The following is a 56,655-nucleotide window of genomic DNA, read 5'->3' on the forward strand; positions in this document are numbered from 1 at the left end:
CGGCCGGCCGCCGTGTGCCGGCCGGCGTAGCGCAGGGCGCGCTTCCCGGTGAACCCGGCCCGCGCCTTGGCGGTCGGGGAGCCGCTCGGGCCCTTGTCGACCAGGGTCAGCATGTCCTGCGGCACCGGGCTGCCGCCGTCGTTGCCGGTGGAGAACTGCACGTCGGCGAGTTGGAGGATGCCCGAAGCGCCGGCGTTCTTCGTCACCTCCAGCCGGAAGTGCTGGTACTCGGCCGGCTCGGCGAGGTCGTAGGACTTCGTCTGGAAGCGCTCGGCGAAGTCCTCGCCCGAGCGGGTGTCGACCGTCTTCCAGTCCTTGCCGTCGGTGGAGCCCTTCAGGGTCCAGTCCGCGGGGTCGCGCTCGTCGAAGTCGTTGGCCGAGGTGAGCGCGTACGTCGTTATCTTCACGGGCTTGTCCAGGTCGAACTCCACCCAGCCGGTGGGTTCGAAGGTCAGCCACTTGGTGCCGGGCTCGCCGTCGACGAGGTTCTCCTTGACCTCGCCGGCGCCCGCGTTCTCGCCGCTGGCCCGGACCTCGGTGACATGGTCGGTGACATTGCCCGGGATGCCCGTGCTGTAGCCGCCGTCGACGCCCGAGGCGCGCTTGGTCCCGTCCCGTCCGGTGTCGACGGTGTTCAGCCAGTCCGGCGCCGGGTCGCCCGCCTCGAACGAGGATGCGAACTCCCGGTCGGGCGCCTGGGCCTTGGCGGGCAGGGCGACCGCCGCGCCCTGCGCGCCGACGGCCATGACAAAGGCGGCCGTGAGGACGGCCGCCGGGCCCCATCTGTGCCGCGTTCTCCGCTGCATCTACCGATTTCCCCTCCTGCGCCCCCTCCGGACAACGTTGTCAACTACGGGGCGCAGGAACCAGTAGGTGGTCAAGTGGCCCGCGATGTCAAGGGTGTTGGCTGTGGCATTCAGGGAGTTATGTCGCGACTTTTTCCGGCGGGCCGCTGCGCGGGCCTTCATATTTCCGCGAGGTCTCAACTCGGAAAAGACCCAACGCGAACCCTGCATTCGATCTTGCCCAGTTGACGGGAAGTGGACTATACCTGTCGGCGTTTCCAGCACGACCCAGCACTACCCGACAGCGGTGCCGGGGAGGATCCGGTTCACCGCCTGAGTCCTGGAGAAGGCGAGGACTTGAGCATGGGATCCACTGCGCCCCACGGCGTCGAAGGTGTAGGCCGTCGTGATCTGATCAAGCGATCCGCGGCACTCGGTCTGGTCGCGGCCCCGGGAATGGGCCTTTTGTCCGCCTGTGCCAGCGGGGGCGGTGACGGGCAGGACAAGGCGAAGGCGGGCAAGAAGACCGCGAAGAACCCCCTGGGCGTCAACGACACCGCGGGCATGGAGTTCGTCCTCTTCGACGGCGGCTTCGGCAAGGAATACGCCCAGGACGCCGTGAAGGTCTACGGGAAGGACTTCCCCAAGGCCAAGGTGAAGTTCGCCGCCACCCAGAAGATCCAGTCCACCCTGCAGCCCCGCTTCAACCAGGGCAACCCGCCGGACCTCATCGACAACTCCGGGGCCGAGCAGATGGACATGGGGGTGCTCGTCGGCAAGAACCAGCTGGCGGACCTCACCCCGCTGCTGGACGCGCCGTCGTACGACGACCCGGGCAAGAAGGTCCGCGACACGCTGCGTCCCGGCATCGTGGAGATGGGCCAGTTCGACGGCAAGCCGGTCTGGGTCCTGTACTACGCCTACACGGTCTACGGCGTCTGGTACTCGCAGAAGGCCCTCGACTCGCTGGACGCGGAGTACCCGCAGACCTGGGACGAGATGCTGGCGGTCTGCGCGAAGGCCAAGAAGAAGGGCATGGCGGGCTGGACGTACGCGGGCAAGTACCCGTACTACATCCCCTTCTCGCTCTACCCGATGATCGCCAAGGTGGGTGGCCGCGAGGTCCTCGACGCCATCGACAACCTGGAGCCGAACGCCTGGAAGCACCCCGCGGTCAAGGCCTGCTTCGAGGCTTACTACGAGCTGTACAAGAAGGGCTACGTCCTCAAAGGCACCCCGGGCCTGGACCACATCCAGTCCCAGACCGCCTGGGCCAAGGGCGAGGCACTGTTCATCCCGAACGGCTCCTGGGTGGAGAACGAGTCGGCCAACGTCATCCCGGCCGACTTCGACCTCGCCGTGTCCGCGCCCACCGGCATCGACTCCTCCGACAAGCTGCCGTTCGGCACCATCTGGGCCTCCGGCGGTGAGCCCTTCATCGTGCCGGCCAAGGCGAAGAACGCCGAGGGCGGCATGGAGCAGCTGCGCATCATGCTCTCCGAGGCGTCCTCGAAGAACTTCACCACCAAGGTGAAGTCGCTGACCGCGTACAACGGAGGCACCAGCGGCATCAGCCTCACGCCGGGTCTGAAGTCGGGCGTGGCGGCGCTGGACAAGGCAGGGTCCAACGTGGTGAACCCGCGTCTTCAGGACTGGTACGTGCAGTTGCAGAAGGAGAAGATCGGCGTGTCCGGTCTCGGCGAGATGATGGCCGGACGGCTCACCCCGGCCGAGGCCGTCAAGAAGATCCAGGGCTTCGCCGACGAGGCGGCGAAGGACACCTCGATCAAGCACTACAAGCACCAGTAATCCAGCACCCTGACAGCACCGGAGTGGCGATGCAGCACGGCAAGTACCGGTTCATCGTGGGGTTTCTGGCACTGCCCCTCGGACTGTACGCGCTCTTCGTGGTGTGGCCGTTCATCCAGTCCATCTACTACTCGTTCACGGACTGGACGGGCCTCAGCCCCGAATTCCGAATGGTCGGCTTCGACAACTACAAGAGGATGTTCGACGACGACATCTTCTGGAAGTCGCTGGAGCACAGTCTGCTGTTCGCTCTGGTGCTGCCGGTGGTGACGATCGGTCTCGCGCTGTTCTTCGCCTTCATGATCAATGTGGGCGGACGGCGCAGAAGGGGCGGCCCCGTGATCTCCGGGGTCCGGGGCTCTTCCTTCTACAAGATCGTCTATTTCTTCCCGCAGGTGCTGTCGATCGCGATCGTCGCGCTGCTGTTCGCCTTTGCTTACAACCCGGACAGCGGCGCGATCAACTCACTCCTGCGCGGCATCGGCCTCGACGGCGTGCAGCCGCTGTGGCTCGGCGACCCGAGCCTCGCCCTGTGGTGCGTGATGGCGGTGCTCGTGTGGTCCACGGTCGGCTTCTTCGTGGTGCTGTTCTCCGCCGGCATGGCCTCGATCCCGGCCGAGCTCTACGAGGCGGCGCTGCTGGACGGAGCCGGCCGCTCCACCACCTTCTTCCGCGTCACCCTGCCGCTGCTGTGGGACACCGTGCAGTCCGGCTGGGTGTACATGGGCATCCTCGCGCTCGGCGCCGAGTCGTTCGCAGTCGTACAGATCATGACGACCGGACCGGGCGGTCCCGACTACTCGACCACGGTGATGGTCCTGTACGTGTACCAGAAGGCGTTCCGGGACGGTCAGGCCGCCTACGCCACCACCATCGGCGTCGCCCTGCTCGTCGTCACGCTCGCGTTCGCCGCGATCGTGATGAGGCTGGGCCGTCGCGAGCGGCTGGAGTACTGAAGCGATGAAGACGACCGAGACCCCCGCGCCGCTGCCCGCCGAGTCCGGCGCCGGCGTCTCCAAGGTGGACGTGCCGCCGGCCGGGCGGCCGACCGTGCGGAAGAGGGAGGGCAACGCCCTCAACGTCTTCTCCCACGGCATCCTGGTCATCTGGGCGATCATGGTGGTCCTGCCGCTGGTGTGGGCGGTGATGACGTCCTTCAAGGACGACAGCTCCATCTTCGGTTCGCCCTGGTCCCTGCCCGACAGCCTGCACTTCGACAACTGGGCGCGGGCGTGGACCGACGCCAACATGAGCGACTACTTCCTGAACACCGTGCTGGTGGTCGGCGGCTCGCTGATCGGCACCCTGGTGCTCGGCTCCATGGCGGCGTACGTGCTGGCCCGCTTCGACTTCCCGGGCAACCGCTTCGTCTACTACCTGTTCGTCGGCGGCATGAGCTTCCCGATCATGCTCGCGCTGGTCCCGCTGTTCTACGTCGTCAACAACATGGGGCTGCTGAACACGATCCACGGCCTGATCCTGGTCTACATCGCCTACTCGCTGCCGTTCACGGTCTTCTTCCTCACGGCGTTCTTCCGCACCCTGCCCACCTCGGTGGCGGAAGCGGCCTTCGTCGACGGCGCCTCGCACGCGCGGACGTTCTTCCAGATCATGCTGCCCATGGCGAAGCCGGGTCTGATCAGCGTCGGCATCTTCAACTTCCTGGGCCAGTGGAACCAGTACATGCTGCCCACGGTGCTCAACACCGACCCCGACAAGAAGGTCCTCACCCAGGGACTGGTCCAGCTGGCGGCCAGCCAGGGCTACAAGGGTGACTGGTCGGGGCTCTTCGCGGGCCTGGTCATGGCGATGCTGCCGGTGCTCGCGGCGTACATCGTCTTCCAGCGCCAGGTGGTGCAGGGACTGACCGCAGGGGCGCTCAAATAGGGGCTCCGACCCGGCGGGGGCAGTCCCGCTGCCGTCCTGAGACGCACACCGTCCCGTCGCCGGGAGGGTGTGCGTCATCCGTGTCCATGTACCCGGAAACGGTTCAACCTCTTGACGGGAGTCACCCCGAACGGCTCAGCTTAGAGTTCACTAGTTGGACATACACGGGGCCTCGCCGAAGCGGCCCCGCGCTCAGGAGGTCGTCGTGGAGACTCCAGGGTCGCAGTCGTCACTGCACCGAGCCAACCTGGAGCGGGTGGTCCGGGCCGTACGCCTGGCCGGGTCCCTCACGCAGGCGGAGATCGCGCGGACGACCGGGCTGTCCGCCGCGACCGTCTCGAACATCGTGCGGGAGCTGAAGGACGGCGGAACCGTCGAGGTCACGCCCACGTCGGCAGGCGGGCGGCGGGCCCGCAGCGTCAGCCTGAGCGGGGACGCCGGCATCGTGATCGGCGTCGACTTCGGGCACACCCACCTCCGGGTGGCGGTCGGGAACCTCGCCCATCAGGTGCTGGCCGAGGAGGCCGAGCCGCTGGACGTCGACGCCTCCGCCGACCAGGGGTTCGACCGGGCGGAACAGCTGGTCAACCGGCTGATCGAGGCGACGGGCGTGGACCGGGCCAAGGTGGCCGGCGTGGGGCTCGGCGTGCCGGGTCCGATCGACGTCGAGTCGGGCACGCTCGGCTCGACCGCGATCCTGCCCGGCTGGGGCGGCACCAAGCCGGCCGAGGAGCTGCGCGAACGGCTCGGGGTGCCGGTGCACGTGGACAACGACGCCAACCTCGGCGCCCTGGGCGAGCTGGTCTGGGGCAGTGGCAAGGGCGTCCGGGACCTGGCGTACATCAAGGTCGCGAGCGGTGTCGGCGCCGGTCTGGTGATCGACGGGAAGATCTACCGCGGCCCGGGCGGCACGGCGGGAGAAATCGGGCACATCACACTCGACGAATCCGGCCCGGTCTGCCGCTGTGGAAACCGCGGCTGCCTGGAGACGTTCGCGGCGGCCCGCTACGTGCTCCCGCTGCTCCAGCCCAGCCACGGCTCCAGCCTGACGATGGAAGGCGTCGTACGCCTGGCCAGGGACGGTGACCCGGGCTGCCGTCGGGTGGTCGCCGACGTCGGCCGCCACATCGGAAGCGGGGTGGCCAATCTCTGCAATCTGCTGAACCCGAGCCGGGTGGTGCTCGGCGGTGATCTCGCCGAGGCCGGTGAGCTGGTGCTCGGGCCGATCAGGGAGTCCGTCGGCCGCTACGCCATTCCCAGCGCGGCGCGCCAACTGTCCGTTCTCCCCGGGGCACTTGGCGGCCGTGCGGAGGTGCTCGGAGCGCTCGCCCTCGCGCTCAGCGAGATGGGCGATTCGGCCCTTTTGGAGGGTGCGCTGCCCGTGGCTGCTCCTGCCTTCACTTAGAGAACGGATGGCACCGTTGCCATCTCGTTAAGGATTTACTTCTTGACGTCGCACGTGTGGCCGAGTTGACTTCCAGCCACCTCGGCCGCAACGACGCGGCCTCGTCAGGGAGGTTTGAAGAGTGAACAAGCGCATGCGTCGTGCTGCCTTTGCTTTCTGTGCCACCGCAATGACCGTCTCGCTCGCCGCCTGCGGCAGCGCGAAGGAGTCCGGCGGCAACGGCGACAGCGGGAAGACGACCACCCACAAGGGTGACGACATCACCGTCGGTCTGCTCCTGCCGGAGAACCAGACCGCCCGCTACGAGAAGTTCGACAAGCCCATCATCGAGAAGCAGATCAAGGATCTGACGAACGGCAAGGGCAAGGTCGACTACCTCAACGCCAAGCAGGATGCGACCCTGCAGTCGCAGCAGATCGACACGATGATCACCAAGAAGGTCGACGTGCTGATCCTCGACGCGGTCGACTACAAGGCGGTCGCCCAGGGCGTGAAGAAGGCCAAGGACGCGGGCATCCCGGTCGTCGCCTACGACCGCCTCGCCGAGGGCCCCATCTCCGCCTACACCTCGTTCGACAACGTCGAGGTCGGCAAGACGCAGGGTGAGGCCCTGCTGAAGGCCCTGGGCGGCAAGGCCAAGTCCGGCAAGATCGTCATGATGAACGGCTCCGTGACCGACCCGAACGCCGCGCAGTTCAAGAAGGGCGCCCACGAGGTGCTCGACGGCAAGGTGAACGTCGGCAAGGAGTACGACACCAAGGAGTGGAAGCCGGAGAACGCCAACGCCAACATGGAGGGCGCCATCTCCGCCCTCGGCAAGGACAAGATCGTCGGCGTCTACTCCGCCAACGACGGCATGGCGGGCGGCATCATCACCGCGCTCAAGGGCGCGGGCCTCAAGACGCTTCCCCCGGTCACCGGCCAGGACGCCGAGCTCGCGGGCGTGCAGCGCATCGTGGCGAACGAGCAGTACATGAGCGTCTTCAAGTCCTACCCGCAGGAGGCCGAGACCGTCGCCAAGATGGCCGTCTCCATCGCCAAGACCGGCAAGGTCGACAGCTCGCTCGGTGCCAGCACCGTCGACAGCGGCACCGAGAAGGGCATCCCGTCCGTCATCGTCCCGGTGGTCTCGCTGACGAAGGACAACATCAAGGACACGGTCATCAAGCAGGGTTACTACACGGTCGACCAGATCTGCACGGCCAAGTACAAGGCCGCCTGCGACAAGATCGGCCTGAAGTAACACCCCTCGGGACCGCCCAGGCGGCGGTCCCACCGGCCTGCACGGCAGGCGCGCGCCCACTGTCCGCGCGCCCCGTGCCGGCACGTCCGGCGCCCCGCCGCCGACAGCCCCGCAGCACAACGGCGGGGCGCCGGACGGAACGCCCCTCACTCTTCATGTTCAACCTCCCGCCGGGGTAAGGCTCGGGCGGCGAAGGAGATGGTTCACGTGTCCGCTACGCCTGTGCTGGCGTTGCGCGGGGTCTCCAAGCGATTCGGTGCCGTTCAGGCGCTCACCGACGTAGAGCTTGAGGTCCACGCCGGAGAGGTGGTTGCCCTCGTCGGCGACAACGGCGCCGGCAAGTCCACCCTTGTCAAGACGATCGCGGGTGTGCACCCCATCGATGACGGTGTCATCGAGTGGGAGGGCCGCCCCGTCACGGTCAGCCGCCCGCACGACGCCCAGAACCTGGGCATCGCGACGGTCTACCAGGACCTCGCCCTGTGCGACAACATCGACGTCGTCGGCAACCTGTTCCTCGGCCGTGAGATCAAGCGCCGCGGTGTCCTGGACGAGGTCGAGATGGAGCGCCGCTCGCGCGAGCTGCTCCAGACGCTCTCCATCCGCATCCCCAGCGTGCGCATCCCGATCGCCTCGCTCTCCGGCGGTCAGCGCCAGGTCGTGGCCATCGCCCGCTCCATGCTCGGCGAGCCCAAGCTGGTGATCCTCGACGAGCCGACCGCCGCCCTCGGCGTCGAGCAGACCGCCCAGGTCCTCGACCTCGTCGAGCGGCTGCGCGAGCGCGGCCTCGCGGTCATCCTGATCAGCCACAACATGGCCGACGTGAAGGCCGTCGCCGACAAGGTCGCCGTCCTGCGGCTCGGTCGCAACAACGGCGTGTTCGAGGTCAAGACCACCTCGCAGGAAGAGATCATCTCCGCCATCACCGGCGCCACGGACAACGCCGTGACCCGTCGTGCGGCGCGCACCACCGCGGAGGCTCAGAAGTGAGCATCGACAAGACCCAGGCCGAGCCCGTCGACGCGCCCGCCGTCGCGGCCGACGCCGCCCCCGCCGTCGACCCCCGCCTGCTCGTGCGCGAGCAGGGCTTCGCCGGCTACGTCACCGAGTTCAAGCGGAAGATGCGCGCCGGCGACCTCGGCGCCCTGCCCGTCGTGGTCGGCCTCATCGCCATCTGCGCGATCTTCCAGAGCCTGAACTCCGCCTTCCTCGGCGCGGAGAACCTCAACAACATCTTCGTCGCCATGGTGGCCACCGGCATGATGTCGGTCGGCATCATCTTCGTGCTGCTGCTCGGCGAGATCGACCTCTCCGTCGGCTCCGTCTCCGGCGTCTCCTCGGCGATCACCGCCGTGATGAGCGTCACGCACGGTGTCAACGAGTGGCTCGCCGTCCTCGCCGCCCTCGCGGCCGGCGCGGTCATCGGCGCCCTGCACGGCTTCTTCTTCGCCCGGATCGGCGCGCCCGCGTTCGCGGTGACCCTGGCCGGCCTGCTGTTCTGGAACGGCTTCATGCTCCAGATCCTGGGCTCGAACGGCACGATCAACATCGACGGCGACGGCGTGGTCGGCAAGCTCACCACGTACTACTTCTCGGACGTGGCCGCCGCCTACCTCCTGGCCCTCGTCGCGGTCGCCGGGTACTTCCTGTCGGCCTTCCTCGGCAACCGCCGCCGCGCGCTCGCGGGCATCCCGTCCCGCCCGCTCAGCGACATCGTGCTGCGCACCGTGCTGCTCGCGGTCGCCGCGTTCGGCGTCGCGGTGATGTTCAACCAGTACAAGGGCCTGCCGCTGGCGGTGCTGCTCTTCGCGATCGTCCTGGTCGGCACCGACTTCGTGCTGCGCCGCACCGCGTACGGCCGCAAGGTCTTCGCCCTCGGCGGCAGCGTGGAGGCGTCCCGCCGCGCCGGTATCAACGTCACCCTGGTGCGCGTCTCGGTCTTCGCCATCGCGGGCTTCTTCGCCTCGGTCGGCGGTCTGTTCTGGGCCTCGAAGATCGCTGCCGCCAACCAGAGCGCCGGCTCCGGCGACCTGCTGATGAACGTCATCGCCGCGGCCGTCATCGGCGGCACCAGCCTCTTCGGCGGCCGGGGCCGCACCTGGAACGCGCTGCTCGGTGTCCTCGTGATCACGTCGATCCAGTACGGCCTCGCCCTCCAGGGCATCGCCACCCCGATCCAGTACATGATCACCGGTGGCGTGCTCCTCGCCACGGTCGTCATCGACTCGATCACCCGCAAGACCCAGAAGTCGGCCGGCCGCGCCTGAGCGCGCCCGACGCACCACGCCCTTGCCCGGCACCGTCCCACGGTGCCGGGCAAGGTCGTGCCGGGGCCGCCCGCACGGGTACAGCCGTTCGCGTGAGTCATGACCCCCCGCCCGGCCATCGGGCGTGAGATCGGAACATTAGACTCGTCCCAGCCCGGCAACAGCTCGATCAGCTCTACTGCAAGGAGGCACGGGTGCCGCTGCTGACCCGCATCAGGGGACCGCGCGATCTGGACCGGCTCAGCCTGGAGGAGCTGGACCAGCTGGCGGAGGAGATCCGGACCTTCCTCGTCCAGGAGGTCTCCAAGACCGGCGGGCACCTGGGCCCCAACCTCGGTGTCGTGGAGCTGACCATCGCCCTGCACCGGGTGTTCGAGTCCCCGAAGGACAAGGTGCTGTGGGACACCGGCCACCAGTCCTACGTGCACAAGCTGCTCACCGGCCGGCAGGACTTCTCCCGGCTGAAGATGAAGGGCGGCCTCTCGGGCTACCCCTCGCAGGCCGAGTCCGAGCACGACGTCATCGAGAACAGCCACGCCTCCACCGTGCTCGGCTGGGCCGACGGCATCGCCAAGGCCAACCAGCTGCGCCGGAGCGACAGCCACGTCGTCGCCGTCATCGGTGACGGGGCCCTGACAGGCGGCATGGCCTGGGAGGCGCTCAACAACATCGCCGAGGCCAAGGACCGGCCGCTGGTCATCGTCGTCAACGACAACGAGCGGTCGTACGCCCCCACCATCGGCGGACTCGCCAACCACCTGGCGACGCTGCGCACCACCGACGGCTACGAGCGCTTCCTCGCACGGACGAAGGACATCCTCGACCGCACCCCGGTCGTCGGCAAACCGCTGTACGAGACGCTGCACGGCGCCAAGAAGGGGCTGAAGGACTTCATCGCCCCGCAGGGCATGTTCGAGGACCTCGGCCTGAAGTACGTCGGCCCGATCGACGGCCACGACATCGAGGCGCTGGAGTCGGCGCTGGCCCGGGCCAAGCGCTTCGGCGGGCCGGTGATCGTGCACTGCCTGACCGAGAAGGGCCGCGGCTACCAGCCCGCCCTCCAGGACGAGGCCGACCGGTTCCACGCCGTCGGCAAGATCCACCCCGACACCGGACTGCCGATCGCCACCTCCGGCGCCGACTGGACCTCCGTCTTCGGCGAGGAGATGGTCAGGCTCGGCGAGGAGCGCGAGGACGTCGTCGCCATCACGGCGGCCATGCTCCAGCCCGTGGGTCTCGACAAGTTCGCCAAGCGCTTCCCCGAGCGGGTGTACGACGTCGGGATCGCCGAGCAGCACGGCGCCGTCTCCGCCGCCGGCCTCGCGTACGGCGGCCTCCACCCGGTCTTCGCCGTGTACGCCACCTTCCTCAACCGCGCCTTCGACCAGGTCCTCATGGACGTGGCCCTGCACAAGTGCGGGGTCACCTTCGTGCTCGACCGGGCCGGTGTCACCGGCACCGACGGCGCCTCGCACAACGGCATGTGGGACATGTCGATCCTCCAGGTGGTGCCGGGGCTGCGGCTCGCCGCGCCGCGCGACGCCGATCAGGTGCGCGCCCAGCTGCGCGAGGCCGTCGCCGTCGAGGACGCGCCGACCGTGGTGCGCTTCTCCAAGGGCGCCGTCGGCCCGGCCGTACCCGCCGTGGGCCGGATCGGGGGCATGGACGTGCTCCGGGAGCCGGGCACCGACCGGCCCGACGTGCTGCTGGTCTCCGTCGGCGCGCTCGCCCCGATGTGCCTGGAGATCGCGGAGCTGCTGAACAAGCAGGGCATCTCCACCACCGTCGTCGACCCCCGCTGGGTCAAGCCCGTCGACGAGGCCATGGCCCCGCTGGCCGAACGGCACCGGGTCGTCGTCACCGTCGAGGACAACAGCCGCGTCGGCGGTGTCGGCTCCGCCGTCGCCCAGGCCCTCAGGGACGCGGGCGTGGACGTGCCGCTGCGCGACTTCGGCATCCCGCCGCGCTTCCTCGACCACGCCTCCCGCGCCGAGGTCATGGCCGAGATCGGGCTGACCGCGCCCGACATCGCGCGCCAGGTCACCGGGCTCGTCTCCAAGCTGGACGGGCGGTTCGACCGTACGGCGGGTGCCGTGGACTCCGTGGAGCCCGCGCGCGACTAGGAGACGCCCCCTACACAGGCCGGTTCCGCCCCTTCCCCCGGTGGCGGAACCGGCCCGTTTGCGTGAACCTGCCTGTGCCGGGGAATACGCTCCCCGGCCCTCTCGATCATGTTGAGCCATATCGAGGTCTCACAAGCGTGGGAGGTAGGTACGTGAGCAACGCGCTGTTCCGGACGAAGAACGTCGAGCAGTCCATCCAGGACACCGAGGAACCCGAACACTCGCTCAGGAAGTCGCTGACCGCCCTCGACCTGACCGTGTTCGGCGTCGGTGTCATCATCGGCACCGGAATCTTCGTCCTCACCGGCACAGCGGCGAGGAACACCGCCGGCCCCGCCGTGTCGCTGTCCTTCGTCGTGGCCGGTGTCGTCTGCGCGCTCGCCGCCCTCTGCTACGCCGAGTTCGCCTCCACCGTCCCCGTGGCGGGCTCCGCCTACACCTTCTCCTACGCCTCGCTCGGCGAACTCCCCGCCTGGATCATCGGCTGGGACCTCGTCCTCGAACTCGCGCTCGGCACGGCCGTGGTCGCGGTCGGCTGGTCCGGGTACATAGCCTCGCTGCTCGACAACGCAGGCTGGCACCTGCCCGAGGCCCTGTCCGGCCGGGACGGTGCCACCGGCTTCGGCTTCGACATCCTCGCCGCGGCCCTGGTCCTGGTGCTCACCGCCATCCTCGTCATCGGGATGAAGCTGTCCGCGCGGGTCACCTCCGTGGTCGTCGCCGTCAAAGTGGCCGTCGTCCTCGTCGTGATCATCGCGGGCGCCTTCTTCGTGAAGGCCGGCAACTACGACCCCTTCATCCCGAAGGCGCAGCCGGCCGAGGCGGGCGGGAACCTCAAGGCCCCCCTGATCCAGCTGATGATCGGCTGGGCGCCCTCGCACTTCGGCGTCATGGGCATCTTCACCGCGGCCTCCGTGGTCTTCTTCGCGTTCATCGGCTTCGACGTCGTCGCCACCGCCGCCGAGGAGACCCGCAACCCGCAGCGCGACGTCCCGCGCGGCATCCTGGGCTCCCTGATCATCTGCACCGCCCTGTACGTCGCCGTGTCGATCGTCGTCACCGGCATGCAGAAGTACAGCGCGCTGTCGATCAAGGCGCCCCTCGCCGACGCGTTCAAGGCCACCGGGCATCCCTGGTACGCGGGCCTGATCAGCTTCGGCGCCGCCGTCGGCCTGACCACGGTGTGCATGATCCTGCTGCTCGGCCAGTCCCGGGTCTTCTTCGCCATGAGCCGCGACGGACTGCTGCCCCGCTTCTTCGCGCACACCCACCCGCGGTTCCGCACCCCGTACCGGTCCACCATCCTGCTCGGCGGCGTCATCGCGATCGTCGCGGGCTTCACCAGCCTCAGCGAACTCGCCGAACTGGTGAACATCGGCACGCTGTTCGCGTTCATCGTCGTCGCCCTGAGCGTCATCATCCTGCGCAGGTCCCGCCCTGACCTGCACCGCGCCTTCCGCACCCCGTGGGTCCCGGTCGTGCCGGTCCTGTCCGTGTGCGCCTCGCTGTGGCTGATGCTCAACCTGCCCGCCGAGACCTGGATCCGGTTCGCCATCTGGATGGTCATCGGCTTCTTCGTCTACTTCTTCTACGGCCGTACGCACAGCCGCCTCGCCCGGCGCGAGCAGGCCCCGGCCGGCGAGGCCGCGCCCCCGCCGAAGGCGACGGGGTGACCCGCACACTCAAGGCCCGGCCCCGTATGTCCCGCTTCGGCTGGGACGGCGGGGCCGGATAGCGTGCGACCATGCTCGTCGCCCCGCTCGCCCCCGCACGGACCACGGTCACCCGGACGGCGTACTGGGCGCGGCTGCTGCCCCTCCTCGCGACCCTGGCCTGCGTCACCCGGCTCCCCTCCTTCCGCCGGCCGCTGTGGAACCCGGACGAGGGCTTCCTGGCCGTACAGGCGCGGCTGCTCGCCCAGGGCGGGGAGCTGTACGACACCGTCGTCGACCGCAAACCGCCGCTGCTGCCCTGGCTCTACCAGGCCGCGTTCGCGCTCTGCGGCTCCGGCTCCCTGACCCCGCTGCGGGTGCTCGCCGTCCTCACCCAGCTCCTCACCGCCGCCCTGCTGGCCTCCCTGGCCCGCCGCCGCTGGGGCGAGCGCTCCGGCCGCACCGCCGGGGTGCTGTACCTGCTGGTCTCCGTCGGGCTCAACCCGGAGGACGCGCAGGCCGCCACCTTCGAGGTGTTCATACTGCCCTGGACGGCCGCCGCCCTGTGGTGCGCCGACCGGGGGCGCTGGGGCGCCGCCGGGGCCGCCGTCGCCGCCGCGTTCCTCACCAAGCAGACCGGCGGCGCGGTGCTGCTGCCGGTGGTCTGGCTGCTGCGCCAGCGGGGCGGCACCCGCGCGGGCCTGCCACGGCTGGTGGCCGGCTGCGCCGCACCCGTGCTCGGCGCGGCCCTGGCGACGGACCCGGCCGGCTTCCTGTTCTGGACGGTGACCGGCTCCACCGCCTACGCCTCCGTCACCGGCTCCGAACTCCACGTCCTGGCCCGAGCGCTGACCAACACCGCGATCCTGGCGGTGGCGTCCGCGGGGCTGCTCCCATCGGTCGTACGGGCCCTGCGCGGCGCCCGCGCCGGAGCGGCCGAGGCGTGGCTGTGGCTGTGGCTGGCCTCCTCGGCGCTCGCCGTCGCCCTCGGCTGCCACTTCTTCGGCCACTACTACCTGCAACTCACCCCGCCCCTCGCCCTGCTGGCCACCGCCGCGCTGCGCGTCCTGCCCCGGGACGGGCACGCGGGCGCCGTGCTCACCTCGGCCTGCTGCTGCGCCCTCTTCGTCGGCTGGGGCCTGCTCGCCCCCCGGCCCGAACTCGCGCACGCCGAACGGCTGGCCGCGGCCCTCGCGCAGCGCACGGCGCCCGCCGACCGGATCCTCGTCTGGGGGATACACCCGGAGACGTACTGGCTGGCCGGCCGCACCCCCGCCACCCGCTACCTCACCGCGGGCCTGCTCACCAACTACAGCGGCGGCCGGGACGGCCCCCAGGTCGGCGAGAGGTACGCCGTCGCCGGCGCCTGGCCGGTCTTCCGGCGCGAGATGACCGCGCACGCCCCCGCGCTGGTCGTCGACGACTCCCGCGGCAAGCCGTACGCCCCCGCCCGCCTGCCCACCCTGCACCGCCTGCTGACGGCGGGTTACACGGAGGTGGCCCGGGTGGACGGCGCGGTCCTGTACGCCCGGGTGCCACACGGCTGACGACGAGGCCGGGCCTCCGGGGCGGCGGGGCAAGGCTCGGTGCGGGGGTGCGCGGGACGGGGGAGGGACGGGGGCACGGCCCGGGGCGGGTGCGGCGGCGCCGGACCGGTTGGGGCGGCCTCCCGAGCGCCGGGAGCCGCTGTCGGCGGGCCTGGCCCGTGCTCCGGGGCCCCAGCTCCCGTGAGCGGGTCGTGCCGCTCAGTCCAGGATCGTGCGGGGGCCCGCCACCTCCGCGCCCAGGGCCGTCACACGGCGGCGCAGTTCGCGGTCGGCGGTCACCACCAGGCGGGGCCGGCCGGCGTGCTCGGCGGTCAGCTCCACGATCCGGTCGTCCCCGCTGCCCGGCGCCGACTCCACCCGCACGCCCGGTACGGACGCCACGCCCCGGGCCGCGCCCTCGACCACGAGCACGATCTCCACGGGACCCGGGTGCCCGGGCAGGCCCCCGCCCGCCAGCCGGTCCCGCAGCCGCTCGGCCGCCCCCTTGCGGTCCCGCCACCAGCCGTCGGGCCGCGACCCGACGACGTTCGCGCCGTCCACCACGACGAGCAGAGGGGCGGGGGGAGGGGCGGCGGGGTCCTGCGGGCCGGTCATGGACCCCAGGGTGCCATGACCACGGCTGACGGCCGGGGCCGGACCCCGGGGCCGGTACCGGGCGGCTTAAAGTGAACCGGTGAACGGCGACTGGCTCCTCCGCGGCCGAGACGGCCGGCTCAGTGTCTACCAGCTGTCGGGCGACGCCGTCCTGTGCCGGGCGGAGCGCGGCCCCCGCGGCCCCTGGTCCGCCCCGCGCAAGGTCGGTGGCGAGCAGCGACTGCACACCGTCCTGGCGGTCGGCCAGGGCGCCGACGGCTACGCCCACCTGGTCTCCTGGCGGCCCACTGCCAAGGGCGAGTCCGGACTCGTGCACTCCACGCACTTCCGCCCGCACCTGGCGGCCCTGGACTGGCACCCGATCGGCCACCCGGACAAGAAGGGCGACCGCACCGGCACGCCCGCCGTCGCGGTGGACGCCGAGGGCCGCGCCCATGTCTTCGTCCGCAACAAGGGCGGCGGAGTCAGCATGCTCGCCCAGAAGGAGAAGGGCGGCTGGGACCCCTGGAGGGACCTGAAGGGCGAGGAGGTCCACGACGGACTCGCGGCGGTCACGGGGGAGTCCGGCCGGGTCGAGCTGTACGCGGCCGCCCCCGAGGGCCTGCTGCACTGGCGTCAGGAGGAGCCGGGCGCCCAGCCCGTGCTCCAGGAGACGCTGAAGGCACCGGTCCGCCCGGGCACCCTGCGCGCCCTGGCCACCTCCCCGGAGCGCACGACCGTCTTCTACACCGGCACCTCCGGCGACCTGTGCGCCTGGCGTCCGGGCGGCGAGCCGGTCACCCTGCTGCCCGCGGCCGGCCCCGGCCCGGTGTCGGCGGTCCGCTGCGACCTGGACGGGCACGACTGCACCCTGCTGGTCCAGCGGACCGAGAGCCGCCGCGTGGCCTTCGCCGCGTACCCGACCGAGCTGGAGTCGGCGGGCGCCTGGTGGACCGAGTCGGGTCCCGAACTCCCCCTGGACGCGCTGGTGTCCCTCACGACGGACGAGGAGGACCGGGTGGTCGCGGCAACGCTGTCCCCGTCGGCCGGACGGCTCCTGCTGACCCGGCGCAAGGACGAGCCGGGCCTGGCGCTGGAGGCGTGGCGGGAGGTCTGAGCGCGCCATGATGTGATGGCCGTCGTGGACACCGAGACACTCATCGACGCCTGGCGGCGTCTGCTCGCCGGATCCGGGAAACCGTGGGTGCTGTTCGAGCACGGCACGTGCGTGGTGCTGGAGGAGCCCGGGGGAGGGCTCGCCGACCGGGCCACCGGCATCCTGCGCGAGTACGGCCCCGTGAGCGTGGGCGGTCCGGCGGGCGACTTCCGGGTGCTCGAACTGGACAACGGCGAGGGCTGGCTGGTGACGGGCCACCACCCGGACGTCGTCACCTTCGTCGCCCTGGAGGATTCCGAGGACCCCTCACACCTGGCCGTGGGCATCCTCGGGCGCTCCCGCCGCGACCGGGACGGCAGGGAGCTGCACGTCGTCCACGTCGACGACGGCCGTCCCGCCGGAGCCTGAGCCCCGGCCGGCACCCGGAAACGCCGGGTGCCCGCACCCCGGGCGGAGTGCGGGCACCCGATGCTCACCGGTGCAGCGTCACGCCGGGACGCTCGCCACGCCCGGCGCCAGGAACCGCTTGCCGTTGACGCGCTCGCTGACGCCCTCACGGTCCAGGTACGGCGTGATGCCGCCCAGGTGGAAGGGCCAGCCGGCACCCGTGATCAGGCACAGGTCGATGTCCTGGGCCTCGGCGACGACGCCCTCGTCGAGCATGAGCCCGATCTCCTGCGCCACCGCGTCCAGCACCCGCGCCCGCACCTGCTCCTCGGTCAGCACGACGTCGCCCTGCTTGAGCAGCGCCGCGACCTCCGGGTCCAGCTCCGGCTTGCCGCTGTCGTAGACGTAGAAGCCGCGCTTGCCCGCCTCCACGACCGCCTTGAGGTTCGGGGAGACCGTGAAGCGGTCCGGGAACGCGCCGTGCAGGGTCTCCGAGACGTGCAGACCGATGGCTGGGCCGACCAGCTCCAGCAGCACCAGCGGGGACATCGGCAGACCGAGCGGCTCGACGGCCTTCTCGGCGACCTCGACCGGGGTGCCCTCGTCGATGACGTTCTGGATCTCGCCCATGAAGCGGGTCAGGATGCGGTTCACGACGAACGCCGGGGCGTCCTTGACCAGCACCGCGGTCTTCTTGAGCTTCTTGGCGACGGCGAACGCGGTCGCGAGGGACGCGTCGTCGGTCTTCTCGCCGCGGACGATCTCCAGCAGCGGCAGGACGGCCACCGGGTTGAAGAAGTGGAAGCCCACGACCCGCTCCGGGTGCCTGAGCTTCGACGCCATCTCCGTCACCGACAGGGACGAGGTGTTGGTGGCGAGGATGGCGTGCGCCGGGGCGACCGCCTCGACCTCGGCGAACACCTGCTGCTTGACACCGATCTCCTCGAACACGGCCTCGATGACGAAGTCCGCGTCGGAGAAGCCCTCCGCCTTGTCCAGGACACCGGTCACCAGTGCCTTGAGGCGGTTGGCCTTGTCCTGGTTGATCCGGCCCTTGCCGAGCAGCTTGTCGATCTCGGCGTGGACGTAGCCCACGCCCTTGTCGACCCGCTCCTGGTCGATGTCGGTCAGCACGACCGGCACCTCCAGGCGGCGCAGGAACAGCAGCGCCAGCTGGGAGGCCATGAGGCCCGCGCCGACCACGCCCACCTTGGTGACCGGGCGCGCCAGGTTCTTGTCCGGGGCGCCGGCGGGGCGCTTGCCGCGCTTCTGCACCAGGTTGAACGCGTAGATGCCGGCGCGCAGTTCACCGCCCATGATCAGGTCGGCGAGGGCCTGGTCCTCGGCGTCGAAGCCCTGCTGGAGGTCCTCGTTCTTCGCGGCGGCGATGATGTCGAGGGCGCGGTAGGCGGCCGGGGCCGCGCCGTGCACCTTGGAGTCCGCGATGAAGCGGCCCTTGGCGACGGCCTGGTCCCAGGCCTCGCCGCGGTCGATCACCGGGCGCTCGACCTTGATGTCGCCCTTGAGCACCTGGGCGGTCCAGATCAGCGACTGCTCCAGGAAGTCGGCGCCCTCGAAGAGCGCGTCGGCGATCCCGAGGTCGAAGACCTGCCGGCCCTTGAGCTGCTTGTTCTGGTTGAGCGAGTTCTCGATGATGACCGAGACGGCCTTCTCGGGGCCGATCAGGTTCGGCAGCAGCGTGCAGCCGCCCCAGCCGGGCACCAGGCCGAGGAAGACCTCGGGCAGCGAGAACGCCGGGATCGCCTTGGAGACGGTGCGGTAGGTGCAGTGCAGGCCGACCTCGACGCCGCCGCCCATCGCCGCGCCGTTGTAGTAGGCGAAGGTCGGGACGGCCAGCTTCGCCAGGCGCTTGAAGACCTCGTGGCCGCCCTTGCCGATGGCGAGCGCGTGCTCGTGCTCCTTCAGCAGCTCGACGCCCTTGAGGTCGGCGCCGACCGCGAAGATGAACGGCTTGCCGGTGATGCCGGCACCGACGATCTCGCCGTCCGCGGCCTCCTTCTCGACCTGGTCGATCGCGGTGTTCAGATTCGCGAGCGAGGCGGGGCCGAAGGTGGTCGGCTTGGTGTGGTCCAGGCCGTTGTCCAGCGTGATCAGCGCGAAGCGGCCGGCGCCGAAGGGCAGGTCGAAGTGGCGTACGTGCGCACTGGTGACGACCTCGTCGGGGAACAGGTCCGAGGCCTGCTTCAGAAGCTCGGCGGTGGTGCTCACTTGTCCCCCTCGAAGTGCGGGTTCTCCCAGACGACCGTCGCGCCCATGCCGAAGCCGACGCACATGGTGGTCAGGCCGTAGCGGACGTGCGGCTGCTCCTCGAACTGGCGGGCCAGCTGCGTCATCAGGCGGACACCGGAGGAGGCCAGCGGGTGGCCGAAGGCGATGGCGCCGCCGTACTGGTTGACGCGCTCGTCGTCGTCGGCGATGCCGTAGTGGTCGAGGAAGGCCAGCACCTGCACGGCGAAGGCCTCGTTGATCTCGAACAGGCCGATGTCGGAGATGGACAGGCCCGCCTTGGCGAGGGCCTTCTCCGTGGCCGGGATCGGGCCGTAGCCCATGACCTCAGGCTCGACGCCCGCGAAGGCGTACGACACCAGGCGCATCTTGACCGGCAGGCCGTTCTCGCGGGCGAAGTCCTCGCTCGCGATGATCGACGCGGTGGCGCCGTCGTTCAGGCCGGCCGCGTTGCCCGCGGTGACCCGGCCGTGCACACGGAACGGCGTCTTGAGGTTCGCCAGGTTCTCCAGGGTGGTCCCCGGGCGCATCGGCTCGTCGGCGGTGACCAGGCCCCAGCCGGTCTCCCCGCCCTCCGGGCTGGTCCGGCGCACCGAGATCGGCACCAGATCGGCCTGGATCTTGCCGTTGGCGTACGCCTTGGCGGCCTTCTCCTGCGAGCGCACCGCGTACTCGTCGGCGCGCAGCTTGGTGATGTGCGGGTAGCGGTCGTGCAGGTTCTCCGCGGTCATGCCCATGAAGAGGGCCGACTCGTCGACCAGCTTCTCGCTCACGAACCGCGGGTTCGGGTCGACGCCCTCGCCCATCGGGTGGCGCCCCATGTGCTCGACACCACCGGCGATGACGGCGTCGTAGGCGCCGAAGGCGATCGAACCGGCGGTGGTCGTCACGGCGGTCAGCGCGCCGGCGCACATGCGGTCGATGGAGTAACCGGGCACGGACTGCGGCAGACCCGCGAGGATGCCGGCGGTACGGCCGAGGGTCAGACCCTGGTCACCGATCTGCGTGGTCGCCGCGATGGCCACCTCGTCGATCTTCTTCGGGTCCAGACCGGGGTTGCGGCGCAGCAGCTCCCGGATCGCCTTCACGACGAGGTCGTCGGCGCGGGTCTCGTGGTAGATGCCCTTCGGGCCCGCCTTGCCGAACGGGGTACGGACGCCGTCGACGAAGACGACGTCCCTGACGGTACGAGGCACGATGGCTCTCCTCCTGTGCGGGATGGCACTGCTGCGTTGCGCTGAGCGCGCGCTCAGGACCCATGCTACTTATGAGTAACGTAGCTGCACAGTCCGGGAGACGGGAGCGGCGAAGGTCACATCTTCCGCGTCCGGCCGGCGGCCCGGTTCCACGGCCCGCGAGCCGGTCCGGCGCGCCACGCGTCCAGCACCCTCTCTCCCAGGATCTTGGCGCGATCTCGCCGTCCCCCTTCCGCTTCCGCGGCCCCCGCGGCGCCCGCGTGCGAGGAGCGGGCAGGTGACGGTCCGCCGGCCCGGCGCCTCTCAGTCCCGGGCCGACAGGGCGTCGACCAGCACCGGCGTGACCAGCCCGATCTGCCAGGGCCGCGCTCCGTACCCGGCCAGCGCGGCACCCACGGACCCCTCGTCGACGGGCGCCGGCGGCTCCCAGCAGATCCGCCGCACCGTGTCCGGAGAGATCACGTTCTCCTGGGGCATGGCGAGCCGTTCGGCCAGTGCGGTCACCCCCGCCCGGGCGGCGGACAGGCGAGCGGCCGCGGCCGGGTCCTTGTCGGCCCAGGCGCGCGGCGGCGGGGGCCCCGTCACCGGCTGCCCCGGCTGCGGCAGCGCGCTGTCGGGAAGGGCCTTGGCGCGGTCCACCGCGGCCTGCCACTGCTCCAGCTGCCGCCGCCCCATCCGGTGCCCGAACCCGTTCAGCCCGGCGAGGACGTGCACACTGCCCGGCAGGGCCAGCGCCGCCTCCACGATGGCCGTGTCGCTCAGCACCTTCCCCGGCGACACGTCCCGCCGCTGCGCGATCCGGTCCCGCGTCTGCCACAGCTCGCGCACGACCGCGAGCTGCCGGCGCCGGCGCACCTTGTGCATCCCGGACGTACGGCGCCAGGGGTCCTTGCGCGGCTCGGCCGGGGGCGCGGACGCGATCGCGTCGAACTCCTGCAGGGCCCACTCCAGCTTGCCCTGCCGGTCCAGCTCCTTCTCCAGGGCGTCCCGGAGGTCGACGAGGAGCTCGACGTCGAGCGCCGCGTACCGCAGCCAGGGCTCGGGGAGCGGGCGGGTCGACCAGTCGACGGCCGAGTGGCCCTTCTCCAGGACGAAGCCGAGGACGCCCTCCACCATGGCGCCGAGACCGACCCGCGGGAAGCCCGCGAGCCGGCCGGCCAGCTCGGTGTCGAACAGGCGGCTCGGGACCATGCCTATCTCGCGCAGACAGGGCAGGTCCTGGGTGGCCGCGTGCAGCACCCACTCCACGCCGGACAGGGCTTCGCCGAGGCCGGACAGGTCGGGGCAGGCGACGGGGTCGATCAGCGCGGTCCCGGCGCCCTCGCGGCGCAGCTGCACGAGGTAGGCGCGCTGCCCGTAGCGGTAGCCGGAGGCGCGCTCGGCGTCCACGGCGACCGGGCCGGTGCCGGCGGCGAAGGCGGCGACCACCCGGTCGAGGGCCGCCTCGTCGGCGATCACGGGCGGGATGCCCTCGCGCGGTTCCAGCAAAGGAGTCGGCGCCCCCGTCACAGAAGAACCTGCGTCGTCCGGAGGGGTGCCCCCGGCGGTGCGCAGGGAACTGTCTGCTGCGGTGTCTTGGGCGTCGGTCACCTGTCAAGGGTATCCGTGTGTGGACCGCGCCCGTCGACGGAACGTTCCGTCGACGGGCGCGAGAGGGGCGTAAACCAGTCAGCTCGGGGAAAGGGCTGGTTCACACGAGTGAAGGCCGGATGCGCCGAAGGGGGCGTCCGGTGGGCTCAGTGGATGATTCCGGTGCGCAGGGCCACGGCCACCATGCCGGCCCGGTCCCCCGTCCCCAGCTTGCGGGCGATGCGGGCGAGGTGGCTCTTCACGGTCAGGGCGGACAGGCCCATGGAGACGCCGATCGCCTTGTTCGACTGGCCCTCCGCGACCAGCCGCAGCACCTCGACCTCGCGTCCGGACAGCTCCCGGTAGCCGCCCGGGTGGCTCGGGGCACCCGGGGGGCGGCGGTGCATACGGGCGGCGGCGCCGAGGGGAGCGGCACCGGGCCGGGCGGGCAGCCCGATGTTGGTGCGGGTGCCGGTGACGACGTAGCCCTTGACGCCGCCGGCCAGCGCGTTGCGGACGGCGCCGATGTCGTCGGCGGCGGAGAGGGCGAGTCCGTTGGGCCAGCCCGCGGCGCGGGTCTCGGACAGCAGGGTGAGGCCGGAGCCGTCGGGCAGGTGGACGTCGGCGACGCAGATGTCGCGGGGGTTGCCGATGCGGGGACGAGCCTCCGCGATGGACGAGGCCTCGATGACATCGCGCACGCCGAGCGCCCACAGGTGGCGGGTGACGGTGGAGCGGACGCGGGGGTCGGCCACGACCACCATGGCGGTCGGCTTGTTCGGGCGGTAGGCGACCAGGCTTGCGGGTTGCTCGAGGAGAACGGACACCAGGCCTCCTGGGTGGGGGGACGGGGCCGGCTTGTGGGGATGAAGCCGGGACGAACCGTGCTTTCAAGGTCACAGTCGTCTTCGGCAGCAAACTCGTCCGCCTTTAGAGAATGATCACGATCTAGTGAGTAACAATCTGTGCAATTCGGACACGCGATCGATCATCCGAAGATCAAGTCGGTTCGAGCGGGTGCGATTCGAGTACGGAAAATGGCCGTATCGACAAAGAGACGGTCAACGAAGGGTGTGGCGCCGAGCGGTCACCGGGACTGCGGGCCCCTGCGCTGCGGCAGGGACACCACCGACGCGTCCCCGGGCCCGGCCGGCGGCAGGCCCGCGACCTGTGCCAGCAGATCGCACCAGGAGGACAGATGCGCGGCCGTGTCCGGCACCCCGCCCAGGCCCTCGCGGGGCGTCCAGGAGGCCCGGATCTCGATCTGCGACGCGGCCGGCCGCTCGGCCAGCCCGCCGAAGTAGTGCGAGCTGGCACGCGTGATCGTGCCGCTCGGCTCCCCGTAGCCCAGCCCGCGCGCCGCCAGCGCCCCGGTCAGCCAGGACCAGCACACCTCCGGCAGCAGCGGATCGGCCGCCATCTCCGGCTCCAGCTCCGCGCGCACCAGCGTCACCAGCCGGAACGTGCCCCGCCAGGCGTCGTGCCCGGCCGGGTCGTGCAGCAGCACCAGCCGCCCGTCGGCCAGCTCCTGCTCGCCGTCCACCACCACCGCCTCCACCGCGTACGCGTAGGGGGCGAGCCGCTGCGGGGCCGGCGTCGGCTCCACCTCCACCTGCGGCCGCAGCCGGCTGGCGCGCAGGGCCTCGACCGCGGTGCGGAAAGCCGGCGGACCCGAGGCACCGGGGTGCCCGTCCGCCCCCTCGGTGTCCTTCACGTCGCCCGTTCCGTCAGCGCTGTCCGACATTCGTCCGTGAGCCGCAGCCATGCGGGGAAGAGTAAGGGGAACCGGGGCGTCGTGCAGGGCAAGACACCCGCTGCGGCCTGCCCGGCTGCGCCCGGCCACCGGGGACACCGGCCCGGTCCCCGCCCGGCGGCGTGCGAAACTTGCCTCGTGACCGCCAATGACACCCCGCAGCCGACAGCGACGTACGACAGCGCCTTCCTCAAGGCGTGCAGGCGCGAACCCGTGCCGCACACCCCGGTGTGGTTCATGCGCCAGGCCGGGCGCTCCCTGCCGGAGTACCGCAAGGTGCGCGAGGGCGTTCCCATGCTGGAGTCGTGCATGCGGCCCGAGCTGGTCACCGAGATCACGCTCCAGCCGGTGCGCCGGCACGACGTGGACGCGGCGATCTTCTTCAGCGACATCGTCGTCCCGCTGAAGGCCATCGGCCTCGACCTCGACATCAAGCCCGGCGTCGGCCCGGTCGTCGAGCAGCCGGTCCGCACCCGCGCCGACCTGGCCCGGCTGCGCGACCTCACCCCCGAGGACGTCCCCTACGTCACCGAGGCCATCGGCATGCTCACCCGCGAGCTGGGCGCCACCCCGCTGATCGGCTTCGCGGGCGCGCCCTTCACCCTCGCGAGCTACCTGGTCGAGGGCGGCCCCTCGCGCACGTACGAGAACGCCAAGGCGATGATGTACGGCGACCCCGAGCTGTGGGCCGACCTGCTGGACCGCCTCGCCGACATCACGGCCGCCTTCCTGAAGGTCCAGATCGAGGCCGGCGCGAGCGCCGTCCAGCTCTTCGACTCCTGGGCCGGCGCCCTGGCCCCCGCCGACTACCGCACGTCGGTCATGCCGGCCTCCGCGAAGGTCTTCGACGCGGTCGCCGGGTACGGCGTCCCGCGCATCCACTTCGGCGTCGGCACCGGTGAGCTGCTGAAGCTCATGGGCGAGGCCGGCGCGGACGTCGTCGGCGCCGACTGGCGCGTCCCGCTCGACGAGGCCGCCCGCCGCGTCGGCCCCGGCAAGGCGCTCCAGGGCAACCTGGACCCGACCGTCCTGTTCACCGACAAGGAGACCGTCGCCGCCAAGGCCCGCGAGGTGCTCGACGCCGCCGCCGGCCTGGAGGGCCACGTCTTCAACCTCGGCCACGGCGTCATGCCGAACACCGACCCGGACGCGCTGACCCGGCTCGTGGAGTACGTCCACACCGCCACCGCGCGCTGAGCCGCCGGCCGGCTCACCAGGAGTAGTGGGGCCGCGCGCGCCTGCCGAACAGCAGGCCGGGCGGCTCCGGCGGGGGCGGTGTGCCGGGCTTGAGCGGCCAGGCCAGCAGCATGCCGGCCACGAAGCCGACCACGTGCGCCGCGTACGCCACCGTGCCGGCGCCGGACATCCCGTGCCCGGACGAGTACACCGCCTGGAGCCCGAACCAGAAGCCCAGCACCAGCCAGGCGGGCAGCCTCAGCGGCAGGAAGACCAGGAACGGCACCAGGACCCACACCCTGGCCCTCGGGTAGAGGACCAGATAGGCGCCGAGGACGCCGGCGATCGCGCCGGAAGCGCCGATCAGGGGGTCCGAGGAGGTGTCGTTGAGCAGCGCGAAGCCGTAGCCGGCCGCGTAGCCGCAGACGACGTAGAAGAGGAAGTAGCGGATGTGGCCCATCCGGTCCTCGACGTTGTTGCCGAAGATCAGCAGGAAGAGCATGTTGCCCAGCAGGTGCAGCCAGCCGCCGTGCAGGAACATCGCCGTGAAGACAGACAGCGGCGGGGACTTGTCGTAGCCGGGCGGCCCGACGACGCAGCCGGGGCCGCCGGGGCCCACGCCGACGTCCCCGGTCGGGACGACCCGGGGCATCTGATGGTGGATCAGTTCCCGGGGGACCGCCGCGTAGTGGTCCATGAAGGCCTGAAGGTGGCACAGCTGCGCCAGCCGGCTGCTGCCCGCCACGGAACCGGCTATGCCGGGCGTGGTGATGAACACCAGCACATTGGCGGCGATGAGGGCGTACGTCACCCAGGGGGTGCGGCGCACCGGGTTCACGTCATGAACGGGGATGACCACACAGGAGTAGTGCCCGCGATCGGGCGTACGAATCGGTGAACGCCGTCGGGCGCGTGTGCGTATCCCTTCACAACCGACCGACGTGAGGAACAGGCGATGACGAACGCTCCGCAGGTTTCGGCGATGCACGCTCTGCCCGACGGTGAGGCGGAGATCTCTCTTGTCGTACGGCTCCCCTGGGAGGACGTCGCGCGGCTCGGCCAGGAGGCGGGCCGGCTCGCCACGCAGATGCAGCGGCCCGTGACCCTGGACGAGGCGGTCAGCTACCGGCTGCGGTCCAGCCGGCCGCCGGCGTCCCACGCGAAGCCCTCCGGTGAACAGCCGGCGGCGGTCTCCGCCCTGCCGCGGATCACCGGCACGGCGTAGGCGCGCCGCGGGGTGCGGCGCCCTCGCGGCCGGTCGCTGCCCGCGCCCCTCCCGCCGGTCAGCTCGCCCGCACCTTCGCGGCGGCCTTCCGCGCCGCCACCAGGACCGGGTCCCACACCGGTGAGAACGGCGGGGCGTAGCCCAGGTCCAGGGCCGTCATCTGCTCCACCGTCATCTGCGCGGTCAGCGCCACGGCCGCGATGTCGACCCGCTTCGCCGCCCCCTCCCTGCCGACGATCTGCACGCCCAGCAACCGGCCCGTGCGCGACTCGGCGAGCATCTTGACCGTCATGGGGGCGGCACCGGGGTAGTAGCCGGCGCGGCTGGTCGACTCGATGGTGACCGTCTCGAAGCGCAGGCCCACCCGGCGGGCGTCCTTCTCCCGCAGCCCGGTGCGGGCGATCTCCAGGTCGCAGACCTTGCTGACCGCCGTGCCGACGACACCGGGGAAGGTGGCGTAGCCGCCGCCGGCGTTGGTGCCGATGACCTGGCCGTGCTTGTTGGCGTGGGTGCCGAGCGGGACGTACTGCTCCTGCCCGGAGACCAGGTTCAGCACCTCCACGCAGTCCCCGCCCGCCCAGATGTCCTCGTGCCCGCGCACCCGCATCGCGAGGTCGGTGAGCAGCCCGCCGTGGGCGCCGAGCGGGAGGCCGGCCGCGCGGGCGAGGGAGGTCTCCGGGCGGACGCCGATGCCCAGGACCACCAGATCCGCCGGGTACTCGGCGTGCTCCGTGGCCACCGCGCGCACCCGGCCGTCGTCCCCGGTGAGGACCTTGGTGACCTCCGCGTTGTTGACCATGGTGATGCCCAGGCCCTGCATGGCCCGGTGCACCATCCGGCCCATGTCCGGGTCGAGCGTCGACATGGGCTCCTTGCCGCGGTTGACGACCGTCACCTCGAAGCCCCGGTTGATCAGCGCCTCGGCCATCTCGACGCCGATGTAGCCGGCCCCGACGACCACCGCCCTGCGGCCGCGCGTGCCGGCCAGCGTGTCCAGCAGGGCCTGCCCGTCGTCCAGGGTCTGCACGCCGTGCACACCGGGGGCGTCCACGCCGGGCAGGTCCGGACGGACCGGGCGGGCGCCGGTGGCGATGACGAGCCGGTCGTACGGCGTCCAGGACTCCGCGCCGGAATCGACGTCACGCGCGCGTACCCGCTGTCCCGGCACGTCGATCTCCGTGACCTCGGTGCGCAGCCGCAGATCGATCCCGCGCTCCCGGTGCTCCTCGGGCGTCCGGGCGATGAGACGGTCCCGCTCGGGTACCTCGCCGCCCACCCAGTACGGGATGCCGCACGCCGAGAAGGAGGTGAAGTGGCCGCGCTCGAAGGCCACGATCTCCAGCTCCCCGGGGCCCTTCAGCCGCCGCGCCTGCGACGCCGCGGACATGCCCGCGGCGTCGCCGCCGATCACGACCAGCCGTTCCCTGCCGTCGTTGCCCCGCCCACCGCTCATGGTCATGGGACCACGCTACGGGGCGCGGCCCCTCCCCGTCCCGGCCGCCCTCCCGGGCTCAGTCCGCCGCGCCCCGCGCGGCCGGCTCGGCGGACCCGGGTGCCGGGCGGGCCGACGGCAGCGGGCCGGGCGCGGCCGTCGCCTTCGCGGGCTCCGTACGGCGCGGCAGCCGGGGCCGTACGACCCGCGGCCACAGCAGCACCAGCAGCGCCGCGAGGGCCGCGAACGGCAGGGCGGCTCCGAGCGCCAGCGCGATCCAGCGCAGCACGTCGGCGAACGCGTGCCAGCCGCCCGCCAGCGCGTCCGTGAAGCCCGGCGAGCCGGCCGCCCGCCGCACCGGGGCCTCGGACAGCGACAGGGTGATGGTGGCCAGGCCGGTGCGGTCCTTCAGGGACGCCTGCCGGGCCGGCAGCGCCTCCAGATCGGCCTGGCGGCTGCTCAGCTCCCCCTCCAGGGCGACGACGTCGCCCAGCTTGGCCGCCCTGTCCATCAGCGCGCGGATCCTGGCCACGCTGGCCCGCTGCGACGCCACCCGGCTGTCCACGTCCACGACCTGGTCGGTGACGTCGACCGCCTTGGCCGTGCGGTCGACCACCCGGCCCGCTCCCTGGAGGCCGGTGAGGACCTCGTCGTACCTCCCGGCCGGCACGCGCAGGACGACCCGGGTCCGCTCGTGCCCGTCGGCGTCCCGGCTCGTCGTCTCGTCGCCGACGTAGCCGCCCGCGTCCTCGGCGGTCGTCCGGGCCGCCTCCAGAGCCCTGGACACGTCCTCGGCCTCGACGGTGAGGGACGCGGTGCGGACGATCGCGTCCGGGGTGAGCTTCGGCGTCCCGCGCACGGGCCTGCCGCCCTCCGCCCCGCCGGCACCGGCCGAGCCGCCGCGGGCGCCGGCCGCCCCGGCCCTGCCGTCCGAGGCGGCCTTCGAGGAGCCGCCCAGGTCGCCGGCGCCGCCGCACCCGGCGAGCGCGAGACAGGCGGCGAGCAGGACCCCGGCCAGGGTCCGGCGGCGGCGAGCGGTGCGTGGTGTGCGCATGGGCGGTACCCCCGGGGCTTGCGGGCTGGGACGGTCCTTCGACGGCGGACCGCGCGGGAACGATCGGCGGCGCCGGTTCCGATGCGGTCACGGTCCGGACTCGTCCCGGACACCGCCTCCCGGCGGGGGCGCCGGTGGGGTCTGAGAGAGTGGGGGCATGAGCGCAACGGGTAGCAGCGCGCCGGGCGGGAGCCCGGGGCACGTCGTCGTCATCGGGGCCGGCATCGCCGGACTGGCCGCCGCGCACCGGCTGCTGGGACGCGGAGCGCGGGTGACCGTGCTGGAGGCCGGCGACCGGGTCGGCGGCAAGCTGCTGCCCGGCGAGATCGCCGGCGTGCGGGTCGACCTGGGTGCCGAGTCCCTGCTCGCCCGCCGCCCCGAGGCCGTGGCCCTCGCCCGCGAGGCCGGACTGGGCGAGCTGCTCCAGCCGCCCGCCACCGCCACCGCCTCGATCTGGACCCGCGGTGCCCTGCGGCCCATGCCCAAGGGCCATGTGATGGGCGTGCCCGGCACCGCCGCCGCCCTGACCGGCGTCCTCTCGGACGAGGGCCTGGCCCGCATCGAGCGCGACGCCGACCTGCCCCGCACCGAGACCGGCGACGACGTCGCCGTGGGGGAGTACGTGGCGGCCCGGCTCGGCCGCGAGGTCGTCGACCGGCTCGTCGAACCCCTGCTCGGCGGGGTGTACGCGGGCGACGCCTACCGCATCTCCATGCGCTCCGCCGTCCCGCAGCTCTTCCAGGCCGCCCGCACCCACGTCTCCCTCACGCAGGGCGTCCGGGAGATCCAGGCGAAGGCCGCCGCCCAGCAGCAGACCGGGCCGGTCTTCATGGGCATCGCCGGCGGGGTCGGGCGGCTGCCGTCGGCGGTCGCCGACTCGGTGCGCGCGCGGGGCGGCGAGATCCTGACCGGCACGCCCGCGCGTGAACTGCGCCGGGAGGCGGCCGGCGGCTGGCGGATCAGGGCCGGGGAGCGCCTGCTGCACGCCGACGCCGTGATCGTCGCCGTACCCGCCCCGGCCGCCGCCGCCCTGCTGCGCGCCGAGTCCCCGGGCGCCGCCGCCGAGCTGGCCGCCGTCGAGTACGCCTCGATGGCCCTCGTCACCCTCGCCTACCGGCGCGCCGACCTGCGCCTGCCCGAGGGCAGCGGCTTCCTGGTGCCGCCCGTCGACGGCCGGACCATCAAGGCCGCCACCTTCGCCTCCCAGAAGTGGGGCTGGATCGCCGGGGAGGACCCGGACGTGGTCGTCCTGCGCACGTCCGTGGGCCGCTACGGCGAGACGGAGGTCCTCGGCCGGGACGACGCCGGCCTGGTGGAAGTCTCCCGGCACGACCTGCGGCAGGCCACGGGCCTGGACGCGGCACCGCTGCGGACCCGGGTCACCCGCTGGACCGACGGCCTGCCGCAGTACCCCGTCGGGCACCACGCGCGCGTGGCCCGCGTCCGGGAGCAGATCGCCAAGCTCCCGGGGCTCGCGGTGTGCGGCGCCCAGTACGACGGCGTCGGCGTCCCGGCCTGCATCGCGAGCGCGTACGCGGCGGTGGACCAGCTCGGCGGCGACCTCGCCGGGGTGCGGGAGCTGACGGCCAACCCGGTGCAGAGCCTGCACGGCGGAGCGGGAGAATAGGGACCATGAGTGACGACGCCCCCACCACCGAGTCCGGCAGGGTCCCGAACAAGGGCAAGCTGGCCAAGGACCTCAACGAGGTCATCCGCTACACCCTCTGGTCCGTCTTCAAGCTGAAGGACGTCCTCCCGGAGGACCGCGCGGGATACGCCGACGAGGTCCAGGAGCTGTTCGACCAGCTCGCCGCCAAGGACGTGACGATCCGCGGCACCTACGACGTCTCCGGCCTGCGCGCCGACGCCGACCTCATGATCTGGTGGCACGCCGAGACCAGCGACCAGCTCCAGGAGGCGTACAACCTCTTCCGCCGCACGAGGCTCGGCCGCGCGCTGGAGCCGGTGTGGTCGAACATGGCGCTGCACCGCCCCGCCGAGTTCAACCGCTCGCACATCCCGGCGTTCCTCGCCGACGAGACGCCCCGCGATTACGTGAGCGTCTACCCCTTCGTCCGCTCCTACGACTGGTACCTGCTGCCCGACGAGGACCGGCGCCGGATGCTCGCCGACCACGGCAAGATGGCCCGCGGCTACCCGGACGTGCGCGCCAACACGGTCGCCTCGTTCTCCCTCGGCGACTACGAGTGGATCCTGGCCTTCGAGGCCGACGAGCTCTACCGCATCGTCGACCTCATGCGCCACCTGCGCGCCTCCGAGGCCCGCAGGCACGTCCGCGAGGAGGTCCCGTTCTTCACGGGCCGCCGCAAGGACATCGGCGAACTGGTGGCGGGCCTCGCCTGAGGCGCCCCGGAGGGGCACGGGGGGACGGCGCGCTCAGGCCGTACGAACCCGCGGCCGGCCGACGGCCCGGCCACGCACCCCGGTGGTCGCGCCTACCGCCGGCCGGCTTTCCCCTTGAGCGCGTCCCGCCGAACCCCGTCGTCGGCCGGACCGCCGGAGGCGACCGGTTCGGGGCGCGGCGCGCACGACGCGTGCCGCGCCGGGACGCGGCCCTCCAGCAGGTACGCCTCCAGGTACCCGTTGACGCACCTGTTGGGCCCGCCGCCGACGCCGTGCGTGCCCGCGTCCCGCTCGGTCACCAGCACCGAGCCCGCCAGCCGCCGGTTCATCTCCAGCGCGCCCTGGTACGGCGCGGCGGCGTCCCGCTCCGCCGCCAGGACCAGCACCGGCGGCAGCTCGCCGACCCCGGTCCGCACGTCCAGCGGCCGTTGCCGGGGCGCCGGCCAGTAGGCGCACGGCAGGTTCATCCACGCGTTGTCCCAGGTCTCGAAGGGCGCCACCCGGGCGAGCCGCGTGTTGTCCCGGTCCCACACCGCCCAGTCCGTCGGCCAGGGCGCGTCGTTGCACTCCACGGCCGTGTACACCGCGCTGCTGTTCTCCGCCTCGGCGGCGCTCTCCGGGCTCGGCGTGGCCAGCCGGACCAGCGGCTTCGGATCGCCGTGCAGGTACGCCGAGAGCGCCGCCGCGCGGCTCGGCCAGAAGTCGTCGTAGTACGCGGCCGCCAGGAAGACGTTCTGCAACTGGCCGGGACCGACCGTCCCGCCCGCCGCCTTCCCGGCCAGCCGTTCGCGCGCGGTGTCGTAGCCGCGCTGCACGCGCGCGGGTGTGGCGCCGAGGTGGTACACGTCGTCGTGCCGGGCGATCCATTCGCGGAAGTCCGCCCAGCGCTCCTCGAACGCCGCCGACTGGTCCAGGTTGCTGCGGTACCAGATCTTCTGCGGGTCCGGGTTCACCGCCGAGTCCAGCACCATGCGCCGCACGTGGGAGGGGAACATCGCCGCGTACAGCGCCCCGAAGTAGGTGCCGTACGACGCCCCCATGAAGGTCAGCCGGTCCTCGCCCAGCGCCGCCCGCAGCACGTCGAGGTCACGGGCGTTGTTGAGCGAGTTGTAGAACCGCAGCCCACTTCCGGACCGCTGGGCACAGCCGCGCGCGTACGCCTTCGCCTGGGCGACGCGCTGCCGCTTGTACGCCTCCGAGGGGTGCGTCGGCGCCGCGGTGGGCGCCTTGAAGAAGCGCTTCGGGTCCTCGCAGGACAGCGGCGCCGACCGGCCGACGCCGCGCGGGGCGTAGCCGACGAGGTCGTAGGCGGCGGCGACCCGCTGCCACTCCGGGACCGTGCCGATGAGCGGGAAGTACATGCCGGAGGCGCCGGGGCCGCCCGGGTCGAAGACCAGGGCGCCCTGCCGGGGGACCTTCCGCTTGCTGTTGCGCGGGTCCTTGTGGGTGGCCTCGGCGCGGCTGACGGTCAGCCGGATCAGCTTGCCGTCCGGGTGGGCGTAGTCCAGCGGGACGCTCACCGTGCCGCACCGCACGCCGGCCGGTGCCTCCGGGACGTCGGCGGCGGAGCACGGACCGAAGTCGATCCCGGCCGCCCGGGCGCGGGCCACGGCCACCGCGGTGCCGCGCAGCTCGGCCGCGCCGGGGGCGCCCGCCGTGCCGGGGGTGCCGGGTGTGCCGCCCGCCGGGGCCGCGGCCAGGGTGGTCAGGAGCAAGGAACCGGCGGCCGAGTAGAGGGCGGCAGCTTTCATCGCGTATCCCTTCGGTGCGCGGCGGCGATGGCACGGCTGCCACGGCCCGCGACGACAGAAGGGATGTTTCGGCCGGCCGTGGGGGAAGGCAAGCACCGTCGGGCCGGTGTCGGCCGCAATGCCCCCTGTGCGCCCCCGGAAGCCGCCCCCGACGCCGCGCCCGCCCCCGCCGGATCGCCCGCCCGGCCGTCACTCCCGCCAGGGCTGGTCGCGGTGGGTGAAGGCCGCGCGCAACTCCGGTTCGCCTATCGCGCGGATGCCGCGCACGGCCACGGAGGTGAGGAACGACCGCTCGTCCCCGGCCGGCCTGCCGGCCAGCGCGCTCAGCAGCCGCTGTCCGGCCGGGGAGGCCCAGCGCGAGTACGGATGCGCCTCGAACCGGGCGATCGCCAGGCAGCTCAGCGCCAGGGTGAGGGGCAGGGCGAACCACAGGCCGACCAGCAGCCGGGGCGTCCCGGTCTGGATGGGCAGCAGCAGCGCGGTCACGCCCAGCGCGGCCACGACGAGCACGGAGGCCCGCACCTGGCGGACGGCGGCCCCCACGGTCGTCCCCGTCCCCTCGGGCACCGCGAGACCCGCGCGGACCAGCCCGTCGGCCAGCCGGCGCACCGCCTCGGCGCCCGCCGCCCGGGCCCGTACGCGGGCGATCCGCGACTGGCCCTCCGGCCCTATGGCCCCTATGACGGACTGCTCCATCTCGTCCCGCCCCCGCGGGTCCACGACCGTCGCCCAGCCGGTGTGCGCGAGCAGCAGCCGGCGCTGGCGGGCCATGGAGACCAGGGTCACATCGGCGACCCGCGCGGGACCGCCGGAGAGGAAGGCCGCCTCGTACAGCGTCAGATCACGCTCGCCGTCCGCCGCCGCGCCAGGCGCATCCGCGGCTGCCGAGCGGACGGCCGCCAGGCACAGCCGGGTGCAGGCCGTTCCGGCGAAAGACCAGGCCAGGAGCAGGAGAAGGACCCAGAACATGACGTGTTTCTATGCCAGGGGACTGGGCGGGCGCCATGCCCTTTCCATGATCCGGACGCAGTGTTGCCGGTCTGTGACGTTCCGCTTTCCGGGCTGGTCAGGGGCCGCTCGTCGCCGGGGGCGGGCTGCTGCCGGCGGGCGCCAGCGGGACGGTCTCGCCGGGCGACGCCTGTCCCTGCGGCGCCTGGCCCGCTGACGGCTCGACCGGTACGGCCGCGCCGGGTTCGACCTCCGACGGGGTCGGCACGGGGGAGGCGGAGGCCGCGAGATCCCTGGCCAGTGCGGCGAAGTCGACGTAGCCGGTGGCCTCCAGAATCCTGATGTGGTCCAGGACGGTCGCGTTGGCGTCGTCGGCGAGATCACGGACCAGGGAGTTCTGGGTGCCGGCCCGGATCTGCGCGACCAGCGAGAACACCCGTCCGTGCGCGAGCCGCAGGAGGCCGGCGAACTGGCGGTCGAAGTCCTGGCCCTGGGCCGTGTCCAGGGTGGCGAGCCACTGCTTCTGCTGCTCGTTCGGCTCGTTGGGCAGGGCGATGCCGAGCTGGGTGGCGACCGTACGGACGTGCGCGTCGAGGGAGGTGTGGCCGTCGACGAGGTGCCGGCCGGCGGTGCGGACGGCGGGCGTGGTCCCCTTCCGCTGCGCCAGCTCCCCGGCGGGCAGCTCCCACAGCCCGGCCAGCCGCACCCTGGTGACGAAGTCCCGGTCCTGCGCGGACAGCGGCCCGTACGGGGTCGTCACCGTCTGCGCGCTGAGCACGTTCGCGCTCGCCGGATCGTCCTGCCGGTCGGCGTACGACCACAGCGGGACGAGCAGCGCGACGACCGTCGCCGCCAGGCCGGTGACGATGAGCCCGGTGCCGCTGAATATGCCTCGGCCGTTGACCGGGGGTCGCGGTCGCGGTCGCATGATGCCTCCTGCGCCGCACGCCGGGGTGTGCTTGGGGTGGGTGCGGGGTTGGCATATTACTTGGGGCCGGGATGGCGCTCGGCGATGCGGCCGGGGCCGGTGCGGGGTCTTGGGTGGCTGCGGGTGCGTCGTGGCTGGTCGCGCAGTTCCCCGCGCCCCTGCGGAACCGCGGTGCCGTCGGCTGTCGAGGCGCTGTCTGCGGTGGGCGCGGTGCCGCTGGGGTCGGTGCGGGGTCGTGGGTCGCTGGGGGTGCGTGGTGGCTGGTCGCGTGGTTGCCCGGGTGTCTGCGGAGTCGCGGTGCCGTCGGTGGTAGGGGCGTCGTTTCCGCCGGGTGTGGCGGCAGCCGGTCGGTGCGGTCCGGCCGGGCGGCGCGGGGCCGCGCGTCAGGTCCGGCGTCGCCGTACCCGCTCCACCAGCCCCCGCTTGCGCGGTGCCGGGCCCGAGCGGTCCAGCCACCAGTTCCGCAGTGCGCGCCGCGCCCCCGCGTCGCCCGGCCGCCCCAGCTTCAGCAGGTGGCCGGCGAAGTCCAGCGCGTCCAGCCGGTACCCCCCGCGCATCGGCCGCTGCCGGGCGTACTCCAAGAACGCCTCCCGGTACCCCGCCCCCAGGATCACCGGCAGCTCGGGCGCCACCTTCGCCACGACCTCCGCCCGCTTCGCCGCGAGCGCCCGCGCCTGCACCCCCATCCGCACCCGGTCGAACCCCTCCGGCACCGGCGTGCCCGCCACCAGGGACGACAGCACGGCGGCCTGCGCGACCCCGACCCGCTCCCGCACGCCCGCCAGCGGCCCCGCCACCGGCCGCGCCAGGACACCGACGCCCCCGGTCCGCGCACCCCCGGGGGCCGGCGCCTCCGGCGCACCCCCCGCCGTGCTCCCCGTCGCGCGCCCGGCCGCCACCGCTTCCCGGATCGCGTCCAGCTCCCGCTCCAGCTCCGCCGGTTCCGGGAAGTTCTCGTCCCGCTCCAGGAGCACCCCCGGCGGCTCGACCCCGGCGGCGAGAGCGGTCAGGATGTCGAGGACCGGACGCGGCACGGGGTGCGCGTGGCTGTCGTGCCAGACGCCGTCCCGCTCGACGCCGCCCGCGACATGGACGTAGGCGATCGCCTCAAGGGGCAGCGCGGCCAGCGCCCCGGCGGGGTCCTCGCCCCGGTTGACGTGGTTGGTGTGCAGGTTGGCCACGTCGATCAGCAGCCGCACGCCGGTCCGCTCGACCAGCTCGGACAGGAACTGGCCCTCGGTCAGCTCCTCGCCCGGCCAGGAGAACAGTGCGGCGATGTTCTCCAGGGCCAGCGGCACCGGCAGCGCGTCCTGCGCGATGCGGACGTTCTCGCACAGCACGTCCAGCGCGTCCCGGGTGCGCGGCACCGGCAGCAGATGGCCGGCCTCCAGCCGCGGGGAGGCGGTGAGCGCGCCGCCCGCCCGGACGAACGCGATGTGCTCGGTGACCAGCGGGGAGCCGAGCGCCTCCGCCCGCTCGGCGAGTGCCGCCAGCCGTCCCTCGTCGGGCCGGTCCGCGCCGCCGAGACCGAGGGAGACGCCGTGCGGGACCACCGTCACCCCGCGCTCGCGCAGCCGCAGCAGCGACCGGGGCAGGTGGCCGGGGCAGACGTTCTCCGCCACGACCTCCACCCAGTCGATGCCGGGCATGCGCTCCACGGCCTCCGCGATCTCCGGCCGCCACCCGATCCCGGTCCCCAGTCGCCGCATGGTGCTTCCCCCTCCTCGGCCGGCCCGTGCCGCTGCGTCGAGTGACGGGGATATGGCCCCGGCGACCGCCGCCGAACCCCCCGGCTGTCGCGTTCAGAGCAACATTTGAGGTTGCGGGACGGCGGGGCGCTCCCCGGTCAGCGCAGGCCCGGGTGTTCCGCCACCACCGTGCAGGAGCCCGGGGCGATCTCCGTGAAGCCGGCGTCGCGGACCACGGGCAGGCCGCTGGTGGTCAGGCGGAGCCAGTCGGCCGGGGCGGCCGTGCGGACGGCGAGGGGGAAGCCGGCGGCGCGCCAGGCGGCGCGGGCGGTGTCGGGCAGGGCCCACCAGGCCAGCTGGGCGCCGTGGCCGGCCTGCGCCATCGCCTTGCCGGCCGACATCTCCAGCTCCGGGTTCAGCCAGAGCACGGGCCGGCCGGCCGGGTCGGCGGGGGCCGGCGGTTCCGGGTCGTCCAGCTCGGTGCCCGACACCTGGAGCTTCGCCAGGTCCTTCGGCCAGCCGTCCAGCGGGACGGGCGGGAAGACCCGGACCTCCGCGGAGGCGCCCGTCACCGTGATCCCGGGCAGCGCCTCGGCGCGCCGCCACTCCGCGCCCCGGGCCCGCCGGACCACCTTCCGGATCCGCGCGTCCTCCCAGTCGCGCACCGCCTCGGCCCACTCGCCGTCGCCGTGCGCCCGCTCGTCGCCGAGCAGGGTCAGGACGGCCCGGGCGGCGGTCTCCAGGGCGTCGGTCCGGGCCGGTGGGGCGCCCCGCTCGATCCGTACCACGAGCGGCAGGACGAACTGGGGCGCCTCGTCGCGCGGATCGCGCGCGGGCTGGGCGGGGCTGTCGGCGGCGGGGGCGGGGGCGGGAACGTGGCTCACGGGAGCCCAGCCTACGAAGCCCCGGCCGGACCGATCAACGCGCGGTGCGCTCGCGGGACATTCCGGGACACCGGTGACCGCGCTCCCGCGCTCCCGCGCTCCCGGCGCCGGCTGCCCCCGGTGACCCTCTACGCCGTGCTGCCGGGGCCGGCGGCCACCGCGGTGGTGACGCTGATCAGCGCCCCGGCGAGCAACGGCCACCAGGTCCGCGTGCCCCGGGTCCGCGTGCCCCGGCTCGCGCCGCCGCCGCGGGAGCGCCGGCCGGTTCCCCGGCGCGGGCAGCGGTCAGCGGTCTGGTCACCGGGTCGCGGACCGGGCGGGCACCGGGGCCACCGCTGCCGCCGGCGGGCGCGGTGCCGCTCACGACGACCGCGCGCCGCTCACCCTGAGCAGGCCGTGCGCTGCGCCTCCTGCCACTCGCAGACGGGGCACAGCGTGACGCCCTTGCAGGACTCCGGGTACTCCGTCGGCTCCCGGCACAGCACGCACTCCGCGTACGGCGGCCCGTCGGCCTTCGCCGGCTTCACCGTCTCGACGATCGTGCAGTAGTCCTCGTCGCTCATGCCCCCAGCGTAGGACGTCAGCGGCCGTTGCCCGCCTGGGCGATCAGCTCGGAGACCTTCACGAAGCGGTAGCCGCGCCGGCGCAGCTCCGGTACGACCGTGCGGACGACCCGCTCGGTCGTCGGGGCCGCGCTGCGGGTGCAGTGCATGACGACCACCGAGCCCGGCTTCACCCCGTCGAGCACCTGCTTGACCACCGCGTCGGCGTCCGTGGCGAACGCGTCGCCGCTGATCACGTCCCACTGCACCGCGGTCACCCCGAGCCCGCTCAGCGCGCGCAGCGCCCGCTGGTCGTAACAGCCTCCGGGGAAGCGGAAGTACGGCATCGCGTGGGGGACGCCGGCCGCGCGGAGGGACTCGTACGCGCGCTGCACGTCCGCCCGCATGCCGTCGGCGCCGACGGTCGGCAGGCCGTAGCAGTCGGCGGTGAAGGCGTAGTGGCTCCAGGAGTGGTTGGCCACCTCGAACTGCGGGTCGTGGCCCAGGGCGCCGGCCTCGGCCGGGTACTCGTCGGCCCACCGGCCGGTCATGAAGACGGTCGCCGGCACCTTCAGCGTGCGCAGGGCGTCGATCAGGCCCGGATTGTCGAAGTGCTCGCCGGAGGTCGCGCGGGGTCCCTCGTCGGCGGTCATGTCGGCGTCGAAGGTGAGCGCGACGGTCTTGCCCCGGGTGCGCGAACCGTGTTCGAAGACCGGGGTCAGTCCGCCGGGGCCGGGTGTGAGCACGGGCGGACGGGTGGAGGAGGGGGACGCGGAGACGCGGGAGGCGGCCGGGGCGGGCCGCTCACCGCCCGCGGTGCCGCAGGCGGTGAGCGCCGCGCCCAGGAGGCAGACGGCGATGAGATGACGTGCTCGTGGGGTCACCGTACGAACGTAGGACTGAATGTGCGTTTGTATGGTGATATGTTCCGTGGCGCGGCGGTAGGGTCACCCGCGCGGCGGCGACTGCTCGCCGCCGTGGCCGGCCGGGGGCCGGTCCAGCTCCCGCCGTTCCAGCGGTTCGACCGCGGGGCCCTGGAGCACCGTGCCGTCGACGGCGAAGCGCGAGCCGTGGCAGGGGCACTCCCAGGCGCGCTCGGCGCGGTTGAACGCGACCAGGCAGCCGAGGTGGGTGCAGCGGGCCGACACGGCGTGCAGGGCGCCCTCCTCGTCGCGGTGGACCGCCAGCCGTTCGGCGCCGGACCGGACCAGCGCGCCGTCGCCCGGCTCCAGGTCCTCCACCGCGACCGGCGGTTTGAGCCGGTCGCCGACGAAGTGCCGGGCCACCTCGGCCTGGGTCTTCAGCAGTGACGGCGCCTCGCGCACCACCGACTTCAGCCGGCGCGGGTCGTACAGCCCCCGCCAGGCGCTGTCCCGGCCGGTGATCAGCGCGCTCAGCAGCAGCCCGGCCATGATGCCGCCGCTCAGGCCCCAGCCGCCGAAGCCGGTGGCGACGAAGGTGTGCCGGGCGCCGGGGTGCAGGGGGCCGACCAGAGGAACGGTGTCGGTGGACTCGTTGTCCTGCGTGGCCCAGGCGTGGTCCAGCTTCACCCCGGGGAAGTGCACCTCGGCCCAGCCGGCGAGCCGTTCGAAGCCCGCCTGCGGATCGCCGGTGCCGGGCGTGAAGTGCTCACCGGTGACGACCAGCAGCCGCTGCCCGTCCGGGCCGTACGGCGCCGTGCGCACCGAGCGGGTGTTCTCGTCCGGCGTGATGTACATGCCGTGGGGGTCCGGTCCGTCGCCCAGCGGCCCGGCGACGACCAGTTCCCGGCGCGGGGAGAGCCGGGTGAACAGCAGGGCGCGGTCGAACACCGGGTAGTGCGTGGCGACCACGACGTCCCGGGCCGTCACCGTGGCGCCCGCCTCCGTCGTCAGCCGGCACGGCTCGCCCTCCGCCAGACCGGTGACCCGCGTCCGCTCGTACACCTCGCCGCCGCGTGCGAGCAGGTCGGCGGTGACCGCCCGCAGGTACTTGACCGGGTGGAACTGCGCCTGCCCGGTCACCCGGACCGCGCCCGCCACCGGGAAGGGCAGCCCGGTCTCCGTGGTGAACACGGCCGGCAGCCCCGCCTCCCGGGCGGCCTCCGCCTCCGCGCGCACCTCGGCCACCCTGGACCGGTCCCGGACGTAGGTGTACGCGTCCCGGGTCTCCCACTCGCAGTCGGCGCCCAGCTCGGCCGCCAGCGCCGCCGCGTGCTCGATCGCCTCCGACTGCGAGCGGGCGTACAGCCGCGCGCCCTCCACTCCCCGGGTGCGCCGGAGCCGGTCGTAGACCAGGGTGTGCTGGGCGGTCAGCTTGGCGGTGGTGAAGCCGGTGACGCCGGCCGCGACCCGCCCGGCCTCCAGCACCGCCACCCGCCGTCCGGCCCTGGCCAGCTCATAGGCGGTGCTCAGCCCGGCGATGCCCGCGCCGACGACGGCGACGTCCACGTCGAGATCCCCGTCCAGAGCGGGGTGGGACGGCCCCGGGGCGGTCCGCAGCCAGTACGAATCGGTGACCTTCCGCAGCTCGTGCATGCCCGCCGGGTACCCCGCCCACCCCGACACACGTCAGCCTCCGCCCACGCGGACCCCCGTCCCGTCTGACGTGCGCCGCGTTCCGGTCCGGCCCTGCGGACCTCATTCCCGTCCGCGTCCGCTACCGCCGCCCGGCCCGCTCGCGCGCTGCCGTGGGCCCGCGCCGGACCCCGGCCCGGCTGATATCCGCCCCCGCTGGAACCCGCCCCGACCCGTGGTCGTCCATGCCGCGATCCCGCCCGGCCGGGCATCCGTTCGTGCCGGTGCGGCTTCCGCTTACGTCTGCTTCAGCAGTCGTTCCCGGCAGTCCGTCACGTCGAAGTCCGCCTCCGGGTAGCGCGGGTCCAGCTCCCGCAGCCGTTCCAGCAGGAGCCGGCTGATGGCCCAGTCGCGGTACCACTTGCGGTCCGCCGGGACCAGGTACCACGGCGCGTACGGCGCCGCGCAGCGCTCCAGGGCCAGCTCGTACGCCTTCTGGTAGTCGGGCCACAGGGCGCGTTCGTCGATGTCGCCGGGGGTGAACTTCCACCGCTTGTCGGGGCGGTCAAGCCGGCGCAGCAAGCGGCGCCGCTGCTCGTCCTGGGAGAGGTGCAGGAAGCACTTGACGAGGGTGACGCCGTCCTCGGCGAGGGCGCGCTCGAAGTCGTTGATCAGGCCGTAGCGGCTGCCGATCTCGGCCGGCCGGGCGAGGTGCCGTACCCGGGCGATGAGCACGTCCTCGTAGTGCGAGCGGTCGAAGATGCCGATCTCGCCCGGCTCCGGCAGCGCCCGCCGCACCCGCCACAGGAAGTCGTGCCCCCGTTCCTCCTCGGTGGGCGCCTTGAACGCCGTGATCCGGCACCCCGACGGGTTCAGCTGGCCGATCACGTGCTTGACCGTGCCGCCCTTGCCGCTGGTGTCCATGCCCTGGAGGACCAGCAGCACCCGGCGGTGGTCGCCCGCGGTGGCCGCCGCCCACAGCCGCTCCTGGAGCCGGGCCAGCTGCCTGCCCATGCGGTCCGCTTCCGCCTGCGCCGCCCGCTTGCCGTCCGGGGCGCCGGGGGTGGCCCGGGCGTCGTACCGGGACAGGTCGACCCGCTCGCCCGGTGGCAGCCGCAGCAGTTCCTGGAGCTTCCCGGCCGGCCTGTTCCGCACGCGTGCTCCTTCCGTCCGGCTCGCGGTGTGCCAGGTGCCCGTCAGCCGGCCGGCGGTGCGCCGTCGGTGTGCGCCGCGGGCTCCCGGTCCTTGCCCTCCTGCTCCGGGGGCGAGGGCTGCGCGCCCCGCTCCAGGAAGTGCAGCAGCTCCACCGGGATGGGCAGGACCAGCGTCGAGTTCTTCTCGGCCGCCACCGCCATCACCGTCTGCAGCAGCCGCAGCTGGAGCGCGGCCGGTGTCCCCGACATCTGCTGGGCGGCCTCGGCGAGCTTCCTGGAGGCCTGGAGCTCCGCGTCCGCGTTGATGATCCGGGCCCGGCGCTCCCGGTCCGCCTCGGCCTGGCGGGCCATCGACCGCTTCATCGTGTCCGGCAGGGACACGTCCTTGATCTCGACCCGGTCGACCTGGATGCCCCAGCCCACCGCCGGGCTGTCGATCATCAGCTCCAGGCCCTGGTTGAGCTTCTCGCGGTTGGACAGCAGGTCGTCCAGGTCGCTCTTGCCGATGATCGACCGCAGGGACGTCTGCGCCATCTGCGAGACCGCGAACTTGTAGTCCTCGACCTTGATCAGGGCGCTCGTCGCGTCGACCACCCGGAAGTAGACCACCGCGTCCACCCGGACGGTGACGTTGTCGCGGGTGATGCCCTCCTGGGCCGGGATCGGCAGGGTCACGATCTGCATGTTGACCTTCTGCAACCGGTCCACGAAGGGGATGATCAGGGCCAGGCCCGGCGACCGTACGTCCCCCGCCACCCGGCCGAGCCGGAACAGCACACCGCGCTCGTACTGCTTGACCACCCGCGCCGCGGTCGCCAGGTACACCACACCGGCGGAGCCCACCGCCGCCACCAGGGGCACCACAAGGTCCTCGACCATGGTGACCTCCTCGTCCAGAGGCCGGTTTGTCTGCTGTTGCCACGATAGGCCCGTGGAGCCGGGATGCCGAGAGGTCCCGGCTCCCCGGCCCCACGGGCGGGCCGTCAGGCGGCCGTGAGCAGCTGCACCGGCTCCGTGCCCGCCGCGCTGTGCCGCGCGGCCCAGTTCTCCAGGGCCGTACGGCAGGCGTGGTCCAGGTGGTGCAGCCCGGACAGGTCGAGCCGGACCGGGCGGTCCTGGGGGAGCGCCTCCAGGCTGTCGAGGATCTTCGGCAGCCGCAGGAAGGTCGCGTTCCCGGACAGGTGTGCCTCGATCGGCCCCGCGCCCTTGTCCACGATCTCCAGCCTGACGTGCGAGGCCTCCCAGGCGGTCTTCACCACCGCCAGCGCCAGGCCGATGAGCACGCCCTCGAACATGCTGACCGCCACGATGGAGACGGCCGTGGCGGCGAGGACCAGCGCCTCCCCGCGGTGCTCGCGCCACAGCACGGTCAGGGACCGCAGCGGGACCAGCTTGGCGCCCGCGTGGATCAGGATGCCCGCGAGGGCCGGGACCGGGATGTAGGCCAGTACGCCGGGCAGCAGCGCCGCGAACAGCAGCAGCCAGACGCCGTGCATGACCCGGGAGGCCTTCGTGCGGGCACCGGCCTGCACGTTGGCCGCGCTGCGCACGATCACCGCGGTCATCGGCAGCGCGCCGAGCACCCCGCACACCATGTTGCCGGCGCCTTGGGCGACGAGCTCCTTGTCGTACTGGGTGCGCGGACCGGAGTGCAGCCGGTCCACGGCGGCCGCGCTGAACAGCGACTCGGCGGAGGCGATCAGGGTGAAGGCGACGACCGTGCCCAGCAGCCCCACGCCGGCCAGCTCGCCGAAGGCGCTGAGCGGCGGGGGCTGGATCGAGCCGAGCAGGCCCCGCACCTCCACGGTGGCCACCGGCAGGCCCAGCGCGAACGCGGCCAGTGTGGTGAGCCCGACCGCGGCGAGCGGGCCGGGCACCGCCCGCACCCTGGCCGGGGTGTGCTTCCACAGCAGCAGCACCGCGATGGTGCCCGCGGCCACCGCGAGCGAGGCCAGGGCGCCGGTGTCGCCGAGGGCGTCCAGGAACGCGCCGGGCACCCCGGTGATCTTGCCCAGGCCGGATTCCGGGGCCTTCGCCGCCAGCGCCGGATACAGCTGCCCGGCGATGATCACCAGGCCGATTCCGGCCAGCATCCCCTCGACGACGGAGACGGAGATGGCGCGGAAGTAGCGGCCCAGCCGCAGCAGGCCCATGGCCACCTGGAGGACACCGGCCACGAGCACGATCACGCCGAGGGCCGGCAGCCCGAACTCCTTGACCGCCTCGAAGACGAGCACGGTCATGCCGGCCGCCGGTCCCGACACCTGGAGGCTGCTGCCGCGCATCAGCCCGGTGACGATGCCGCCCACGATGCCGGTGACCAGGCCGAGTTCGGCCGGCACCCCGGAGGCGACGGCCACGCCCACGCACAGCGGCAGCGCGACCAGGAAGACCACCAGGGAGGCGGCGAAGTCCTGCCTGAGGTGCGGGAAACGGGATATGAGGGTGCGGTTGTCGGTCATCGGCGCGCTCACAGGGCCTCGAAGGTGTCGGTCTGCGGGCGGTGCGTCCGTACGGCGCCGGTGTGCACCTCGTAGTACCAGGCGTGCAGGGCCAGCTGATCCTCCTTCAGCTTGCGCTCGACGCAGGGGTAGGAGCGCAGTCGCAGCAACTGGGTCAGGACGTGGCTCTGCACGCCCTCGGCGACCTCCGGGTCCTCGGCCGTACCGGCCGGGCGCGGGGTGGCGGAGGCCAGCCAGTCGCGCACGGCCGGTACGGCGGTCAGGTCGTCACCGCGCACCAGCGCGCCGACGGCGCCGCAGTGCGAGTGCCCGCAGACCACGACGTCGCGGACGCCGAGCACCTCCACGGCGTACTCGATGGTGGCCGCCTCGCTGGTGGGGTGCTCGGAGGCGTGGGGCGGGACGATGTTGCCCGCGGTGCGCAACTCGAACAGCTCGCCGGGGCGGGCGCCCGTGATCAGGGCCGGGACGACCCGGGAGTCGGAGCAGGTGATGAACAGCACCTGCGGGGACTGGCCTTCGGCGAGTCTGGCGAACTCCTCAGGGCGCTGTCCGAAGGTACGGGCGTTGTCGATGAGGGGCTGCATGTGTGTGGGTTCCTCCTGGCGCGCCTGCCCGGCGCGTCGGACGTGCACGACGGTGGTGTGGGGGGAGAGAGCTGCCCGTACGTCAGCAGCGGAAGACCTGGAGCGCCGCCGGGGTGTGGGCTCTGGAGGCTCTCGGAGCGGGGTGGTGCGGCCCGCGGGAGGGGTCCGACGGGCCCGTTCCGGCCGTTCGGCCGGATATGAGGGCGCGTTCCTGCGCGCAGCCGGAGGCCGGGCCGCGCTGCCGGTCGCGGACGTGCGGGAGGCCCGTGGGGTCACCTGGGCAGCCTGGGGCGCGGACCTTGTCCGCGGACCCTTCGCGCGCCGGCAGTGCGGAGGGGGTGGTTCCGGTCTCGGCCTTGGCCAGTGCCTGACCGAAGGTGTGCGCGGGTGCGAAGGATCCCGCGGGAGTGAAGAGCTGGAAGGCGAGCAGCGTCACGCCGAGGAGGGTGAGCAGCGTCCGAACGGTCGTACCTCGGAACATGAGCCCCCCTCCGCCACGTTCATGGTTCTTGTCCAGACCAAGGGTTGGTCAATGGATGGTCAAGAAACACGTTAACCCTGCGAAGTCCTTTGCAGGGTTAACTGCGCGTTAAGCGCGCAAGAGAGCGTGAAAAGTGCGGGTCGGGTGGCCTGAACCCGCCCTTGACCCGCACTGTTTGATCGACTATTGAACGACCGGACCGGCCGGTGTGGCGGCGAGGCCCCTAGGAGCCGACCAGGCCCTTCGCGTCCCGCGCCAGCGCGGTGAGCCGGGATATCGCGCGGAAGTACTTCTTGCGGTAGCCGCCGTTCAGCATCTCCTCGCTGAACAGCCGGTCGAACGGCAGCCCCGAGGCCAGCACCGGGACCTCGCGGTCGTAGAGCCGGTCCGCGAGCACCACCAGGCGCAGCGCCGTCGACTGGTCCGGCACCGGCTTCACACCGGTCAGGCACACCGCCCGCACCCCGTCGGTCAGCGCGCCGTACCGGCTCGGGTGCACCTTCGCCAGGTGTTCCAGCAGACGCCCGAAGTCGTCCAGCGAGGCGCCCTCGGTGGCGAACGCCGTCTTCATGACCTCCTCGTCCGAGAAGGGCGCCGGGGCCTCGGGCAGACCGCGGTGCCGGTAGTCCTCGCCGTCGATGCGCAGGGTGCGGAAGTGGGCCGACAGGCCCTGGATCTCCCGCAGGAAGTCGGCGGCGGCGAACCGGCCCTCGCCCAGCTTGCCGGGCAGCGTGTTGGAGGTGGCGGCCAGTGCCACGCCCGCCTCGACCAGCTTGCCGAGCAGCGTCGACACCAGGACCGTGTCACCGGGGTCGTCCAGCTCGAACTCGTCGATGCACAGCAGCCGGTGCTCGGAGAGCGTCCGCACCGTCTGCTGGAAGCCGAGCGCGCCGACCAGGTTGGTCAGCTCCACGAAGGTGCCGAACGCCTTGTGGGACGGCTCGGCCGGGGTGGCGTGCCACAGGGAGGCGAGCAGGTGGGTCTTGCCGACGCCGTAACCGCCGTCCAGGTACACCCCGCGCGGGCCGGCCGGGGCCTTGGGCGCCTTGGCCCGGCCGAAGCCGAACAGGCCGCGCCGGCCGGCGCCGGAGCCCCGCTCCCCGCCGAGCCCGGCCGCGAAGCCCTCCAGGACCTGGACGGCCTCGGTCTGGCTGGGCTGGTTCGGGTCCGGGATGTACGTGGCGAAGCGGACCGAGTCGAAGCGCGGCGGCGGCACCATCTCGGCGACCAGCCGCTCCGCGGGCACGTGCGGCTCACGGGCGCACAGGGACAGGGGGCCGGCTTCCGGCAGCGGGCTGGAACCGGGGGCGGCGGTGGAGGACGACACAGTTCCCCATGCTAAGCGCCGTGTCACACTGCACGGCATGCGACGCCTGTTCCCTGTGACCGAAGAAACAGCAGCCCAGGCCCCCGCAGGGGGCGCCCGGACCCCCGGGGGCGGTCCGGAGGGGGAGGCGAGCCCGGCGGGCCGGGACGGCTCGGCCGGCGGGGTCCGCCCGCCCGTCGGGGGGCCCATCGGGGCCGCCGCGGTCGTGGACCGGGAGTGGAGTCTCGCCGAGCTGGCCGCCGCGTACGCCTACCCGGAGCCCGCGCCGGGCGCCCCGCGGCCGTGGCTGCGGGCCAACATGGTCTCCTCGCTCGACGGCGCCGCCCAGCACGAGGGCCGCTCGCAGCCCATCTCCAGCGCCACCGACATGCGGATCTTCGGCACGCTGCGGGCGCTCGCGGACGTCGTCGTGGTCGGTGCGGAGACGGTGCGGCAGGAGGGGTACCGGCCCGCCCGCGTCCGGGACGAGTTCGCCGGGGCCCGCGCGGCCGCCGGGCAGACCCCGGTCCCGGCGATCGCGATCGTCACCGCGAGCCTGGAGCTGGACCTCACGCTGCCGCTGTTCACCTCGCCCCTGGTGCCCACGCTGGTCCTCACCGGCGCCGCGGCCGCCCCCGACCGGATCGCCGCCGCCGAGCGGGCCGGCGCCCAGGTGGTGATCGCCGGCGAGGGCATGGGGGTGGAGCCCGCCCGCGCGGTCCAGGCCCTGGCCGGCCTCGGCCACACCCGGCTGCTCACCGAGGGCGGGCCCCGGCTGCTCGGCCAGCTGATCGCCGCGGACGTGCTGGACGAGCTGTGTCTGACCCTCTCGCCGACGCTCACCGCGGGGAACGCGCAGCGGATCGCCGGGGGGCCGTCGGTGGCCGTTCCGCACCGGTTCGAACTCGCGTCCCTGCTGGAGCAGGACGGATTTCTGTTCGGTCGTTACTGTCGGACCTGACGTCACCGTTGGTGCTGGCGTCACTGTCGGTCCTGATGCCGGCGGAACCGACCGTCGCGGTCGGCTTCCGCCGAGCAGCAGCAGCACGGTCCGGCAGTACCCGTGCGATCACGGGGAAGGATGGTTTCCGCACGGGCCCTGCCGGGCCCTCCGAGGAGAGAGGCGCCTGGTGTTCACAAGCGTTCTGATGATCGAGAAGGCCCTGACGGCCGCCGACGTGGAGTTCGTCACCACCCTGCACGGGGAGGAGCCCGTCGCCTTCCACGTGCTGCTCCAGCCGCGCGGTGAGCAGGCGGACCGGCTGCTGCGGGCCATCGACGACATCGCGCTCGGCGAACTCGACGAGGCGGTGCGGGAGGGGGAGACGCCGGAGGGGCAGGAGGCCCGGAGCGTGGGGCAGCAGGCCCTCGACGTGTCGCTCCAGGCGCTGCGCGCCGCGGGCAGCCGGGCGGAGGGGCGGCTCGTCGAGGAGCACCCGCTGGACGCGCTGAAGGCCCTGGTCGCCGAGGTCGGCGCCGACGAGGTGATCGTGCTGACGGACCCGCACTACGTGGAGGAGTTCTTCCACCGGGACTGGGCCTCCCGGGCCCGGCACAGGGTGGGGGTGCCGGTGCTGAAGCTGTTCTCGCACAGCAAGGCATAGGGCGGGCCCCCGGTCGCCGTCCGGGTCGCGGCGCGGCCGCCGGGCGCGGGTGCGTGCGAGGCGCCCGGTGCCCGAGCGCATAGGCTAGGCCCGCTCTAGCTCGCACCGTCTCTGGGGAGAAACGCATGGCACCCGGCCTTCCTGACGCCATGGACCGACCGCACTTCATCGGCATCGGCGGCGCCGGGATGTCGGGGATCGCCAAGATCCTCGCCCAGCGCGGGGCCCGGGTCGCCGGCAGCGACGCCAAGGAGTCGGCGACCGCCGAGGCGCTGCGGGCGCTGGGCGCGACCGTGCACATCGGGCACGCCGCCGAGCACCTGGCCGACGACGCCAGCTGCGTCGTCGTGTCGTCGGCGATCCGGAAGGACAACCCCGAGCTGGCCCGCGCCGCCGAGCTGGGCATCCCGGTGGTGCACCGCTCCGACGCGCTGGCCGCGCTGATGGAGGGGCTGCGGCCGATCGCCGTGGCCGGTACGCACGGCAAGACCACGACCACCTCCATGCTCGCCGTCTCGCTCACCGAGCTGGGCCTGGAGCCGTCGTACGCCATCGGCGGCGACCTGGACGCGCCGGGCTCCAACGCGCTGCACGGCGACGGCGACATCTTCGTCGCCGAGGCCGACGAGTCGGACCGCAGCTTCCACACGTACGCGCCCGAGGTCGCCATCGTCCTCAACGTCGAGCTGGACCACCACGCCAACTACGCCTCGATCGACGAGATCCACGAGTCCTTCGAGACGTTCGTGGACCGGATCACCGAGGGCGGCACCCTGGTCGTCTCCGCCGACCACGAGGGCGCGCGCGAGCTGACCCGGCGCGTGCGGGACCGCGGCGTGCGGATCGTGACCTACGGCGAGGCCGCCGACGCGGACGTACGCGTGCTGTCGGTCGCCCCGCAGGGGCTCAAGAGCCAGGTCACCGTGGTGCTCGACGGGCAGGAGCTGACCTTCGGGGTGTCCGTGCCGGGCCGGCACTACGCCCTCAACGCGGTCGCCGCGCTCGCCGCCGGCGCCGCCCTCGGCATCCCGGCCGACCGGCTCGCGCCCGCGCTCGCCGCCTACACCGGCGTCAAGCGGCGCCTCCAGCTCAAGGGCGAGGCGGCCGGCGTCCAGGTGATCGACTCCTACGCCCACCACCCGACCGAGATGACCGCCGACCTGGAGGCCATGCGCGCCGCCGCCGGTGACGCCCGCATCCTCGTCGTCTTCCAGCCGCACCTGTTCTCCCGCACCCAGGAGCTGGGCAAGGAGATGGGGCAGGCGCTGGCCCTCGCCGACGCCTCGCTGGTCCTCGACATCTACCCGGCCCGCGAGGACCCGATCCCCGGCGTCACCAGCGAGCTGATCATCGAGGCCGCGCGGGCGGCCGGCGCCGACGTCACCGCGGTGTCCGCCAAGGCGGAGATCCCCGCGGCGGTCGCGGGAATGGCGAAGCCCGGTGATCTCGTTCTCACCATGGGCGCGGGAGACGTGACAGACCTGGGCCCGCTGATCCTGGACCGCCTGTCGCAGTGAAGGGGCTGAGAAACTGATGTCGTACGACGTCGAGAAGCCGGACGAGCAGTGGCGCGCGGAGCTGACCCCCGCCGAATACGCCGTACTGCGCCAGGCCGCCACCGAGCCGGCCTTCACCGGTGAGTACACGGACACCAAGACCAGGGGCGTCTACTCCTGTCGGGCCTGTGGCGCGGAGCTGTTCACCTCCGGCACCAAGTTCGAGTCGCACTGCGGCTGGCCGTCCTTCTACGACCCGAAGGACACCGACGCCGTGGAGCTGATCGAGGACCGCTCCCACGGCATGGTCCGCACCGAGGTGCGGTGCGCCCGCTGCGGCTCCCACCTCGGGCACGTCTTCGAGGGCGAGGGGTACCCGACCCCGACCGACCAGCGGTACTGCATCAACTCCATCTCGCTGCGGCTGGAGCCCCAGGAGGGCTGAGGTCCCCTTGTGGAACCGCCGGGGCGGCCGGGGCCGGCGCCCCGGCCGCCCCGGCGCGGGGTCCCCGCGCGGGTGCCGGGTGCGGCGCGGTGGATCCGTTCGCGCCACGGGGGCCCGCCGTCGCCCGGTGGGCCGGGGGTGAACGCTCTCCCGCCAAAATGCCGAAACACTGGCGGTCTAGACTCTCCCCGCATCAGCCCAGGATCGGTCGCCCGAAGGGTACGCGGCGTTTTGATACGGATAGATTCAGTCACGAAGCGGTATCCCGACGGCACGGTCGCAGTCGACCGGTTGTCGCTGGACATACCGGACCGCGCCATCACCGTCCTCGTCGGGCCCTCCGGCTGCGGCAAGACGACGACCCTGCGCATGATCAACCGGATGGTGGAGCCCAGCGAGGGCAGCATCCTCCTCGACGGCCAGGACATCCGGCAGCAGCCGGTCAACACCCTGCGCCGGTCGATGGGTTACGTCATCCAGAACGCCGGGCTCTTCCAGCACCGCACCATCCTCGACAACATCGCCACCGTGCCCCGGCTGCTCGGCTGGACCAAGCAGCGGGCCCGGGCCCGGGCCGCCGAGCTGATGGAGCGGGTGGGGCTCGACTCCGCCCTGGCCAAGCGGTACCCGTACCAGCTCTCCGGCGGCCAGCAGCAGCGCGTCGGCGTGGCCCGCGCCCTCGCCGCCGACCCGCCGGTGCTGCTGATGGACGAGCCGTTCTCCGCCGTCGACCCCGTCGTCCGCAAGGGGCTCCAGGACGAACTCCTGCGCATCCAGGACGAGCTGGGCAAGACCATCGTCTTCGTCACGCACGACATCGACGAGGCGATCAAACTGGGCACGAAGGTCGCCGTGCTGCGCACCGGCGGCCGGCTCGCCCAGTTCGCCCCGCCCGCCGAACTGCTCAGCGCGCCCGCCGACCCCTTCGTGGAGGACTTCCTCGGCGCCGACCGCGGCATCCGCCGGCTCTCCTTCTTCCCGTCCAGCGACCTGGAGTTGCAGACCGGGCCCGTCGTCCCGATCGACGCCGACGCCGGCAAGCTCGCCGCCCGGGCGGCCGCGGCACCGTACCTCCTCGTCACCGACCTCGACGGCAGGCCGCTCGGCTGGAGCGAACCGGACCGGCTCACCGCCGGCGCCATCGACCGGGAGCGACTCCTCGACCACGGGCGGCCGTTCGTGCCCGGCACCGACTCGCTGCGCACCGCGCTCGACGGGGCCGTGCTCTCGCCGACCGGCTGGGCCGTGGCGGTGGACGGCGAGGGACGCGCGGTCGGTGTCGTCTCCCAGCAGGTCATCGGCGAGGCGATCCGCGCCGCCCACAGCCGGGTGGCGGAGCGCGCCGACGCGAAGGCCGGGCGATGAACGGCTTCTTCGACCTCCCGAGCGACCTCCAGCACAGCTACGCCGGTCTCATCGGGCTGCATCTGCGCGAGGCCCTCCTGCCGGTGCTCGCCGGACTGCTCGTCTCGCTGCCGATCGCCCAGCTGTGCGTGCGGTTCCGCTGGATCTACCCGCCCGTCCTCGGCATCACCACCGTCCTGTACGCCATCCCCTCGCTCGCCTTCTTCGTCGTCCTCATCGACTACTTCGGGCAGAGCGAGACGACGGTGATGATCCCGCTCGCGCTCTACAGCCTGGTGGTGCTCGTCCCGGCCATCGTGGACGGCGTCCGCTCGGTGCCGCCGGAGACCCTGGCCGCCGCCCAGGCCATGGGCCTCGGACCCGTACGCCGGTACTTCCAGGTCCAGTTGCCCATCGCCGTACCCGCGATCATCGCCGGGCTGCGGGTGGCCACCGTCTCCAGCATCTCCCTGGTCAGCGTCGGCATGCTCATCGGCAACCAGGGCGCCCTCGGCAACATGCTCTACGACGCCCAGACCTACCACCGGCCCGCGCTGGCCGTGAACTCCGTCCTGACCATCGCGGTGCTGGGCATCCTCGCCGACGCCGTGCTGGTCCTCGTCCGCCTCCTCCTCACCCCCTGGATGCCGCGGAAGGGTGCCACCCGGTGAACGTCCTGAACTTCGCGCACGCCTTCTTCAGCGACGGCGCCCACTGGCACGGCTACGACGGCATCCCCACCCGGTTCGCCGAGCACCTGAAGTACTCCCTGGAAGCCCTGCTGATCGCCACCGCGATCGGGCTGCCCGTCGGCCTGCTCACCGGCCACACCGGGCGCGGCGGCAACGCCCTCGCGCTCATCGCCACCGCCGGCCGCGCGCTGCCCAGCTTCGGCCTGCTGGTGCTGATGTTCATCTGGATCGGCTTCGGGCTGCTGCCGGTGATGATCCCGCTGGTCGTGCTCGCCGTCCCGCCGATCCTGGTCACCACCTACGAGGCGGTCCGCTCCGTCGACCCCTCCCCGGTGGACGCGGCCCGGGGCATGGGCATGCCCGAGGCCCGCGTGCTGTTCCAGGTGGAGGTGCCGGTCGCGCTGCCGCTGATCCTCAGCGGCCTGCGCACGGCGGCCATCCAGATCGTCTCCACCGCCACCATCGCCGCCTACGTCAGCCTCGGCGGCCTCGGCCGCTACATCATCGACGGCCTGTACCAGAAGAACTACGAGAAGGTCGTCGGCGGCGCCACGCTCGTCGCCGGCCTCGCCCTCGCGACCCTCGCCGTGTTCTGGGCGGCGTCCCGGCTCACGGTGTCGCCGGGAGTACGCCGCAGCGCCTGACGGTCACCGCTCGGTGCGGGCCAGCGCGAGTTCGAGTACGACGAGCAGCGCGTCCCGCACCGAGCCCCGCTCCCGGGCGTCGAACACCACGACGGGCACGCCGTCGGAGACGTCCAGCGCCCAGCGGACGTCCTCCAGCGCGTGCTCCACCCGGCCGTCGAAGGCGTTCACCGCGACGGCGAACGGGATGCCCTTGTGCTCGAAGTAGTCCACCGCCGCGTAGCAGTCGTCCAGCCGGCGGGTGTCGACGATGACGAGCCCGCCGACCGCGCCCTCCACGATGTCGTCCCACATGAACCCGAAGCGCTCCTGCCCTGGCGTGCCGAACAGGTACAGCTTCAGCGTCGGGTCGATGGTGATGCAGCCGAAGTCCATCGCGACGGTCGTCGTGGTCTTGCGCGGGGTGTGCGTCAGGTCGTCCACACCGGCCGCGACCTCGGTGATCGACGCCTCCGTGGTCAGCGGCTCGATCTCCGAGATCGCGCCGACGGCCGTGGTCTTGCCCACGCCGAAACCGCCCGCGATCACCATCTTCACCGGCAGCGGCGGCCGCACCGCGGCAGGCGCGGCCGGGCCCCGGGCCAGGAGCGGTTCAGTCGGTGTCACTCGGTACCCCTCGGGAGTCGGGGATGGCCCGCAGGCCATCGATAACCCTGCGCAGGACGGACGCGTCGTGGGTGGCCTCGGCGTCCGGCACGTACACCGCCAGCTGTCCCGCCTCGCGCAGGTCTTCGGCCAGGACGCGCACCACGTTGAGGTGCAGCCGCAGCCGGGCCGCGAGTTCCGCGAGGGACTGCGGCAGCCGGCAGGCGGCGACGATGTCGTGCTGCTCGAAGGAGAGCCGGCCGAGCGCGCCGAGACCGTCGGCGGTGGACACCACCTGGGTCTCCACCGGCAGCGCCCGGCCGGAGGCGGCGTCCGCGACCCGGCCGGCGGTGACCAGGTACGGCCGTACGGCGGGGACGGGGCCGGCCGGGTCCGGGCCCGGAGGCGCGATGCCGTCCGCCATGCCGTCCGCCATGGAAACCTTCTCCTCCTCAGCGGGCCGCCGCCGTGCCCACGCTGTTCTTCAGCTCCAGCACGAGCTGCGGGCTCAGCGCGGCACCGGCGCGATTGGCGAACAGCGTCATCTCGTAGGCGATGTTGCCGAGTTTCGCCTCCTTGTCGGTGACGACGCCGAGCACGGCGCCGCTGCCGATCGCGGAGACGATGACGTGACCGCCCTCCAGATCGATGATGACCTTGTTCAGTCCGCCGAGGCCGTAGTTGCCGGAGGCGCCCGCGGCCAGGCTGGTGATGCCGGACACGATCGCCGCGAGCCGCTCGGAGTCGGCGTGCTCGCGCAGCTGTGACACCGCGATCAGCAGGCCGTCGGAGGACACGGCGATGGCGTCGACGACGCCGGCGGTCTCGGTCGCGAAGCGGCTCAGCAGCCAGGTGAAGTCGGCCGCGGCTGCCTTCAGGTCGGTGGGCGTGGTGCCGCCCGTCGGGCTGTCACCTGTCGACGTGCTCACTGCTCGGCTCCTTCCGGAAGGTGGTTCGGGTCGTGCGGCGGGCGGCCGGCGGCTGGGGTGCCGTCGGTCCGGGGCGGGGTGCCGTCCGGGCGCGGGGGCCGGGCGGCGGTCGGGGTGGCGTCCGGGTGGGACGGGGGCGTGGCTGCGGCGGCACCGGCCGGGCGGGGCCGGCGCGGTGCCGCCGTCGCGCCGTCCTGGTCCGTCGCCGTGGCCGTGCCGCTCCCCCGAGGGGACCCGCCGGTGGTCACCGGGCGGGCGAAGCTGACCGTGTCGCTGTCCCGCCGGGCGCGTTCCACGGCGTCCTCGAACTCCTCCAGCGCGTCGCGGACGGCCTCGGCGTCCAGCGGTCGCACGGTCGCCGGCACCGTCGGCGCGGCGCCGGCGGTGGTGTGCAGCGTGGCACCGCGCACCCGGCGGCGCAGCGGGCGCGCGCCGTGTTCGGCCGTGCCGGGCCTCTGCTCCCCCGAAGGGGCCGGCGCGTCGGTGCCGCGCGGTGCGGGGCGGGGGATGCGGCGGGGGAGCGGGCCGCCGTGTTCGGCGCGGGCGTGCTCGTCCGGGGCGGTGCCGCCGGCCGGTGCCTTCTCGTGGGCGGTGCCCGGCGGCAGCGTGCCCCGCGCGGATACCGGGCCGGACACCGCGGCCACCGGTGCGGGCGCCGCGGCCGGCGCAGCCTGCGCCCCCGCGCCCGGGGCGAGCAGCAGCGAGGCCGGCAGCGTCACCTCGGCGGTCACACCGCCGCCCGGCGTGCGGGTCAGTTCGACCCCGATCTGCCAGCGGCGGGCCAGCGCGCCCACCACGAACAGGCCCAGCACCTTGGTCGGGACCAGGTCCAGCCGTTCGCGGCGGATCAGCCGGGCGTTCTCCTCGGCGAGCCGCTCGGCGCTCATGCCGAGGCCGTGGTCGGTGACCACGACGTGCGTGCCCTCGGTGCCGGAGCGGACGGTGACCTCGACGGGGCTGCCCTCGGGCGAGAACGCCACCGCGTTCTCCAGGAGCTCGGCCACCATCAGCGTGAGGTCACCGATGACGTCCGGCTCGACCAGGGCGTCCGACGCGGCGTACAGCCGTACCCGCTGGTAGCCCTCGATCTGCCCGAGCGCGGCCCGTACGACGGTGGACAGCGCGGTGGGGCCCGCGTCCAGCACCGTCTCGCGGATGCCGGCCAGCAGCATCAGGCTGTCGGCGTTGCGGCGCAGCCGTACGGCGATGTGGTCGATGGAGTACAGCCGTTCCAGCAGCGCCGGGTCGGTCTCCCCCCGCTCCACCGCGTCGATCAGGGCGAGTTGCCGGGTGGTGAGGTTGCTGACCCGGCGGCCCACGTTGCCGAACATCTCCGCGGTGTTGCGCCGGCTGAGCACCTGGCGCTCCAGCAGCGCGGCGGCGGTGGTCTGCACCCGGTTGAACGCCTCCGCCAGGTCGCCGATCTCGTCGCGGGCCGTGACCGGCATGTCCCGCAGCCGCGGCGGTCCGTCGTCCTCGGCGTCGTCGTCGGCCACCCGGGCCAGTTCCCGCCCGGCGACCTCGGCGACCTCCCGCGCGGCACCGGTGAGCGCCTGCACGGGCCGGACCACCGAGCGGCGCACCAGGACCGCGAAGGCGATCCACAGCGCGAAGGCGATCAGCGCACCGCTCAGCAGCAGGCCGGCCCGCCACCGGGCGCCTTCGGCGGCGCCGTCGGCCCGGTCGGCGATCTGGCCGATCAGCGCGGTGGTGATCTTCAGCCGGGCGGCGGCCTGCTCGGGGTAGGCGGGATAGTCGGCCAGCGCGTCCTGCACCGCCCGCCGCAGCAGCCCCTTGTCGGTCGTCTCCAGCCGGCCGGCACCGACCTGGAGTTCGGCGTACGCCTCGGTGATCTCGCTCTCCGCCCGCGTGTGTTCGATGCCGGAGAACCGCGCGGCCTGCGCGTCGGTGGCGAACCGGGCGAAGCGCTGGGCCTGGTGGGTGTACAGCTCGTAGGCGCCGACCGCGCTGGTGAACTCGATCTGCGCGTTGGTGTCACCCGTGGTGGCGGCGAACACGTTGGTCTCGAAGGCGCCGTGGGCGGCGTCCGCGCGCAGCAGGGAGTCCAGCAGGCTGCCGGTGAAGGTCTCGGCGAGGTCGGCGTCGCGGTCGAGGCCGAGGCCGTCGATCAGGCTCTGGGCGGCGCCCGCGTAGGCCGGGTCGATGTTGTCCGCGGGCAGGTAGGACTGCTCCACCGAGGTGCGCAGGCTGGTGAGGCCCTCGACCCCGCGCAGCGCCTGCGCCTCGCCCTCCGGCAGCCGGTCCCCGAAGGCCTCGCGCACCTTCGCCACCTGGGAGTCGACCGCGTGCTGCGCGGCACGGTAGGCGGACGTCGACGGCTTCGCGTCCCCGGCTTCGTAGCGCGTGGAGAGCAGGATGGCCTGCTGGTGCTCGGCCTCGACCCGGTCCACCAGCCGCGCCACCTGGGCGCTGTCGCGCACCAGCCGGGCCGCCGAGGCGGCGCTGGACGACTGCCGCACCAGGTCGGTGAAGAGGTACGCCAGCAGGACCGCGATGACCGCGAGGGGAATGCCGAGGAGCAGATTGAGTTTGCGCCGGAAGGGCCAGCGGTCGGCGAATCCCCGCGCTCCGCCCCGCGTGGGGGCGTGCCGGTCGGGCGCGTCCACCTGGTTCGTGGACACCGGGCCTCCTTCATGGGTGTCTTGTCCGGGGGAGCCGTCACTCCCGGACCTGAGGGCTGTCGCCCCCCGAACGCCTGCGTCACGACACCGGAGCGGGCCCCGCGCACCGCTGTGGTCGAAACCAACTCGGGTGAGACTACAGGTCTCTTGAGGTGTCGATCAGCTCACCTTTCATCAAGAATCCGTTACAAAGAGAATGCTCTGTGTGCACGAGTGACCGCAGATCGAGGCCAATCG

Annotated in this window: 51 protein-coding genes (1 of these 51 only partly in view); 23 read left to right on the forward strand and 28 right to left on the reverse strand. The window is 72.8% G+C overall.

What is annotated here, in order from left to right:
- Window positions 1–806: the 5' portion of a GH92 family glycosyl hydrolase gene (locus ACZ5DC_RS01305; protein WP_468648196.1), read on the reverse strand. Its footprint begins 3,001 nt before the window's first position; the window shows 806 of its 3,807 coding nt (coding positions 1–806); the start codon lies at window positions 804–806; its stop codon lies off the left edge, out of view.
- 342 nt (window positions 807–1,148) lie between these two features.
- Here ACZ5DC_RS01305 and ngcE point away from each other — a divergent pair, with 342 nt between their 5' ends.
- The 10 genes from ngcE (at window position 1,149) to ACZ5DC_RS01355 (ending at window position 14,718) form a co-directional block, all read left to right on the forward strand.
- The gene (gene ngcE / locus ACZ5DC_RS01310) at window positions 1,149–2,594 is read left to right on the forward strand and encodes an N-acetylglucosamine/diacetylchitobiose ABC transporter substrate-binding protein (RefSeq protein WP_468648198.1); all 1,446 of its coding nucleotides are present in this window, start codon (window positions 1,149–1,151) and stop codon (window positions 2,592–2,594) included.
- A gap of 29 nt (window positions 2,595–2,623) precedes the next feature.
- Window positions 2,624–3,550 (forward strand): carbohydrate ABC transporter permease, encoded by a 927-nt coding sequence (locus ACZ5DC_RS01315; protein ID WP_468648200.1) that lies wholly within the window; start codon window positions 2,624–2,626, stop codon window positions 3,548–3,550.
- A 4-nt stretch (window positions 3,551–3,554) separates the two neighbouring features.
- On the forward strand, window positions 3,555–4,481 hold the full coding sequence (locus ACZ5DC_RS01320; protein ID WP_468648202.1) for a carbohydrate ABC transporter permease: 927 nt from the start codon (window positions 3,555–3,557) through the stop codon (window positions 4,479–4,481).
- Between the two features lie 205 nt (window positions 4,482–4,686).
- The gene (locus tag ACZ5DC_RS01325) at window positions 4,687–5,886 is read left to right on the forward strand and encodes an ROK family transcriptional regulator (protein ID WP_468648204.1); all 1,200 of its coding nucleotides are present in this window, start codon (window positions 4,687–4,689) and stop codon (window positions 5,884–5,886) included.
- 169 nt (window positions 5,887–6,055) lie between these two features.
- Window positions 6,056–7,129: a sugar ABC transporter substrate-binding protein gene (locus ACZ5DC_RS01330; RefSeq protein ID WP_468648206.1), complete on the forward strand. Its 1,074-nt coding sequence runs from the start codon at window positions 6,056–6,058 to the stop codon at window positions 7,127–7,129.
- Window positions 7,130–7,327: 198 nt separating this feature from the next.
- Window positions 7,328–8,119: an ATP-binding cassette domain-containing protein gene (locus ACZ5DC_RS01335; RefSeq protein WP_366748190.1), complete on the forward strand. Its 792-nt coding sequence runs from the start codon at window positions 7,328–7,330 to the stop codon at window positions 8,117–8,119.
- Entirely contained in the window at window positions 8,116–9,396 is a 1,281-nt protein-coding gene (locus ACZ5DC_RS01340; protein ID WP_468648208.1) for a sugar ABC transporter permease, read from the forward strand. The genes ACZ5DC_RS01335 and ACZ5DC_RS01340 overlap by 4 nt, the downstream gene beginning before the upstream one ends.
- A gap of 194 nt (window positions 9,397–9,590) precedes the next feature.
- Entirely contained in the window at window positions 9,591–11,519 is a 1,929-nt protein-coding gene (gene dxs, locus ACZ5DC_RS01345) for a 1-deoxy-D-xylulose-5-phosphate synthase (RefSeq protein WP_468648210.1), read from the forward strand.
- 152 nt (window positions 11,520–11,671) lie between these two features.
- Window positions 11,672–13,192 (forward strand): amino acid permease, encoded by a 1,521-nt coding sequence (locus tag ACZ5DC_RS01350; RefSeq protein ID WP_468648212.1) that lies wholly within the window; start codon window positions 11,672–11,674, stop codon window positions 13,190–13,192.
- Window positions 13,193–13,263: 71 nt separating this feature from the next.
- Window positions 13,264–14,718 carry a glycosyltransferase family 39 protein gene (locus ACZ5DC_RS01355; RefSeq protein ID WP_468648214.1) on the forward strand — a complete coding sequence of 485 codons (1,455 nt, stop codon included), beginning with the start codon at window positions 13,264–13,266 and terminating at the stop codon, window positions 14,716–14,718.
- 198 nt (window positions 14,719–14,916) lie between these two features.
- On the opposite strand, the gene ACZ5DC_RS01360 is transcribed toward ACZ5DC_RS01355, so the two are convergent.
- The gene (locus ACZ5DC_RS01360; RefSeq protein ID WP_366748185.1) at window positions 14,917–15,312 is read right to left on the reverse strand and encodes a PIN domain-containing protein; all 396 of its coding nucleotides are present in this window, start codon (window positions 15,310–15,312) and stop codon (window positions 14,917–14,919) included.
- 79 nt (window positions 15,313–15,391) lie between these two features.
- Between ACZ5DC_RS01360 and ACZ5DC_RS01365 the strand changes: the two genes are divergently transcribed.
- Both ACZ5DC_RS01365 and ACZ5DC_RS01370 read left to right on the forward strand, forming a co-directional pair.
- Window positions 15,392–16,408, forward strand: coding sequence for a PLL family lectin (locus tag ACZ5DC_RS01365; RefSeq protein WP_468648216.1), 1,017 nt, complete (start codon window positions 15,392–15,394; stop codon window positions 16,406–16,408).
- A gap of 15 nt (window positions 16,409–16,423) precedes the next feature.
- Complete coding sequence (locus ACZ5DC_RS01370; protein ID WP_366748183.1) at window positions 16,424–16,816, forward strand: hypothetical protein; 393 nt, start codon at window positions 16,424–16,426, stop codon at window positions 16,814–16,816.
- Between the two features lie 78 nt (window positions 16,817–16,894).
- On the opposite strand, the gene ACZ5DC_RS01375 is transcribed toward ACZ5DC_RS01370, so the two are convergent.
- The 5 genes from ACZ5DC_RS01375 to ACZ5DC_RS01395 all read right to left on the reverse strand — a co-directional run bounded on the left by ACZ5DC_RS01375 (window position 16,895) and on the right by ACZ5DC_RS01395 (window position 23,572).
- Window positions 16,895–19,024, reverse strand: coding sequence for a 3-hydroxyacyl-CoA dehydrogenase NAD-binding domain-containing protein (locus tag ACZ5DC_RS01375; protein ID WP_468648218.1), 2,130 nt, complete (start codon window positions 19,022–19,024; stop codon window positions 16,895–16,897).
- Window positions 19,021–20,238: a thiolase family protein gene (locus ACZ5DC_RS01380; RefSeq protein WP_171151863.1), complete on the reverse strand. Its 1,218-nt coding sequence runs from the start codon at window positions 20,236–20,238 to the stop codon at window positions 19,021–19,023. The genes ACZ5DC_RS01375 and ACZ5DC_RS01380 overlap by 4 nt, the downstream gene beginning before the upstream one ends.
- A gap of 303 nt (window positions 20,239–20,541) precedes the next feature.
- Entirely contained in the window at window positions 20,542–21,828 is a 1,287-nt protein-coding gene (locus ACZ5DC_RS01385; protein WP_468648220.1) for a ribonuclease D, read from the reverse strand.
- A 146-nt stretch (window positions 21,829–21,974) separates the two neighbouring features.
- Complete coding sequence (locus ACZ5DC_RS01390) at window positions 21,975–22,634, reverse strand: response regulator transcription factor (RefSeq protein ID WP_014675646.1); 660 nt, start codon at window positions 22,632–22,634, stop codon at window positions 21,975–21,977.
- Between the two features lie 260 nt (window positions 22,635–22,894).
- On the reverse strand, window positions 22,895–23,572 hold the full coding sequence (locus tag ACZ5DC_RS01395) for a DUF3000 domain-containing protein (protein WP_468648222.1): 678 nt from the start codon (window positions 23,570–23,572) through the stop codon (window positions 22,895–22,897).
- 126 nt (window positions 23,573–23,698) lie between these two features.
- On the opposite strand from ACZ5DC_RS01395, the gene hemE reads away from it, so the two are divergent.
- Entirely contained in the window at window positions 23,699–24,757 is a 1,059-nt protein-coding gene (gene hemE / locus ACZ5DC_RS01400; RefSeq protein WP_468648224.1) for a uroporphyrinogen decarboxylase, read from the forward strand.
- A 13-nt stretch (window positions 24,758–24,770) separates the two neighbouring features.
- Here hemE and ACZ5DC_RS01405 read toward each other — a convergent pair whose 3' ends face one another.
- On the reverse strand, window positions 24,771–25,595 hold the full coding sequence (locus ACZ5DC_RS01405) for a rhomboid family intramembrane serine protease (RefSeq protein WP_468648226.1): 825 nt from the start codon (window positions 25,593–25,595) through the stop codon (window positions 24,771–24,773).
- Window positions 25,596–25,691: 96 nt separating this feature from the next.
- Here ACZ5DC_RS01405 and ACZ5DC_RS01410 point away from each other — a divergent pair, with 96 nt between their 5' ends.
- On the forward strand, window positions 25,692–25,961 hold the full coding sequence (locus ACZ5DC_RS01410) for a hypothetical protein (RefSeq protein WP_225808262.1): 270 nt from the start codon (window positions 25,692–25,694) through the stop codon (window positions 25,959–25,961).
- 58 nt (window positions 25,962–26,019) lie between these two features.
- Here the strand turns inward: ACZ5DC_RS01410 and ACZ5DC_RS01415 are convergent, their stop codons facing one another.
- Both ACZ5DC_RS01415 and ACZ5DC_RS01420 read right to left on the reverse strand, forming a co-directional pair.
- The gene (locus ACZ5DC_RS01415) at window positions 26,020–27,420 is read right to left on the reverse strand and encodes an FAD-dependent oxidoreductase (RefSeq protein WP_468648228.1); all 1,401 of its coding nucleotides are present in this window, start codon (window positions 27,418–27,420) and stop codon (window positions 26,020–26,022) included.
- A 52-nt stretch (window positions 27,421–27,472) separates the two neighbouring features.
- Window positions 27,473–28,447, reverse strand: coding sequence for a DUF4349 domain-containing protein (locus ACZ5DC_RS01420; protein ID WP_468648230.1), 975 nt, complete (start codon window positions 28,445–28,447; stop codon window positions 27,473–27,475).
- A gap of 157 nt (window positions 28,448–28,604) precedes the next feature.
- On the opposite strand from ACZ5DC_RS01420, the gene hemG reads away from it, so the two are divergent.
- Both hemG and hemQ read left to right on the forward strand, forming a co-directional pair.
- Window positions 28,605–30,074: a protoporphyrinogen oxidase gene (gene hemG / locus ACZ5DC_RS01425; protein ID WP_468648232.1), complete on the forward strand. Its 1,470-nt coding sequence runs from the start codon at window positions 28,605–28,607 to the stop codon at window positions 30,072–30,074.
- A gap of 5 nt (window positions 30,075–30,079) precedes the next feature.
- Window positions 30,080–30,811 carry a hydrogen peroxide-dependent heme synthase gene (gene hemQ, locus ACZ5DC_RS01430; RefSeq protein ID WP_468648234.1) on the forward strand — a complete coding sequence of 244 codons (732 nt, stop codon included), beginning with the start codon at window positions 30,080–30,082 and terminating at the stop codon, window positions 30,809–30,811.
- Window positions 30,812–30,903: 92 nt separating this feature from the next.
- Here hemQ and ACZ5DC_RS01435 read toward each other — a convergent pair whose 3' ends face one another.
- The 14 genes from ACZ5DC_RS01435 to zapE all read right to left on the reverse strand — a co-directional run bounded on the left by ACZ5DC_RS01435 (window position 30,904) and on the right by zapE (window position 46,058).
- Window positions 30,904–32,562, reverse strand: coding sequence for an alpha/beta hydrolase (locus ACZ5DC_RS01435; protein WP_468648236.1), 1,659 nt, complete (start codon window positions 32,560–32,562; stop codon window positions 30,904–30,906).
- 189 nt (window positions 32,563–32,751) lie between these two features.
- Window positions 32,752–33,531 carry a TIGR04222 domain-containing membrane protein gene (locus tag ACZ5DC_RS01440; RefSeq protein WP_468648238.1) on the reverse strand — a complete coding sequence of 260 codons (780 nt, stop codon included), beginning with the start codon at window positions 33,529–33,531 and terminating at the stop codon, window positions 32,752–32,754.
- Between the two features lie 97 nt (window positions 33,532–33,628).
- A complete protein-coding gene (locus tag ACZ5DC_RS01445; RefSeq protein ID WP_468648240.1) occupies window positions 33,629–34,438 on the reverse strand; it encodes a DUF4142 domain-containing protein in 810 nt (269 codons plus the stop codon).
- Between the two features lie 383 nt (window positions 34,439–34,821).
- On the reverse strand, window positions 34,822–36,147 hold the full coding sequence (locus ACZ5DC_RS01450) for an MbnB/TglH/ChrH family RiPP precursor modification enzyme (protein WP_468648242.1): 1,326 nt from the start codon (window positions 36,145–36,147) through the stop codon (window positions 34,822–34,824).
- 137 nt (window positions 36,148–36,284) lie between these two features.
- Window positions 36,285–37,010, reverse strand: a complete 726-nt coding sequence (locus ACZ5DC_RS01455) for a peptidyl-tRNA hydrolase (protein ID WP_468648244.1) — start codon at window positions 37,008–37,010, stop codon at window positions 36,285–36,287.
- Between the two features lie 380 nt (window positions 37,011–37,390).
- Window positions 37,391–37,573, reverse strand: a complete 183-nt coding sequence (locus tag ACZ5DC_RS01460) for a hypothetical protein (protein WP_468648246.1) — start codon at window positions 37,571–37,573, stop codon at window positions 37,391–37,393.
- A gap of 17 nt (window positions 37,574–37,590) precedes the next feature.
- Complete coding sequence (locus ACZ5DC_RS01465) at window positions 37,591–38,436, reverse strand: polysaccharide deacetylase family protein (protein ID WP_468648248.1); 846 nt, start codon at window positions 38,434–38,436, stop codon at window positions 37,591–37,593.
- Window positions 38,437–38,499: 63 nt separating this feature from the next.
- On the reverse strand, window positions 38,500–40,068 hold the full coding sequence (locus tag ACZ5DC_RS01470) for an FAD-dependent oxidoreductase (RefSeq protein ID WP_468648250.1): 1,569 nt from the start codon (window positions 40,066–40,068) through the stop codon (window positions 38,500–38,502).
- 276 nt (window positions 40,069–40,344) lie between these two features.
- Window positions 40,345–41,202, reverse strand: a complete 858-nt coding sequence (locus ACZ5DC_RS01475; protein WP_468648252.1) for a PPK2 family polyphosphate kinase — start codon at window positions 41,200–41,202, stop codon at window positions 40,345–40,347.
- 41 nt (window positions 41,203–41,243) lie between these two features.
- Window positions 41,244–42,080 carry a slipin family protein gene (locus tag ACZ5DC_RS01480; RefSeq protein WP_468648254.1) on the reverse strand — a complete coding sequence of 279 codons (837 nt, stop codon included), beginning with the start codon at window positions 42,078–42,080 and terminating at the stop codon, window positions 41,244–41,246.
- A gap of 104 nt (window positions 42,081–42,184) precedes the next feature.
- Window positions 42,185–43,663: a SulP family inorganic anion transporter gene (locus ACZ5DC_RS01485; RefSeq protein WP_468648256.1), complete on the reverse strand. Its 1,479-nt coding sequence runs from the start codon at window positions 43,661–43,663 to the stop codon at window positions 42,185–42,187.
- Window positions 43,664–43,671: 8 nt separating this feature from the next.
- On the reverse strand, window positions 43,672–44,250 hold the full coding sequence (locus ACZ5DC_RS01490) for a carbonic anhydrase (RefSeq protein WP_468648258.1): 579 nt from the start codon (window positions 44,248–44,250) through the stop codon (window positions 43,672–43,674).
- An 82-nt stretch (window positions 44,251–44,332) separates the two neighbouring features.
- A complete protein-coding gene (locus ACZ5DC_RS01495) occupies window positions 44,333–44,731 on the reverse strand; it encodes a hypothetical protein (RefSeq protein WP_468648260.1) in 399 nt (132 codons plus the stop codon).
- Between the two features lie 223 nt (window positions 44,732–44,954).
- Window positions 44,955–46,058, reverse strand: coding sequence for a cell division protein ZapE (gene zapE / locus ACZ5DC_RS01500; RefSeq protein WP_468648262.1), 1,104 nt, complete (start codon window positions 46,056–46,058; stop codon window positions 44,955–44,957).
- 37 nt (window positions 46,059–46,095) lie between these two features.
- Here zapE and ACZ5DC_RS01505 point away from each other — a divergent pair, with 37 nt between their 5' ends.
- From ACZ5DC_RS01505 to ACZ5DC_RS01535, 7 genes are all read left to right on the forward strand, one after another.
- Window positions 46,096–46,998 carry a pyrimidine reductase family protein gene (locus ACZ5DC_RS01505; protein ID WP_468648264.1) on the forward strand — a complete coding sequence of 301 codons (903 nt, stop codon included), beginning with the start codon at window positions 46,096–46,098 and terminating at the stop codon, window positions 46,996–46,998.
- Window positions 46,999–47,167: 169 nt separating this feature from the next.
- Entirely contained in the window at window positions 47,168–47,641 is a 474-nt protein-coding gene (locus ACZ5DC_RS01510; protein ID WP_468648265.1) for an indole-3-glycerol phosphate synthase, read from the forward strand.
- Window positions 47,642–47,766: 125 nt separating this feature from the next.
- Window positions 47,767–49,158: a UDP-N-acetylmuramate--L-alanine ligase gene (gene murC, locus ACZ5DC_RS01515; protein ID WP_468648267.1), complete on the forward strand. Its 1,392-nt coding sequence runs from the start codon at window positions 47,767–47,769 to the stop codon at window positions 49,156–49,158.
- Window positions 49,159–49,174: 16 nt separating this feature from the next.
- Window positions 49,175–49,582 carry a peptide-methionine (R)-S-oxide reductase MsrB gene (msrB, locus tag ACZ5DC_RS01520; protein WP_366748156.1) on the forward strand — a complete coding sequence of 136 codons (408 nt, stop codon included), beginning with the start codon at window positions 49,175–49,177 and terminating at the stop codon, window positions 49,580–49,582.
- Between the two features lie 231 nt (window positions 49,583–49,813).
- Window positions 49,814–50,947 carry an ABC transporter ATP-binding protein gene (locus tag ACZ5DC_RS01525; protein WP_468648269.1) on the forward strand — a complete coding sequence of 378 codons (1,134 nt, stop codon included), beginning with the start codon at window positions 49,814–49,816 and terminating at the stop codon, window positions 50,945–50,947.
- A complete protein-coding gene (locus ACZ5DC_RS01530; protein ID WP_468648271.1) occupies window positions 50,944–51,597 on the forward strand; it encodes an ABC transporter permease in 654 nt (217 codons plus the stop codon). The genes ACZ5DC_RS01525 and ACZ5DC_RS01530 overlap by 4 nt, the downstream gene beginning before the upstream one ends.
- A complete protein-coding gene (locus tag ACZ5DC_RS01535) occupies window positions 51,594–52,262 on the forward strand; it encodes an ABC transporter permease (RefSeq protein WP_366748153.1) in 669 nt (222 codons plus the stop codon). The genes ACZ5DC_RS01530 and ACZ5DC_RS01535 overlap by 4 nt, the downstream gene beginning before the upstream one ends.
- Before the next feature lie 3 nt (window positions 52,263–52,265).
- Here the strand turns inward: ACZ5DC_RS01535 and ACZ5DC_RS01540 are convergent, their stop codons facing one another.
- Genes ACZ5DC_RS01540 through ACZ5DC_RS01555 form a run of 4 tightly spaced genes read right to left on the reverse strand, consistent with a single transcriptional unit; the run spans window position 52,266 to window position 56,418 of the window.
- Window positions 52,266–52,868 carry a GTP-binding protein gene (locus ACZ5DC_RS01540; protein ID WP_132783182.1) on the reverse strand — a complete coding sequence of 201 codons (603 nt, stop codon included), beginning with the start codon at window positions 52,866–52,868 and terminating at the stop codon, window positions 52,266–52,268.
- Window positions 52,855–53,271, reverse strand: a complete 417-nt coding sequence (locus ACZ5DC_RS01545; RefSeq protein ID WP_468649887.1) for a DUF742 domain-containing protein — start codon at window positions 53,269–53,271, stop codon at window positions 52,855–52,857. The genes ACZ5DC_RS01540 and ACZ5DC_RS01545 overlap by 14 nt, the downstream gene beginning before the upstream one ends.
- Window positions 53,272–53,299: 28 nt before the next feature.
- Window positions 53,300–53,776: a roadblock/LC7 domain-containing protein gene (locus ACZ5DC_RS01550; RefSeq protein WP_366748152.1), complete on the reverse strand. Its 477-nt coding sequence runs from the start codon at window positions 53,774–53,776 to the stop codon at window positions 53,300–53,302.
- Complete coding sequence (locus ACZ5DC_RS01555) at window positions 53,773–56,418, reverse strand: sensor histidine kinase (protein ID WP_468648275.1); 2,646 nt, start codon at window positions 56,416–56,418, stop codon at window positions 53,773–53,775. Before ACZ5DC_RS01555 ends, ACZ5DC_RS01550 begins: the two co-directional genes overlap by 4 nt.
- Window positions 56,419–56,655: the final 237 nt, after the last annotated feature.

Source organism: Streptomyces sp. NPDC031445 (assembly GCF_055581365.1).

What these genes read in the sequence shown, in the direction of transcription:
- ngcE (WP_468648198.1), top strand. Translation starts at nt 1,149, where the DNA reads ATGGGATCCACTGCGCCCCACGGCGTCGAAGGTGTAGGCCGTCGTGAT.
- ACZ5DC_RS01315 (WP_468648200.1), top strand. Translation starts at nt 2,624, where the DNA reads ATGCAGCACGGCAAGTACCGGTTCATCGTGGGGTTTCTGGCACTGCCC.
- ACZ5DC_RS01320 (WP_468648202.1), top strand. Translation starts at nt 3,555, where the DNA reads ATGAAGACGACCGAGACCCCCGCGCCGCTGCCCGCCGAGTCCGGCGCC.
- ACZ5DC_RS01330 (WP_468648206.1), top strand. Translation starts at nt 6,056, where the DNA reads ATGACCGTCTCGCTCGCCGCCTGCGGCAGCGCGAAGGAGTCCGGCGGC.
- ACZ5DC_RS01335 (WP_366748190.1), top strand. Translation starts at nt 7,328, where the DNA reads ATGGTTCACGTGTCCGCTACGCCTGTGCTGGCGTTGCGCGGGGTCTCC.
- ACZ5DC_RS01355 (WP_468648214.1), top strand. Translation starts at nt 13,264, where the DNA reads ATGCTCGTCGCCCCGCTCGCCCCCGCACGGACCACGGTCACCCGGACG.
- ACZ5DC_RS01360 (WP_366748185.1), bottom strand. Translation starts at nt 15,312, where the DNA reads ATGACCGGCCCGCAGGACCCCGCCGCCCCTCCCCCCGCCCCTCTGCTC.
- ACZ5DC_RS01370 (WP_366748183.1), top strand. Translation starts at nt 16,424, where the DNA reads ATGGCCGTCGTGGACACCGAGACACTCATCGACGCCTGGCGGCGTCTG.
- ACZ5DC_RS01395 (WP_468648222.1), bottom strand. Translation starts at nt 23,572, where the DNA reads ATGGCTGCGGCTCACGGACGAATGTCGGACAGCGCTGACGGAACGGGC.
- ACZ5DC_RS01410 (WP_225808262.1), top strand. Translation starts at nt 25,692, where the DNA reads ATGACGAACGCTCCGCAGGTTTCGGCGATGCACGCTCTGCCCGACGGT.
- ACZ5DC_RS01415 (WP_468648228.1), bottom strand. Translation starts at nt 27,420, where the DNA reads ATGACCATGAGCGGTGGGCGGGGCAACGACGGCAGGGAACGGCTGGTC.
- ACZ5DC_RS01420 (WP_468648230.1), bottom strand. Translation starts at nt 28,447, where the DNA reads ATGCGCACACCACGCACCGCTCGCCGCCGCCGGACCCTGGCCGGGGTC.
- hemG (WP_468648232.1), top strand. Translation starts at nt 28,605, where the DNA reads ATGAGCGCAACGGGTAGCAGCGCGCCGGGCGGGAGCCCGGGGCACGTC.
- hemQ (WP_468648234.1), top strand. Translation starts at nt 30,080, where the DNA reads ATGAGTGACGACGCCCCCACCACCGAGTCCGGCAGGGTCCCGAACAAG.
- ACZ5DC_RS01435 (WP_468648236.1), bottom strand. Translation starts at nt 32,562, where the DNA reads ATGAAAGCTGCCGCCCTCTACTCGGCCGCCGGTTCCTTGCTCCTGACC.
- ACZ5DC_RS01440 (WP_468648238.1), bottom strand. Translation starts at nt 33,531, where the DNA reads ATGTTCTGGGTCCTTCTCCTGCTCCTGGCCTGGTCTTTCGCCGGAACG.
- ACZ5DC_RS01445 (WP_468648240.1), bottom strand. Translation starts at nt 34,438, where the DNA reads ATGCGACCGCGACCGCGACCCCCGGTCAACGGCCGAGGCATATTCAGC.
- ACZ5DC_RS01450 (WP_468648242.1), bottom strand. Translation starts at nt 36,147, where the DNA reads ATGCGGCGACTGGGGACCGGGATCGGGTGGCGGCCGGAGATCGCGGAG.
- ACZ5DC_RS01460 (WP_468648246.1), bottom strand. Translation starts at nt 37,573, where the DNA reads ATGAGCGACGAGGACTACTGCACGATCGTCGAGACGGTGAAGCCGGCG.
- ACZ5DC_RS01470 (WP_468648250.1), bottom strand. Translation starts at nt 40,068, where the DNA reads ATGCACGAGCTGCGGAAGGTCACCGATTCGTACTGGCTGCGGACCGCC.
- ACZ5DC_RS01480 (WP_468648254.1), bottom strand. Translation starts at nt 42,080, where the DNA reads ATGGTCGAGGACCTTGTGGTGCCCCTGGTGGCGGCGGTGGGCTCCGCC.
- ACZ5DC_RS01485 (WP_468648256.1), bottom strand. Translation starts at nt 43,663, where the DNA reads ATGACCGACAACCGCACCCTCATATCCCGTTTCCCGCACCTCAGGCAG.
- ACZ5DC_RS01490 (WP_468648258.1), bottom strand. Translation starts at nt 44,250, where the DNA reads ATGCAGCCCCTCATCGACAACGCCCGTACCTTCGGACAGCGCCCTGAG.
- ACZ5DC_RS01495 (WP_468648260.1), bottom strand. Translation starts at nt 44,731, where the DNA reads ATGTTCCGAGGTACGACCGTTCGGACGCTGCTCACCCTCCTCGGCGTG.
- ACZ5DC_RS01505 (WP_468648264.1), top strand. Translation starts at nt 46,096, where the DNA reads ATGCGACGCCTGTTCCCTGTGACCGAAGAAACAGCAGCCCAGGCCCCC.
- murC (WP_468648267.1), top strand. Translation starts at nt 47,767, where the DNA reads ATGGCACCCGGCCTTCCTGACGCCATGGACCGACCGCACTTCATCGGC.
- msrB (WP_366748156.1), top strand. Translation starts at nt 49,175, where the DNA reads ATGTCGTACGACGTCGAGAAGCCGGACGAGCAGTGGCGCGCGGAGCTG.
- ACZ5DC_RS01530 (WP_468648271.1), top strand. Translation starts at nt 50,944, where the DNA reads ATGAACGGCTTCTTCGACCTCCCGAGCGACCTCCAGCACAGCTACGCC.
- ACZ5DC_RS01545 (WP_468649887.1), bottom strand. Translation starts at nt 53,271, where the DNA reads ATGGCGGACGGCATCGCGCCTCCGGGCCCGGACCCGGCCGGCCCCGTC.